General features: G+C 40.8%; 61 protein-coding genes and 2 pseudogenes (1 of these 63 running past the window's edge). 50 read left to right on the top strand and 13 right to left on the bottom strand.

From position 1 onward, the window contains the following. A pseudogene (locus C6Y07_RS00005) lies at window positions 1-126 on the bottom strand (SDR family NAD(P)-dependent oxidoreductase); the annotation flags it as partial. A 19-nt stretch (window positions 127-145) separates the two neighbouring features. Here C6Y07_RS00005 and C6Y07_RS00010 point away from each other — a divergent pair. Then, window positions 146-1,912, top strand: a pseudogene (locus C6Y07_RS00010) (heavy metal translocating P-type ATPase); the annotation flags it as partial. A 104-nt stretch (window positions 1,913-2,016) separates the two neighbouring features. Then, window positions 2,017-3,111, top strand: coding sequence for a M24 family metallopeptidase (locus C6Y07_RS00015; RefSeq protein WP_060596127.1), 1,095 nt, complete (start codon window positions 2,017-2,019; stop codon window positions 3,109-3,111). A gap of 53 nt (window positions 3,112-3,164) precedes the next feature. Here the strand turns inward: C6Y07_RS00015 and C6Y07_RS18825 are convergent, their stop codons facing one another. Beyond that, on the bottom strand, window positions 3,165-3,308 hold the full coding sequence (locus C6Y07_RS18825) for a hypothetical protein (protein ID WP_162839370.1): 144 nt from the start codon (window positions 3,306-3,308) through the stop codon (window positions 3,165-3,167). A gap of 93 nt (window positions 3,309-3,401) precedes the next feature. Between C6Y07_RS18825 and C6Y07_RS00020 the strand changes: the two genes are divergently transcribed. The 10 genes from C6Y07_RS00020 to C6Y07_RS00065 all read left to right on the top strand — a co-directional run bounded on the left by C6Y07_RS00020 (window position 3,402) and on the right by C6Y07_RS00065 (window position 14,951). Then, a complete protein-coding gene (locus C6Y07_RS00020) occupies window positions 3,402-4,391 on the top strand; it encodes a LacI family DNA-binding transcriptional regulator (RefSeq protein WP_106071536.1) in 990 nt (329 codons plus the stop codon). Window positions 4,392-4,446: 55 nt separating this feature from the next. Next, window positions 4,447-5,301 carry a glucose PTS transporter transcription antiterminator GlcT gene (gene glcT / locus C6Y07_RS00025; protein ID WP_034662832.1) on the top strand — a complete coding sequence of 285 codons (855 nt, stop codon included), beginning with the start codon at window positions 4,447-4,449 and terminating at the stop codon, window positions 5,299-5,301. 201 nt (window positions 5,302-5,502) lie between these two features. Beyond that, complete coding sequence (gene ptsG, locus C6Y07_RS00030; protein ID WP_106071535.1) at window positions 5,503-7,602, top strand: glucose-specific PTS transporter subunit IIBC; 2,100 nt, start codon at window positions 5,503-5,505, stop codon at window positions 7,600-7,602. A gap of 93 nt (window positions 7,603-7,695) precedes the next feature. After that, window positions 7,696-7,962 carry a phosphocarrier protein HPr gene (locus C6Y07_RS00035; protein WP_003211078.1) on the top strand — a complete coding sequence of 89 codons (267 nt, stop codon included), beginning with the start codon at window positions 7,696-7,698 and terminating at the stop codon, window positions 7,960-7,962. Next, a complete protein-coding gene (ptsP, locus tag C6Y07_RS00040) occupies window positions 7,962-9,680 on the top strand; it encodes a phosphoenolpyruvate--protein phosphotransferase (RefSeq protein WP_106038798.1) in 1,719 nt (572 codons plus the stop codon). The genes C6Y07_RS00035 and ptsP overlap by 1 nt, the downstream gene beginning before the upstream one ends. A 97-nt stretch (window positions 9,681-9,777) precedes the next feature. After that, a complete protein-coding gene (locus C6Y07_RS00045) occupies window positions 9,778-10,020 on the top strand; it encodes a transcriptional regulator SplA domain-containing protein (RefSeq protein WP_044331928.1) in 243 nt (80 codons plus the stop codon). Window positions 10,021-10,102: 82 nt separating this feature from the next. Then, complete coding sequence (gene splB / locus C6Y07_RS00050; RefSeq protein ID WP_060596131.1) at window positions 10,103-11,131, top strand: spore photoproduct lyase; 1,029 nt, start codon at window positions 10,103-10,105, stop codon at window positions 11,129-11,131. Between the two features lie 115 nt (window positions 11,132-11,246). Next, complete coding sequence (locus tag C6Y07_RS00055; protein ID WP_106071534.1) at window positions 11,247-13,208, top strand: methyl-accepting chemotaxis protein; 1,962 nt, start codon at window positions 11,247-11,249, stop codon at window positions 13,206-13,208. 74 nt (window positions 13,209-13,282) lie between these two features. Next, window positions 13,283-14,068: an SDR family oxidoreductase gene (locus C6Y07_RS00060; protein WP_066030970.1), complete on the top strand. Its 786-nt coding sequence runs from the start codon at window positions 13,283-13,285 to the stop codon at window positions 14,066-14,068. 52 nt (window positions 14,069-14,120) lie between these two features. Continuing rightward, the gene (locus C6Y07_RS00065; protein WP_374955732.1) at window positions 14,121-14,951 is read left to right on the top strand and encodes an NAD(P)-dependent oxidoreductase; all 831 of its coding nucleotides are present in this window, start codon (window positions 14,121-14,123) and stop codon (window positions 14,949-14,951) included. Between the two features lie 237 nt (window positions 14,952-15,188). Here C6Y07_RS00065 and C6Y07_RS00070 read toward each other — a convergent pair whose 3' ends face one another. Next, window positions 15,189-15,989, bottom strand: coding sequence for a CAP domain-containing protein (locus tag C6Y07_RS00070; RefSeq protein WP_060596134.1), 801 nt, complete (start codon window positions 15,987-15,989; stop codon window positions 15,189-15,191). A gap of 336 nt (window positions 15,990-16,325) precedes the next feature. On the opposite strand from C6Y07_RS00070, the gene C6Y07_RS00075 reads away from it, so the two are divergent. Further along, window positions 16,326-18,452, top strand: coding sequence for a peptidoglycan D,D-transpeptidase FtsI family protein (locus tag C6Y07_RS00075; protein ID WP_106071532.1), 2,127 nt, complete (start codon window positions 16,326-16,328; stop codon window positions 18,450-18,452). Window positions 18,453-18,607: 155 nt separating this feature from the next. Continuing rightward, window positions 18,608-20,437 carry a PAS domain-containing sensor histidine kinase gene (locus tag C6Y07_RS00080; protein ID WP_060596136.1) on the top strand — a complete coding sequence of 610 codons (1,830 nt, stop codon included), beginning with the start codon at window positions 18,608-18,610 and terminating at the stop codon, window positions 20,435-20,437. A gap of 25 nt (window positions 20,438-20,462) precedes the next feature. On the opposite strand, the gene C6Y07_RS00085 is transcribed toward C6Y07_RS00080, so the two are convergent. Next, entirely contained in the window at window positions 20,463-21,632 is a 1,170-nt protein-coding gene (locus C6Y07_RS00085) for an aminotransferase A (RefSeq protein ID WP_003210942.1), read from the bottom strand. A gap of 292 nt (window positions 21,633-21,924) precedes the next feature. On the opposite strand from C6Y07_RS00085, the gene C6Y07_RS00090 reads away from it, so the two are divergent. Further along, window positions 21,925-22,809 (top strand): cation diffusion facilitator family transporter, encoded by an 885-nt coding sequence (locus tag C6Y07_RS00090; RefSeq protein ID WP_060596138.1) that lies wholly within the window; start codon window positions 21,925-21,927, stop codon window positions 22,807-22,809. A 62-nt stretch (window positions 22,810-22,871) separates the two neighbouring features. Here C6Y07_RS00090 and C6Y07_RS18830 read toward each other — a convergent pair whose 3' ends face one another. Then, on the bottom strand, window positions 22,872-23,024 hold the full coding sequence (locus C6Y07_RS18830) for a hypothetical protein (protein ID WP_162839369.1): 153 nt from the start codon (window positions 23,022-23,024) through the stop codon (window positions 22,872-22,874). Window positions 23,025-23,325: 301 nt separating this feature from the next. Between C6Y07_RS18830 and C6Y07_RS00095 the strand changes: the two genes are divergently transcribed. From C6Y07_RS00095 to C6Y07_RS00105, 3 genes are all read left to right on the top strand, one after another. Beyond that, window positions 23,326-23,865, top strand: coding sequence for an RDD family protein (locus C6Y07_RS00095; protein WP_060596139.1), 540 nt, complete (start codon window positions 23,326-23,328; stop codon window positions 23,863-23,865). Between the two features lie 125 nt (window positions 23,866-23,990). Continuing rightward, window positions 23,991-25,301, top strand: a complete 1,311-nt coding sequence (locus C6Y07_RS00100) for an MFS transporter (RefSeq protein WP_181185446.1) — start codon at window positions 23,991-23,993, stop codon at window positions 25,299-25,301. Between the two features lie 73 nt (window positions 25,302-25,374). Further along, window positions 25,375-26,283: a chemotaxis protein gene (locus C6Y07_RS00105; protein ID WP_034662787.1), complete on the top strand. Its 909-nt coding sequence runs from the start codon at window positions 25,375-25,377 to the stop codon at window positions 26,281-26,283. 34 nt (window positions 26,284-26,317) lie between these two features. Here the strand turns inward: C6Y07_RS00105 and C6Y07_RS00110 are convergent, their stop codons facing one another. Further along, entirely contained in the window at window positions 26,318-26,779 is a 462-nt protein-coding gene (locus tag C6Y07_RS00110; protein ID WP_012009774.1) for a YkyB family protein, read from the bottom strand. Between the two features lie 717 nt (window positions 26,780-27,496). Further along, a complete protein-coding gene (locus tag C6Y07_RS00120; protein WP_003211341.1) occupies window positions 27,497-27,712 on the bottom strand; it encodes a hypothetical protein in 216 nt (71 codons plus the stop codon). A gap of 159 nt (window positions 27,713-27,871) precedes the next feature. Between C6Y07_RS00120 and C6Y07_RS18835 the strand changes: the two genes are divergently transcribed. Beyond that, a complete protein-coding gene (locus C6Y07_RS18835; RefSeq protein ID WP_164847174.1) occupies window positions 27,872-28,048 on the top strand; it encodes a hypothetical protein in 177 nt (58 codons plus the stop codon). Between the two features lie 64 nt (window positions 28,049-28,112). On the opposite strand, the gene C6Y07_RS00125 is transcribed toward C6Y07_RS18835, so the two are convergent. From C6Y07_RS00125 to C6Y07_RS00135, 3 genes are all read right to left on the bottom strand, one after another. After that, window positions 28,113-29,390, bottom strand: coding sequence for an MFS transporter (locus C6Y07_RS00125; RefSeq protein WP_034662784.1), 1,278 nt, complete (start codon window positions 29,388-29,390; stop codon window positions 28,113-28,115). A 73-nt stretch (window positions 29,391-29,463) separates the two neighbouring features. Continuing rightward, window positions 29,464-29,961 (bottom strand): L,D-transpeptidase family protein, encoded by a 498-nt coding sequence (locus tag C6Y07_RS00130; RefSeq protein WP_060596140.1) that lies wholly within the window; start codon window positions 29,959-29,961, stop codon window positions 29,464-29,466. A 156-nt stretch (window positions 29,962-30,117) separates the two neighbouring features. Next, window positions 30,118-30,975: a metallophosphoesterase gene (locus C6Y07_RS00135; RefSeq protein ID WP_106036746.1), complete on the bottom strand. Its 858-nt coding sequence runs from the start codon at window positions 30,973-30,975 to the stop codon at window positions 30,118-30,120. Between the two features lie 137 nt (window positions 30,976-31,112). On the opposite strand from C6Y07_RS00135, the gene fadH reads away from it, so the two are divergent. From fadH to C6Y07_RS00210, 15 genes are all read left to right on the top strand, one after another. Continuing rightward, the gene (gene fadH / locus C6Y07_RS00140) at window positions 31,113-31,877 is read left to right on the top strand and encodes a 2,4-dienoyl-CoA reductase (protein WP_034662771.1); all 765 of its coding nucleotides are present in this window, start codon (window positions 31,113-31,115) and stop codon (window positions 31,875-31,877) included. 64 nt (window positions 31,878-31,941) lie between these two features. Beyond that, window positions 31,942-33,162 (top strand): EAL domain-containing protein, encoded by a 1,221-nt coding sequence (locus tag C6Y07_RS00145; RefSeq protein WP_060596391.1) that lies wholly within the window; start codon window positions 31,942-31,944, stop codon window positions 33,160-33,162. Between the two features lie 260 nt (window positions 33,163-33,422). Then, window positions 33,423-34,319, top strand: coding sequence for a manganese catalase family protein (locus C6Y07_RS00150; protein ID WP_060596142.1), 897 nt, complete (start codon window positions 33,423-33,425; stop codon window positions 34,317-34,319). A 184-nt stretch (window positions 34,320-34,503) separates the two neighbouring features. Continuing rightward, complete coding sequence (locus C6Y07_RS00155) at window positions 34,504-34,746, top strand: YkuJ family protein (protein ID WP_003212254.1); 243 nt, start codon at window positions 34,504-34,506, stop codon at window positions 34,744-34,746. 145 nt (window positions 34,747-34,891) lie between these two features. Then, complete coding sequence (locus C6Y07_RS00160; protein ID WP_034662766.1) at window positions 34,892-35,407, top strand: ribonuclease H-like YkuK family protein; 516 nt, start codon at window positions 34,892-34,894, stop codon at window positions 35,405-35,407. Window positions 35,408-35,556: 149 nt separating this feature from the next. Next, window positions 35,557-35,748: an antirepressor AbbA gene (gene abbA / locus C6Y07_RS00165; RefSeq protein WP_003210802.1), complete on the top strand. Its 192-nt coding sequence runs from the start codon at window positions 35,557-35,559 to the stop codon at window positions 35,746-35,748. Between the two features lie 146 nt (window positions 35,749-35,894). After that, window positions 35,895-36,338, top strand: a complete 444-nt coding sequence (gene cbpB / locus C6Y07_RS00170) for a cyclic-di-AMP-binding protein CbpB (protein WP_034663872.1) — start codon at window positions 35,895-35,897, stop codon at window positions 36,336-36,338. Between the two features lie 96 nt (window positions 36,339-36,434). Next, window positions 36,435-37,316, top strand: a complete 882-nt coding sequence (ccpC, locus tag C6Y07_RS00175; protein ID WP_003211236.1) for a transcriptional regulator CcpC — start codon at window positions 36,435-36,437, stop codon at window positions 37,314-37,316. A 118-nt stretch (window positions 37,317-37,434) separates the two neighbouring features. Continuing rightward, on the top strand, window positions 37,435-37,857 hold the full coding sequence (locus tag C6Y07_RS00180) for a DUF4275 family protein (RefSeq protein ID WP_060596143.1): 423 nt from the start codon (window positions 37,435-37,437) through the stop codon (window positions 37,855-37,857). A 186-nt stretch (window positions 37,858-38,043) separates the two neighbouring features. Beyond that, complete coding sequence (locus C6Y07_RS00185) at window positions 38,044-38,520, top strand: flavodoxin (RefSeq protein ID WP_060596144.1); 477 nt, start codon at window positions 38,044-38,046, stop codon at window positions 38,518-38,520. After that, entirely contained in the window at window positions 38,510-39,403 is an 894-nt protein-coding gene (locus C6Y07_RS00190; protein ID WP_060596393.1) for a WD40/YVTN/BNR-like repeat-containing protein, read from the top strand. The genes C6Y07_RS00185 and C6Y07_RS00190 overlap by 11 nt, the downstream gene beginning before the upstream one ends. A 16-nt stretch (window positions 39,404-39,419) precedes the next feature. Continuing rightward, the gene (locus C6Y07_RS00195) at window positions 39,420-39,878 is read left to right on the top strand and encodes a flavodoxin (RefSeq protein ID WP_081311417.1); all 459 of its coding nucleotides are present in this window, start codon (window positions 39,420-39,422) and stop codon (window positions 39,876-39,878) included. 109 nt (window positions 39,879-39,987) lie between these two features. Then, window positions 39,988-40,698 carry a 2,3,4,5-tetrahydropyridine-2,6-dicarboxylate N-acetyltransferase gene (gene dapD / locus C6Y07_RS00200; RefSeq protein WP_034662753.1) on the top strand — a complete coding sequence of 237 codons (711 nt, stop codon included), beginning with the start codon at window positions 39,988-39,990 and terminating at the stop codon, window positions 40,696-40,698. Window positions 40,699-40,782: 84 nt separating this feature from the next. Beyond that, window positions 40,783-41,913 carry an N-acetyldiaminopimelate deacetylase gene (locus C6Y07_RS00205; protein ID WP_060596145.1) on the top strand — a complete coding sequence of 377 codons (1,131 nt, stop codon included), beginning with the start codon at window positions 40,783-40,785 and terminating at the stop codon, window positions 41,911-41,913. 50 nt (window positions 41,914-41,963) lie between these two features. Beyond that, window positions 41,964-42,206, top strand: a complete 243-nt coding sequence (locus C6Y07_RS00210) for a YkuS family protein (RefSeq protein WP_058014110.1) — start codon at window positions 41,964-41,966, stop codon at window positions 42,204-42,206. 26 nt (window positions 42,207-42,232) lie between these two features. Here C6Y07_RS00210 and C6Y07_RS00215 read toward each other — a convergent pair whose 3' ends face one another. Continuing rightward, on the bottom strand, window positions 42,233-43,042 hold the full coding sequence (locus C6Y07_RS00215) for a mechanosensitive ion channel family protein (protein WP_060596146.1): 810 nt from the start codon (window positions 43,040-43,042) through the stop codon (window positions 42,233-42,235). A gap of 273 nt (window positions 43,043-43,315) precedes the next feature. Between C6Y07_RS00215 and ahpA the strand changes: the two genes are divergently transcribed. The 3 genes from ahpA to C6Y07_RS00230 all read left to right on the top strand — a co-directional run bounded on the left by ahpA (window position 43,316) and on the right by C6Y07_RS00230 (window position 45,462). Beyond that, window positions 43,316-43,858, top strand: a complete 543-nt coding sequence (gene ahpA, locus C6Y07_RS00220) for a biofilm-specific peroxidase AhpA (protein WP_034662744.1) — start codon at window positions 43,316-43,318, stop codon at window positions 43,856-43,858. A gap of 82 nt (window positions 43,859-43,940) precedes the next feature. Next, complete coding sequence (locus tag C6Y07_RS00225) at window positions 43,941-44,399, top strand: TlpA family protein disulfide reductase (RefSeq protein WP_034662741.1); 459 nt, start codon at window positions 43,941-43,943, stop codon at window positions 44,397-44,399. A 481-nt stretch (window positions 44,400-44,880) separates the two neighbouring features. Beyond that, window positions 44,881-45,462 (top strand): Rok-like winged helix domain-containing protein, encoded by a 582-nt coding sequence (locus C6Y07_RS00230; RefSeq protein WP_034662739.1) that lies wholly within the window; start codon window positions 44,881-44,883, stop codon window positions 45,460-45,462. Between the two features lie 49 nt (window positions 45,463-45,511). On the opposite strand, the gene C6Y07_RS00235 is transcribed toward C6Y07_RS00230, so the two are convergent. Continuing rightward, the gene (locus tag C6Y07_RS00235) at window positions 45,512-46,429 is read right to left on the bottom strand and encodes a sigmaE regulated sporulation protein (protein ID WP_106047733.1); all 918 of its coding nucleotides are present in this window, start codon (window positions 46,427-46,429) and stop codon (window positions 45,512-45,514) included. Between the two features lie 84 nt (window positions 46,430-46,513). Between C6Y07_RS00235 and C6Y07_RS00240 the strand changes: the two genes are divergently transcribed. Genes C6Y07_RS00240 through moaD form a run of 6 tightly spaced genes read left to right on the top strand, consistent with a single transcriptional unit; the run spans window position 46,514 to window position 50,648 of the window. Further along, on the top strand, window positions 46,514-47,095 hold the full coding sequence (locus C6Y07_RS00240) for a molybdenum cofactor guanylyltransferase (protein ID WP_060596148.1): 582 nt from the start codon (window positions 46,514-46,516) through the stop codon (window positions 47,093-47,095). Window positions 47,096-47,124: 29 nt separating this feature from the next. Continuing rightward, window positions 47,125-48,141: a thiazole biosynthesis adenylyltransferase ThiF gene (locus tag C6Y07_RS00245; protein WP_060596149.1), complete on the top strand. Its 1,017-nt coding sequence runs from the start codon at window positions 47,125-47,127 to the stop codon at window positions 48,139-48,141. A gap of 9 nt (window positions 48,142-48,150) precedes the next feature. Next, window positions 48,151-49,428, top strand: coding sequence for a molybdopterin molybdotransferase MoeA (locus C6Y07_RS00250; RefSeq protein WP_060596150.1), 1,278 nt, complete (start codon window positions 48,151-48,153; stop codon window positions 49,426-49,428). Further along, on the top strand, window positions 49,410-49,934 hold the full coding sequence (gene mobB / locus C6Y07_RS00255; RefSeq protein WP_034662725.1) for a molybdopterin-guanine dinucleotide biosynthesis protein B: 525 nt from the start codon (window positions 49,410-49,412) through the stop codon (window positions 49,932-49,934). The genes C6Y07_RS00250 and mobB overlap by 19 nt, the downstream gene beginning before the upstream one ends. After that, window positions 49,931-50,422, top strand: a complete 492-nt coding sequence (locus tag C6Y07_RS00260; protein ID WP_060596151.1) for a molybdenum cofactor biosynthesis protein MoaE — start codon at window positions 49,931-49,933, stop codon at window positions 50,420-50,422. The genes mobB and C6Y07_RS00260 overlap by 4 nt, the downstream gene beginning before the upstream one ends. Continuing rightward, window positions 50,415-50,648 carry a molybdopterin converting factor subunit 1 gene (moaD, locus tag C6Y07_RS00265; RefSeq protein ID WP_060596152.1) on the top strand — a complete coding sequence of 78 codons (234 nt, stop codon included), beginning with the start codon at window positions 50,415-50,417 and terminating at the stop codon, window positions 50,646-50,648. The genes C6Y07_RS00260 and moaD overlap by 8 nt, the downstream gene beginning before the upstream one ends. Window positions 50,649-50,694: 46 nt before the next feature. Here moaD and C6Y07_RS00270 read toward each other — a convergent pair whose 3' ends face one another. Next, window positions 50,695-51,072, bottom strand: a complete 378-nt coding sequence (locus tag C6Y07_RS00270) for a Rok-like winged helix domain-containing protein (protein ID WP_003211488.1) — start codon at window positions 51,070-51,072, stop codon at window positions 50,695-50,697. A 516-nt stretch (window positions 51,073-51,588) separates the two neighbouring features. Here C6Y07_RS00270 and yknW point away from each other — a divergent pair. The 7 genes from yknW to C6Y07_RS00305 form a co-directional block, all read left to right on the top strand. Continuing rightward, window positions 51,589-52,215: a YknW family membrane protein gene (yknW, locus tag C6Y07_RS00275; RefSeq protein ID WP_060596153.1), complete on the top strand. Its 627-nt coding sequence runs from the start codon at window positions 51,589-51,591 to the stop codon at window positions 52,213-52,215. A gap of 9 nt (window positions 52,216-52,224) precedes the next feature. After that, complete coding sequence (locus tag C6Y07_RS00280; RefSeq protein WP_106156123.1) at window positions 52,225-53,331, top strand: efflux RND transporter periplasmic adaptor subunit; 1,107 nt, start codon at window positions 52,225-52,227, stop codon at window positions 53,329-53,331. Then, on the top strand, window positions 53,328-54,029 hold the full coding sequence (locus C6Y07_RS00285) for an ABC transporter ATP-binding protein (RefSeq protein WP_106047738.1): 702 nt from the start codon (window positions 53,328-53,330) through the stop codon (window positions 54,027-54,029). Before C6Y07_RS00280 ends, C6Y07_RS00285 begins: the two co-directional genes overlap by 4 nt. After that, window positions 54,016-55,209, top strand: coding sequence for an ABC transporter permease (locus C6Y07_RS00290; protein ID WP_106030782.1), 1,194 nt, complete (start codon window positions 54,016-54,018; stop codon window positions 55,207-55,209). Before C6Y07_RS00285 ends, C6Y07_RS00290 begins: the two co-directional genes overlap by 14 nt. Window positions 55,210-55,530: 321 nt before the next feature. Beyond that, window positions 55,531-56,286: a DeoR/GlpR family DNA-binding transcription regulator gene (locus C6Y07_RS00295; RefSeq protein ID WP_106156125.1), complete on the top strand. Its 756-nt coding sequence runs from the start codon at window positions 55,531-55,533 to the stop codon at window positions 56,284-56,286. Continuing rightward, on the top strand, window positions 56,283-57,194 hold the full coding sequence (pfkB, locus tag C6Y07_RS00300) for a 1-phosphofructokinase (RefSeq protein WP_060596156.1): 912 nt from the start codon (window positions 56,283-56,285) through the stop codon (window positions 57,192-57,194). The genes C6Y07_RS00295 and pfkB overlap by 4 nt, the downstream gene beginning before the upstream one ends. A gap of 13 nt (window positions 57,195-57,207) precedes the next feature. After that, a protein-coding gene (locus C6Y07_RS00305) for a PTS fructose transporter subunit IIABC (protein WP_106156127.1) crosses the window boundary here: on the top strand, window positions 57,208-57,671 show its 5' end (the start). Its footprint extends 1,432 nt past the window's final position; only the first 464 of its 1,896 coding nucleotides appear in the window; the start codon lies at window positions 57,208-57,210; the stop codon falls past the right edge of the window.

Raw genomic sequence — 57,671 nt, forward strand, 5'->3', positions numbered from 1 at the left:
CCCTGCGACTGCGTGTTTACTTGCTGTATAAGCGGGGACAAAGATGCCGCCTTGAAACGATAGAAGGGAGGCGATATTGACGATTTTCCCTTGACCATTTTTCAGCATCTGCCGCCCAACCCTTTGGAAGGATGAGAGCATGTGGAGTATTCCTTTATTTATCCTTGCGTTTATGATTGGAGGTTTTGCAAAGGCGAAGGAAGGAATTGAAGAAACCATTTCGTCTAAAAGCTTGAATGTTGAACTTTTAATGATTTTCGCAGCCATTGGCTCAGCTATCATTGGATATTGGGCAGAGGGCGCTATCTTAATTTTTATTTTCTCACTAAGTGGTGCGCTTGAAACGTATACGTCAAATAAAAGCAAGAAGGATTTAACAGCTTTAATGAGCATCGCACCAGATGAAGCGACTTTAATTGAAGAAGATGGCACGACCATTCAAATCGCTGCTTCATCTTTAACACCAGGTGACCGTATCATGATCAAAGCTGGGGAACGTATTGCAGCAGATGGTGTGATTTTAAGCGGGAGAACAAGTGTAGATGAATCTGCGCTCACGGGCGAGTCTGTACCACAAGAAAAAGGGCAGGGCGAAGACGTGTTTGCAGGAACAGTGAACTTAAATGGTTCCTTAACAGTAGAAGTCACTAAACATAATGAAGAAACGCTTTTCCATAAAATTATTAAACTTGTCGAATCGGCTCAGGAAAGTGTGTCACCAAGCCAGGCATTTATTGAAAAATTCGAAGGTGCGTATGTAAAAGGTGTACTGATCACCGTCGCGATTTTAATGGTTCTGCCTCATTTTGTACTAGGCTGGAGCTTGAGTGAAACCTTCTACCGGGCCATGGTATTTATGGTTGTTGCATCACCTTGTGCGCTTGTTGCATCCATTATGCCAGCTGCTTTGTCACTGATCTCAAACGGCGCAAGAAACGGAATGCTTGTCAAAGGAAGCGTCTTTTTAGAAAAGCTAGGCACAAGCAGCATGATTGCTTTTGATAAAACGGGGACGATTACAAGCGGAAAGCCGGCTGTAGATCAAGTTGTGATAGCTAAAGGACAAGAGGAAGCTGCTTTTTATCAGGCGCTTTATCAAATTGAAAGTCAATCAAACCACCCGTTAGCGAAAGCGATCTCTGATATGGCAAAAGAGCACCACATAGAAAGATCAGCTCATGTCACCATTGAAGAAACCTCTGGTTTTGGTGTAAAGGCACAATTGAATGGAGAAACGTGGCGGATTGGGAAGAAAGACTTTGCCGGCAAGGCTTCAATGGACCGCGAGATCGAAGAGAAGGAAGATTATCTTTCTGAAAAAGGATACACAGTGGTGTATGTTCAAAAGGATCAAGAAGTCGTTGGCTGCCTTGGCCTTAAGGATCAAATTAGACCTGAAGCTAAAAAAATGATTCAAGAGCTGAATGATTTAGGCATACAAACCGTCATGCTGACAGGAGATCAGCAAAAAACGGCTGAAGCCATTGCGCAGGAAGCCGGCATCCAAACGGTTGTCGCTGAGTGCCTTCCAGATGAAAAGGTACATGAGGTCAATCAACTTAAAAAACAAGGTAATTCCATCATCATGGTAGGAGACGGAATCAATGATGCACCGGCACTCGCCACAGCAGATGTGGGGGTTGCGATGGGCGGAGGCACAGACGTGGCCTTAGAAACAGCAGATCTGATCTTAATGAAGAACAATTTAAATAACTTAACAAAGATGATCCGTCTTTCAAGAAAGATGAATCGAATCATTAAGCAAAATATCATTTTCTCATTAACGGTGATTTGTTTGTTAATTTGTGCGAATTTCTTACAAGTGCTTGATTTGCCTTTTGGCGTCATCGGGCATGAAGGAAGTACGATTTTGGTCATTTTAAATGGACTGCGTCTTCTTCGGGCATCTTAAGCGAATCATCATAGCGCACTTGGCTTCTGCCAGTGCGCTTTTGTGCGAAATATAGCAAAAACTGATACAATAGATCAGTAGAAAAACGTGTGAGGAGGATCACGATGAACCGAATGAAGAGCTTGTCTTCTTGGCTAAAGGAAAAAGACATTCAAGGTGCATTTATACATACAAAGGAAAATGTGTTTTATCTATCTGGATACTTCACAGAGCCGCATGAAAGAGTAATGGGGCTGTTTGTGTTTCAAGAGGCAGATCCATTTTTTGTTTTGCCTAAAATGGAAGTCGAGCAGGCGAAAAATGCTGGATGGTCAGGCGATATCATTGGTTATGAAGACCATGAGAATCCATTTGATTTCATTCAGTCAGCAGTAGAAAAACGCGGTGTAAGAGCAACTCAACTTGCAATTGAAAAAGAGTCGATTCCGCTTCAAAGAGCAGAGCAGCTTCAAGCTGCCACTGGGGCAGAAACTTTTGTCCGGGCAGAAGAAGAGCTCAATCAGCTAAGACTGATTAAAGATGAATCTGAAATTGCTACACTGAAAAAAGCCGCTCAATTGGCAGATGAAGGTGTGAAAATTGGGGTGGACGCCTTAAAAGAAGGAATCACCGAAACAGAAGTGCTCGCTGTCATTGAATATGAGCTAAAGAAAAAAGGCATTCAAGGCATGTCCTTTTCGACGATGGTTCTCTTTGGCGAAAAATCAGGAGAGCCTCACGGAAATCCAGGGCAGACAGCCTTAAAAAAAGGCGATTTTGTGTTATTTGACCTTGGTGTCATTGTTGATGGCTATTGCTCAGACATTACAAGAACATTCATCTATCAGGAAGCTTCTGACAAGCAAAAGGACATCTATCAAACCGTCCTGAACGCAGAAATGGCGGCACTTGAAATGAGTAAGCCGGGCGTGAGAATTGGAGACCTGGACTTAAAAGCACGCGGGCTGATCACAGAAGCTGGATATGGGGCCTATTTCCCTCACCGCCTTGGGCATGGTCTAGGGGTGTCTGTTCATGAGTTTCCTTCTATGAGCCAGGCAAATGATGATCTTCTCCAAGAAGGCATGGTGTATACGATCGAACCGGGGATCTACGTTCCAGGAGTCGGCGGCGTCAGAATTGAAGATGATGTACTGATCACAGCAGATGGTCCAGTCACTTTAACCAATTATCCGAAAGAGCTGACGATCATCAAGTAATAAAAAAATCACGATGAACGTCCATGTCTTGGAAGTGTCATCGTGATTTTTTGTCACTCTTTTCGATCCTTATCAACAAAAAAATCATCAATTGATTCAAACGGTTTGATTTTATGTTCTTTTCCTAAAGGATGTAGTGCAAAACGAGCAGAAAACAAAACAGTCATACATAATATAATCCATATGATGATACCCATCTTGAATTCCCCTTTCCATCCAGTGATTTGTTCAGCTCACATACATCTTAAAGTATGAAACGCTTACCATATCAAGAGAAAGTAGGAGAAAAAATGCCAAACATAAGGGAGATTGCGAAAAGAGCGGGCGTATCTGTGACAACTGTATCACGTGTGTTGAATGATCATCCTTATGTCAAAGAAGAAAAACGAGAACGAGTGCTACATGCGATGAAAGAGCTCAAATATACGAGAAACATTCAGGCTGTACATTTAGCAAAGGGCTATTCAAATATGCTTGGCATTGTTCTTCCAACGATTGATCATTCTTATTTCAGCAGACTTGTCACAGGGATTGCCGAGAAAGCACAGGCGCGCGGTATGCATTTTGCTTTATTTCAAACAGGGTATGATCCTTTAAAAGAAAAAGAAGCATTGATGAGTTTAAAAGAGCGCCGCGTGGATGGGTTAATCTTTTGCTCAAATGCGTTAAGTGATCGAGACATTTTAAGGTGGCAGGAATCCGGGCCTATTATTTTTTGCCATCCGGCGCCTTTTGAAGACTGCTCAACGGTGTCGATTGCACATGATCAAGCATTTAAAGAAGGGCTGCATCATTTAGTAGCATGCGGACATCAGCGAATCGCGATTGTTCTAGCCAGAATAGAAGGCGCAAACAGCCAGTCACGACTTCAAGCTTATCAAAATATGATGAAATCGCTCGGGCAGGAGATTGATGAAGAATGGATCATCGAAGGGAAGCTCACACTTTTTGATGGAAAACAATTATTCACAGAGTGGCAGGAGATGAAGAATCGCCCCACAGCATTATTCATCACAAATGACGACGTATCAGCAGGCTTTTTATTAGAGGCGCAGCGTCATGATATAAAAGTAGGAGAATCTCCAGCCATACTCGGCTTTCAAAATGATCAATTGAGTGAGGCTTTGGGGATTTCCAGCATTGATATTCCGCTTAAACGTATGGGTCAGGAAGCGTTTGACTTGTTCGACCGGGCCGTAAAGGGAGAGACACCAGAAAAAAGAATGCTGCCATTTCGCCTGATCGAGCGATCAACCACCGTTTTCAAAAACAATCGTTGACGCACGTTTCATCTGTTTTGTACGATAAGAGGGATTGAATAAGAAGGAGGTGGGGATGTTCATGGAATCCTTCACCGTTGATAAAGCGTTAAATAATAATGTCATCATCGCAAGACACCCTTCTTGGGGCGAAGTGGTTCTAATTGGGAAAGGAATCGGCTTCGGGAAAAAATCGGGTGATGTTCTCGATCAAGACACATTTGAAAAAATGTTTGTACTTAAAAATACAAAAGAACAAACAGAATATAAACAGCTGCTTCACCACATTGATGAGAACATGATCGAGCTTGCCAATGACGTCATTTATCATATACGAGAAAAAATGGGGCACCGTTTGAATGAGCATATTCATATTGCCCTGACTGACCATATTGCCTTTAGTTTTAAGCGGGTGCAGCAAGGATATGATATCACCAATCCCTTTATGCTTGAGACTAAATCGCTGTATCCGAAAGAATACGAGGTCGCAAAGGAAGTCGTTGAGCTGATTAACGAGCGTTCAGATGTCGAAACAAAGCTGCCAGAAGGAGAGATTGGTTTTATTGCGCTCCATATTCACTCAGCTTTGACGAATCGGCCCTTATCTGAGGTGAACCGTCATTCGCAGCTTATTACGCAGATGGTCCAAGTCATAGAAGATTCATTTCATATGAAAGTAGACCGTGAAAGTATTCATTATTTACGCTTATTGCGCCATATTACATTTTCGATTGAGCGCATTAAACGGGAAGAATCATTAGAGGAGCCAGAAAAATTGCTTCATCTATTGAAAAATGAATATCCTTTATGCTACAATACTGCTTGGAAAATGATCAAAATATTACAACATGCATTGAAAAAGCCTGTACAGGATGCGGAGGCTGTCTACCTGACACTTCATCTGTACAGATTGACAAATAAAATTTCATAGTTTCCTTGAAACGTGTAACTGATTCGATCAGGCATGAGTGACTTAAGGTAAATACAGGATAAGATCCTGTTATTTGCGCAACCTTATATCACCATGCCTTTTTTGTGTTTGAAGGTGAAATGTAAACGGTTAATTATGAAATGTACGTCAGGGAGCGTCCCACATGTATGTTGTAAGCGAAAACAAAAGGAGGTTCAACCAGTGTTTAAATCACTTTTTGGTGTGTTGCAAAAAATTGGACGAGCACTTATGCTTCCAGTTGCGATCCTTCCTGCTGCTGGTATTTTACTAGCACTTGGGAATGCGATGCAAAATCCGCAGCTGATTGATGTGGCTCAATTTTTAAGCAATGATACAATTCAGCTTGTTGCAAGTGTCATGGAAAATGCGGGGAACATTGTCTTCTCGAATCTTCCGCTCTTATTTGCTGTAGGGGTTGCCATCGGTCTTGCTAATGGAGACGGTGTGGCAGGGATTGCCGCAATTATCGGTTATCTTGTCATGAACGTGACAATGAGCGCCGTATTAATGGCCAATGGATCGATTCCATCCGATTCCATCAAATTGGCTAAGTTCTTTAAGGAAAGCCATCCAGCGTATATTAATATGCTCGGCATTCCGACCTTGTCTACCGGCGTCTTCGGCGGGATTATTGTCGGGGTATTAGCAGCTTATATGTATAATAAATTTTACAAAATTGAGCTCCCGCAATATCTTGGTTTCTTTGCTGGTAAACGTTTTGTTCCAATCGTTACATCTATTTCAGCACTTATTTTAGGGCTTTTGATGCTAGTCATTTGGCCGCCAATTCAAGGTGCACTGAACTCGTTTTCAACAGGACTGCTCGCAGCGAATGAGCCGCTTGCTGCCTTTGTATTCGGTGTGATTGAACGCTCATTAATTCCGTTTGGTCTGCACCACATTTTCTACTCGCCATTCTGGTATGAGTTCTTTAGTTATAAGAGCTTATCAGGTGAGCTTGTCCGTGGTGATCAGCGTATCTTCATGGCACAGATCAAAGATGGTGTACAGCTGACAGCTGGTACATTCATGACAGGGAAATATCCGTTCATGATGTTTGGTCTGCCAGCAGCAGCACTTGCGATTTACCATGAAGCAAAACCAAAGAATAAAAAGCTTGTCGCTGGAATTATGGGATCAGCAGCCCTGACTTCTTTCCTAACAGGGATTACTGAACCGCTTGAATTCTCATTCTTGTTTGTTGCACCAGTGTTATTTGCAATCCACTGTGTATTTGCTGGATTATCCTTTATGATTATGGATATTCTAAACGTGAAAATCGGTATGACCTTCTCAGGGGGATTAATCGACTTCTTCTTATTCGGTATCTTGCCAAACAGAACCGCTTGGTGGCTTGTGATTCCAGTTGGTCTCGTACTTGCTGCTATTTATTACTTCGGATTTAGATTCGCCATTCGCAAATTTAATCTGAAAACGCCAGGCCGCGAGGATGAAGCAGCTGACGGTGCAGATAGTGCTAAGTCTGAAAAGGGTAATGACTTACCTTATGAAATTCTTGAAGCAATGGGTGACCAAGAAAACATTAAACACCTTGATGCTTGTATTACGCGTTTACGTGTCACTGTCAATGATCAGAAGAAAGTGGACAAGGACCGCTTGAAAAAGCTTGGTGCTTCAGGAGTTCTCGAAGTAGGAAACAACATCCAGGCCATCTTTGGACCACGCTCTGATAATTTAAAAACACAAATGCAGGACATCATTGCAGGCCGCACGCCTCGTCCAGCGAAAGACCCTTCTGCAAAAGAAGAAGTCAGCCAGCAGGTCGAAGAAGTCATTGCAAAACCGCTTCAAAACGAGCTAGGTGAAGAAATTTTTGCTTCACCAATTACAGGGGAGCTTCATCCGATTACAGATGTACCAGATCAAGTATTTTCAGGGAAAATGATGGGTGACGGTTTCGCCATCTTGCCAACAGATGGAACGGTGGTTTCACCGGTGAAAGGGAAGATCTTAAATGTATTCCCAACGAAACACGCAATTGGCCTGCAATCTGACGGTGGACTTGAAATTTTAATCCACTTCGGTATTGATACGGTCAGCCTTAAAGGAGAAGGATTTGAAGCATTTGTACAAGAGGGAGATCAAGTAGAAATCGGTCAAAAACTCTTAGAGGTTGATATTGATAAAATTAAGTCTGAAGTACCATCTTTGATGACACCAATTGTATTTACCAACTTAGGTGAAGGACAATTTATTGACCTTCAAGAACCCGGTGAAATCAAAGCTGGTCAAGAAAACATCATGAAAATTTCAAAATAATTTTCATAACTGCCGTTCTTGTTAGATGACAAGCTCGGCAGTATGATATAATATTGTGGATGTATTAATTGTATAAAAAGGAGATTGATAAAAATGGCTCAACAAACATTCAAAGTAACTGCAGATTCTGGAATTCACGCACGTCCTGCAACAGTTCTTGTACAAACTGCTAGTAAATATGATGCTGATATCAACTTAGAATATAATGGTAAAACAGTGAACCTGAAATCTATTATGGGTGTAATGTCTCTAGGAATTGCGAAAGGTGCTACAATCACAATCTCTGCTTCTGGTTCTGATGAAAATGATGCACTTGCTGCGCTTAAAGACACAATGAAAAGTGAAGGCCTAGGCGAGTAATGCAACAACTGAAAGGAATCGGTGCTTCAGCAGGCGTTGCGATTGCAAAAGCATATCGTCTGGAAGAACCAGATTTAACAGTTCACCAAAAAGACATCAATGATCCAGAGACAGAAGTGAAGCGTTTTGAAGAAGCAATTCATGTTTCTAAACAAGAACTTGAAGCAATTAAAGAACATGCGCTAAAAGAGCTTGGCCAAGACAAAGCAGATATCTTTTCTGCACACCTTCTTGTGTTAAGTGATCCAGAGCTGCTAAACCCAGTAAAGGATAAAATCAACTCTGATAAAGTAAATGCTGAATTTGCTTTAAAAGAAACAGCGACAATGTTTGTCACCATGTTCGAAGCAATGGACAATGAATACATGAAGGAACGTGCAGCGGATATTCGCGACGTAACAAAACGTGTAACTGGACATTTGCTAGGCGTTGACATTCCAAATCCAAGCATGATTTCTGAAGAAGTCATCATCATCGCTGAAGATTTAACACCTTCTGATACTGCTCAGCTGAACAGACAATTCGTCAAAGGTTTTGCGACAGATATCGGCGGTCGTACTTCTCACTCAGCGATCATGGCAAGATCTATGGAGATTCCAGCAGTTGTTGGAACAAAAGAAGCAACAAAAACGGTGAAAAACAATGATCTGATCATTGTCGATGGTATTAGCGGAGACGTCATCATTCAGCCTTCTGAAGATGAAGTGAAAGCGTATCAAAAAAAGCATGAAGACTACTTAGCTCAAAAAGCGGAATGGGCGAAACTGGTGGACCAGCCAACGGTCACAAAAGACGGCGTTCACGTAGAGCTAGCTGCAAATATCGGAACACCTGAAGATGTAAAAGGTGTACTTGAAAATGGCGGCGAAGCAGTCGGATTGTACCGTACAGAATTTTTATACATGGGCAGAGATCAGCTTCCAACAGAAGAAGAACAGTTCAATGCTTATAAAACAGTGTTAGAGAAGATGGAAGGTAAAGCGGTTGTTGTCCGCACACTTGATATTGGTGGCGATAAAGAACTCCCTTACTTGCAGCTTCCAAAAGAAATGAACCCGTTCCTTGGCTTTAGAGCGATCCGCCTTTGCCTCGAAGAACAGGAGATTTTCAGAACACAGCTACGCGCCTTACTTCGTGCAAGTACATATGGAAACTTGAAAATCATGTTCCCTATGATCGCGACATTATCAGAATTTAGAGAAGCAAAAGCCATTTTACTTGAAGAAAAAGAAGCATTGGTTGCGGCTGGTACAGACGTATCCGATTCCATTGAAATCGGTATAATGGTAGAAATTCCATCAACCGCTGTCATCGCAGACCAATTCGCAAAAGAAGTTGATTTCTTCAGTATTGGAACAAATGATTTGATTCAATACACAATGGCTGCTGATCGAATGAACGAACGAGTGTCTTATCTTTACCAGCCTTACAATCCAGCGATTTTACGTTTGATTACGCTTGTTATTGAAGCAGCGCATAAAGAAGGTAAATGGGTTGGCATGTGCGGTGAGATGGCAGGAGATGAAATCGCAATCCCACTTCTACTTGGATTAGGATTAGATGAATTCTCAATGAGTGCAACATCTATTCTTCCAGCAAGAACACAGCTAAGCAAGCTTTCTAAGGAAGAAGCTGCATCATTTAAAGAGCATATTTTATCACTTAGCACAACAGAAGAAGTGGTTGATTTCGTGAAGAAAACGTTTCAACATCACTAAGTGAATTCAAACCAGACAGTAACCCTGTCTGGTTTTTTTGTCGAATTTTATCATATTGGGTCATATCCGGCAGAGAGAAGGGCATCCTATAAGAAAAATGGAGGTGACCAGATTGCCTTTCTCAGACTATAAACCGGGTGATCAAGTATATGTGATTTATCGAAATCCACATGCAGCAAACGTAGCACAAATCAAAGAAGCAGAAATTGTTTCACATCCATATAACGAAGAGGAGCTTGCCCTATTTTTACTTGAAACGTATCATCCTTTAGCTCCAGATGATGCGGTCTTTCCAACATATGAAGAAGCAGAAGCTCTTTATCAAGATTTGTTTGAATAAGGGAGATTTTAGAAAGGATAAAAGCCATCCTGCGCGGTTAAAGTAACCGTATGAAAACCTATAAGGTAAGGATGTGCTAAATATGATCAAACCTTTTGTGCCCCAGCTTGTTTACATTGAACCAAGGGCGTTAGAGTACCCGTTAGGACGAGAGCTGAAGGAAAAGTTCGAGGGTATGGGTATTGAAATAAGAGAAACGACTTCACATAACCAAGTAAGAAATATTCCGGGTAAAAATGACTTGCAAAAGTATCGTAATGCGAAATCAACGCTTGTCATTGGTGTGAGGAAAACGTTGAAGTTTGATACGTCTAAACCATCTGCAGAGTATGCGATCCCATTTGCGACAGGATGTATGGGGCATTGCCATTATTGCTATCTGCAAACGACAATGGGAAGTAAGCCGTACATTCGAACATATGTGAATGTTGAAGAAATATTAGATCAGGCGGAGCAGTACATGAACGAGCGTGCGCCTGAAATCACGAGATTTGAAGCTTCTTGTACTTCAGATATTGTAGGAATTGACCATTTGACACATACACTAAAGGCAGCGATTGAATACTTCGGCCAGACTGATCTTGGTAAGCTTCGCTTTGTCACCAAATTTCATCATGTCGATCATTTACTTGATGCAAAGCATAATGGCCGAACAAGATTCCGCTTTAGTATCAATGCGGATTATGTCATTAAATATTTCGAACCCGGAACATCACCGTTAGATCAGCGGATTGAAGCAGCTGTTAAGGTTGCAAAAGCAGGCTATCCTCTTGGCTTTATTATTGCCCCAATTTACATTCACGAAGGCTGGCAGGAAGGATATAAAGTTCTTTTTGAAAAGCTCGATGCAGCCCTAACTGAGGATGTCAGGCACGATATCACCTTTGAAATGATTCAGCATCGTTTTACAAAACCAGCGAAGCGTGTGATCCAAAAAAACTATCCGAAATCAAAATTAGAATTGGATGAAGAAAAAAGACGTTACAAGTGGGGGAGATATGGAATTGGGAAATATATCTATCAAAAAGATGAGGAACAAGAACTAAGACAGACGTTAGAATCATATATCGATCAGTACTTTCCGTCTGCAAAAATTGAATATTTTACTTAAAGCAAGCCTTTATGGCTTGTTTTTTCTATTTAAATTTTCTTACAACTATTGAATGCGGTACCAATTTTGCCGATATACAAAATAAGATGCGAAAGTAGGATGTAGGGGTGATGAGATGTTTAAGAAACTTCAAGTGAGAATAGCTGTTTTCATCTCAGTTATTTTAATTTTAACCGTTGTGGCAGTTCAAGTGGGTTCCAACATGGTATTAACACCACTGATTGAACGAGATGCAAAAACGACCGCCACAGCAACGGCAGAAAGCCTGAAAGACATTATTACAGAAAAGCTTGATAATTACGGCAATACAATTAACAAATTGGCAACAGGTAAAATAACTGAAGAATTTGCGCAAAAGCAAACAAAGCAAACACTGGATTTTGAAAAAAGTGCAATAAAAAACTTGCAGGAACAGGATAAACTCATTTCGTTTGCTTATATTGGAACAACTGATGGCAAAATGCTCGGCTTCCCAGAGTTCGATCTTGGCGAAGGGTATGATCCATCTAAACAAGGCTGGTTTAAACAAGCAGCCGAAAAGCCTGATCAGGTTGTTTGGACAGATCCATATATTGATGAAGCAACGAAAAAAGTGATTGTCTCAGCCACGAAGGCGATTGTCAAAAATGGAAAGGTCATTGGGGTCGCTGGACTTGATTTGAAGCTGTCCTCCATTCAATCTTATATAAATGAACAAGAGATTCCTTATAAAGGGACCGCTTTCTTAGTTGATAACACAGGCACCATTTTGGCGCATCCAACAGAGCAAGGAAAAAACATATCAAAGGTCGCCTCTGTGAAAAAAGCGCTTGACAACTCAGGTATTGATGACAGCAAAGAACTGACGGTCATATCTAAAATCAAAGAAGCCGATTGGACGGTTGGTGTCAGCTTTGAGAAAAAGAAACTGCTTTGGATCACAGAACAAATGAATCAGACAAGTATCATTATATCCGTCATTGCTATTATTCTTGCGATGATCCTCAGCTTCTTATTGGCAAGAAGCATTACTACGCCAATCAAGCGTCTAACAGGGCATGTGCGTAAGGTGTCAGAAGGCGATTTAACAAGTACGCTTGAAGTGAAGTCCAAAGATGAAATTGGTCTCCTCACGAAAAGCTTTAATCAAATGATAGAGGACATTAGGGAGTTAATTGAAAAAGTAAAAGGGGCTTCAGACCAAGTAGTGACATCAACGGATGAAGTCACGCAAATTTCAAATGAAACCTTACTGTCGAGCGAACAGATTGCAACGGCCATTCAAGAGGTGGCAACAGGTGCGTCTAAGCAGGCTTCAGAAGCAGAAACGATTAATGAGAAATCAGAGCATTTATATGAAAAAGTACGTCATATGGGTGAGCTTGCCACGCAAATGCAAGCCAACTCAAAATCATCTGAAGATGCAGGCTATAGAGGGCTAGATGCACTAGGTATGCTCGTTCAAAAATCAACACAAGCGAACGAAGAATCGAAGAAAGTGGAACAAATGCTGCTTGACCTTGAACATAAAACGAAAAATATTGAAAACGTTGTGACCGCCATCTCTGAAATCTCTGATCAAACGAATTTACTTGCACTGAATGCAAGCATTGAAGCAGCGAGAGCCGGAGAAAGCGGACGAGGATTTGCTGTTGTTGCAGAAGAAGTCAGAAAGCTTGCTGAACAATCTGCGCAATCAACCAAACACATTAGTGAAACCGTCAAACTCATTCAAGATGAATCGAAGAAGGCGGCTGAAGCGATGACGGCAGCAAGTAAGATGAATGAGGAACAAGGTGACGCCATTAATGCAACAGGCGAGGCACTGAGTAGCATCACAATGGAAATGCAGGCACTTGTCGGCTCAATTGACAGCATTCATACACAGATCAATGAAATGACAGACGAACAGCAGAAAATGAATGACTCCATTCAAAGCATTGCTGCGATCTCAGAAGAATCTGCGGCTTCAGCTGAGGAAGTGCATGCGTCTACAGATGAACAAGTCCAAGCTTTAGAAAGAACGAAAACTTCGACTGAAATGCTGAACGAATCAAGCCAGGCATTACGTCAGGCGGTTGATCGGTTTAAGCTGTAATCAAGCGGAAAGGAACCTTGCGGCGTGAGCAAGGTTCTTTTTGTATGATAAAATAAAGCAGAGGAGGTGTTGACATGAATGTCAATTTATCTGGGAAAAAAGCATTGGTCGCTGCAAGCAGTCAAGGTATCGGAAAAGCGATTGCCTTTGCTCTAGCAAAAGAGGGAGCGGATGTGATGCTTTCAGGAAGGCATGAGCACACGCTGAAAGAAACGGTGAAAGAATTATCTCCGCTTGTAAAAGGAAAGCTGACTTATCAAGTATGTGATGTGTCTGACGCGCAGCAAATCAAGGCGCTCGTTCAAGCGGCAGCTGGTGATGAGAAGTGTCTAGACATTCTTGTGAACAATACAGGCGGGCCAAAAACAGGGACGCTTGAAACCTTAACAGATGAGGACTGGTTGGAATCATTTCAGCTTCATTTACTCAGCTATATTCGATTATTAAAAGAGGCCTTGCCTTATTTGAAAAAACACGGCGCACGCGTATTAAACATTGCGTCCATGTCAGTAAAAGAACCGATCCCAGGCTTGATGCTGTCAAATACTTTTAGACCAGCTATTGTCGGCTGGACAAAAACAGCCGCTCAGGAGCTTGCAAAGGATGGAATTTTGATTAATACGTTAGCCCCAGGGAAAATTGAAACAGACCGCGTTAAACAGCTGGACAAGCACCGCGCACAGGCAGAGCACCAAACAGTTGAAGAAATCAAAGCACAGGCTGAACGTGCGATTCCGCTTGGCCGCTACGGACAGCCAGAGGAATTTGCAGCATATGCAGCTTTTCTTTTATCTGAAGCAAGTACATATATGACAGGTCAAACACTCATCATTGATGGTGGATTGACAAAGTCTCTTTAAGGAGGAACATGGGGTGACAATCAAAACAGTTGGTTTTATTGGAATTGGTGTAATGGGACGCAGTATGGCAGAACATTTAATGGATGCTGGTTATGAAGTTCTCGTTTATACAAGAACAAAAGCGAAAGCAGATGCGCTCATTCAAAAAGGCGCATCATGGAAGCCGGCAGTGAAGGAAATTGCAGAACATGCAGATGCTGTCATCACAATGGTAGGATATCCATCAGATGTAGAAGAAATCTATTTAGGTGAAGAGGGGCTTGTGGCACATGCTACGCCTGGTACTTATCTGATAGATATGACGACATCGAAGCCTCAGCTGGCAAAAGAAATTGAAGTGAAAGCGAAAGAAAAAGGATTGTTTGCGTTAGATGCACCAGTTTCTGGCGGAGACGTAGGCGCAAAAAATGGAACGCTTGCGATCATGATTGGCGGAGAAAAATCAGCCTATGAAGCGTGCCTGCCCTTATTTGAGCAAATGGGCGAAAACATTCAATATCAAGGACCTGCAGGAAGCGGTCAGCATACCAAAATGTGTAACCAAATTGCGATCGCAGCAGGTATGGTAGGCGTTGCAGAGGCTATGGCCTATGCCGAAAAATCAGGACTTGATCCAGAGCACGTGCTCAAAAGCATCACAACGGGCGCAGCAGGAAGCTGGTCCTTGTCAAACCTTGCACCAAGAATGCTGAAAGGTGATTTCGAGCCAGGGTTCTACGTGAAGCATTTTATCAAGGATATGGGCATTGCACTTGAGGAAGCAGAACTGATGGGAGAAGAAATGCCAGGACTTTCACTTGCAAAGTCACTTTATGAAAAGCTGAGCGAACAGGGCCAAGAAAACAGCGGCACACAGAGTATATATAAATTATGGGTAAAATAAAAAGACCTGTCCCATTTAGGGACAGGTCAGCGTGTAGACAAACCCTCGCATTCGGTGTCAGTCCTGCGTGCCGGTGCTCACGAATGTCAAATTCGCTCCGCTCCGGTACTCGTCCTTCCTAGACTGCAAAGGTTTTCTATCACGCTGAAAAGAAGACAAAAGGCTAAAATGAAGATCATTTTAGCACTTTGTTAACAATCTGGCCTGTCCCATTTAGGGACAGGTTTTTTAGATATCTTATTTTCCGATGAATTGCTGCGTCCAGTAGTTACCAGATTTCACATAACCAACACCGATATGTGTATAGCTTTTATTTAAGATATTTGCTCTGTGACCTTCACTGTTCATCCAAGCAGTCACCACTTCTTGAGGAGATCTTTGACCTTGGGCAATGTTTTCACCTGCTGTTTTGTAAGTGATACCGAATTTCTTCATTTGATCAAATGGAGATCCGTAAGTTGGGCTTGTATGAGAGAAATAGTTTTTATCTTTCATATCTTGAGATTTTGCGCGAGCAGATTTGCTTAGTTTTGAATCAACAGAAAGTGCTTTTAATCCTTGCTTTGCACGCTCTTTGTTTGTAAGCTCAACGACTTCTTTTTCAAATGCATTCAAGCTGCTGTCTGCTTTTGCTGTCGTTGTGTCTTTTTGATCAGCTTTTGTATTGTTATTGTTGTTTGTATTTTGTTTTGCTGGCGCACTTGGTTTAGAAGCAGTAGGTTTTTTCACTGATTCTTGTTTTTGTTCATTTTTTGCTTTGTTTACTTCTTTCACCACTTTTGTGCCAGTAACAGGTTGACCGCTTTTGATCAGCTTGTTTAAAAGAGCTTCGATCTCTTTTTGATTCGACTTGCTTAGCTTGTTTACATCTGAAGAGATATGTAATTTTGCAGCTAATGTATGAAGATCAATGGTTTGATGCTGTACATGTATTACTTGTTTCAGGTTAAGCTCCTTCGCATCAGCTGAATGTCCCCCAGTGAACGTGATGAGTGCAGCAGCCGTTAGCGCTGAAAAAAAGAATGATTTCTTCTTCATATTGTAACTCCTCCTAAAATCTTTGTTTTGTTTTCTCACAGAAAATCATAACATGGACTTTTTGTTATAAACGTACCAGCATCCTCCATTGACAATGCCTGTTTGTCATTTTTGTTAAAGTCACAAAAAAACCCGCCTCATATCAAAGGATAGGGAATTCTTCCATTTAATGAAAACGACATAAACATACCAATATTTTAAAGTGTTAGTATATTTTTTTGCATAATAGGGATTGACAGCTTTTTTTCACTTGTTTCGCTGTAACAACTATTACAAAAGTGTTACAATAATGAGTGGTAATTGTAAAAGATTGAAAGGATGAGAGGAGCTACATAAGTGGGAGAGAAACAGCATCAAGGTGGTGCCGAGCAGAAAAAATTCAAGCGCCGGAACGCCTGGAGGATTAATCTCTTTTTCTTCGCTGTCTTTAGTTTATTTGCTGGACTTGTGATCAAGCTTGGTGTGCTGCAGATCGTCAATGGTGAGGATTATAAAAAGCAAGCAAACCGAACAGAGGTCAAAACAGCATCATACCCGTCTCCGAGAGGAAAAATGTATGACGCGAGAGGAAGAGTCGTCGTTGATAACGAAAGTGTACCTGCCATCGTTTATACATCAGAAAGTGGTGTGAAGGCGAAGGATAAGATTAAAGTAGCAAGAAAACTTGCAACTTATATAAAAATGGATACTGATTTTTTGAGAGAGCGTGACATTCGAGATTTTTGGCTGGCAAGCCATCCGAAAGAAGCGGATAAGCTCATTTCAAAAGCAGAGCAAAAGAATCTTAAAGCAAAAGATGTCTATCCACTTCAAGTAGAGCGCGTGCCTAAGGAAGAGGTCAAGGCGATCGAAAAAAATGCAGAGGAAAAAGCAGTTGCAGCGATCTATCGTAGATTTACAGGCGGATATGCCTTTGAGCCTCAAATTGTGAAAGCAATGGACCCGAACGAAGAGAAAAAAGGGGACGAAAAAGTGGCTTTGCTTGATGAAACAAAAGAATCCAAGCAGACGTCATCCGTGAGTTTGACATATGAAGAGATTTCACTTGTGTCAGAGCATCTGGATGAACTGCCTGGTGTAAATGTCATCAATGATTGGACAAGAAAATACCCGTATGAAAAGACGCTTTATAATGTACTTGGCGGTGTGACCACACCAGAGCAAGGCATTATAAAAGAGCGTGAAGATTACTATATGGCAAGAGGCTACTCACGAAATGACCGGGTAGGGAAGAGCTATTTAGAGTATCAATACGAGGATTTTCTGAACCCAGAGAAAGCGACCGTTCAATATACTCAGGTTGGCGGGAAGCTGCTCGATGAAATCAAGCGGACAGAGGGACGAAGAGGACTTGATCTTGCACTGACATTTGATATGGAGCTGCAAAAGGAAGTCGACAAGATCGTCGAATCAGAGCTTAGATCCGCTAGTGCGAGAAACTATATGATGGACCGCGCATTTGTCGTGATGATGGACCCTAACACTGGGGATGTTCTTGCGATGTCTGGCAAGAAAATGGATGGCAGAGACGTCACAGATTATGCCATCGGAACATTTACGACCCAGTACGAAATGGGCTCTGTTGTCAAAGGAGCCACAGTACTTGGCGGTTATCAGGACGGGATGTCACACAACCAATCCTATATGGATACACCGCTTTATTTTGCAGGAAGTAATGGAAAGCCGAAACAGTCTTACAAAGTTCTTGGATGGGTCAATGACCTTCAGGCTCTCCAAAAAAGTTCCAACGTCTACATGTTCCAAGTAGCGATGAGAATGGCGGGCATCACCTATCAAAAGGATGGTCCGTTACCGGCAAGACCTGAGCACCTGCAAAAAATGAGAAACTATTATGCGCAATTCGGTCTTGGCGTAAAAACAGGGATCGACCTGCCGCAGGAATCAAGCGGGATGCAGACACATCCTAAGACGGTCGGCGGACTTTTGCTCGATGAAGCAATTGGCCAGTATGACACGTATACACCGCTTCAAGTTGCCCAGTACATGTCGACGATCGCCAATGGAGGAAATCGCGTTCAGCCAAGAGTGGTGAAAAGCGTTCACCTTCCAACGAAGAAGAATGAAGTAGGCCCAGTCGTGAAAAAATATGAGCCGAAAGTGCTGAACACGATTAACAATTCAAAAGCAGATATTGACCGCGTCAAAATGGGGCTGAAAATGGTCACATCAACAGGTGGAACTGCCGCTGGCCGTTTTGGTCAGCATGATGTCGCAGGAAAAACAGGGACGGCCCAAACCTTTTACTATGGTGCTAACCGCAGCTGGTGGGGAAATGCCACGTACAATTTAACCTTTGGGGGATATTATCCATCGTCCAATCCGAAGGTGGCTTTTAGTGTCGTGACACCTTATGTCTCAGATAAAGATTCCGTCATTAAAACCATCCCAAGTAAAATTATTGATAAGTACGTTGAATTACAAAAGAAATACGAAAAGCAGTAAACAGCAGAGAGCACAGCAAGAGAATGTGCTCTTTTTTGCTGAAAATATGGACGTTTCCCTCGATGACGGAAGGAAAATACGGGTTTTCTAGCGAATCTTTTTTATACATCAATCTAAGGACAACCCTAAAAAATGAAAAGGAGGGTCGGACGACGATGGAACAAAAAATGAAAGATTCGAATCAGCTTTATTCGAATATTGATTTACATGCCGTTCTTTCTTCTAATGGCCGCTTTCTCTACATTTCTTCTAACTGTAAGCAGCTTTTGCTCTATGAACAAAAGGATTTACTAGGGTGTTTTTTGAAAGACTTTGTTCATACCGAAGATCAATTTCTCGTCGAGAGTTATTTCTACAATCAGCACATGCTAGAGATTTCCCACTTTAGGCTACTTAGAAGTGACCTAACAGCTGTATGGATTGAAGCTAGTATTGATTTTGTTGCTTGTGATGAGTTAGACAGTGAATTAAGTAGAGAAATGATCCTAAAAATGAGGGTGCTGGACGCTGAACCGCAAAAAGCAGCATTTCAAACAACATCAGAAGTGTCAGAACAGTCGTTAGGCAGTCTGCCGGCTTTCCAACATGTCAGTGAAGCTGAACAATTGATTGCCATGCTGCCAAATCCGTTATGTATTACGATTTTAGGGGAAATTGTTTATGCGAATGATGCGATGCTTCAATTAATGGGGGTAAGTACAAGAGATGACATGATCGGCAAAACTGCATTTGACTTTATTGCTGAGGAGTACCATGACATTGTGAGAAGCCGAATTACGAGGCTGCAGCAAGGCCTTCCAGTCGGAATGATTGAACAGATATGGAAGCGGAAAGATGGGAGCAGCATTCATATCGAAGTGAAGTCATCACCTACGATCTATCAAAATCAGCGGGCAGAGCTTTTGCTGTTAGTGGACATTTCATCCCGTAAGAAATTCCAAACCGTTCTTCAAAAAAGCCGGGAGCGGTATCAGCTGCTCATCCAAAACTCCATTGATACGATTGCGGTCATTCATGATCATAAATGGGTGTTTATGAATGAATCAGGCATTAAATTATTTGAAGCCGAACATTACGATAAATTAATAGGAAAGGATATTTTCCACCAGATACATTCCTGTGACCAGCAAAAAGTGAAAAAGAGCTTGTCGCGTATTATTGAAAGAGCATCAGATTCCGAGATTGTCACGATGAGCTGTCATACATTTAAACACAAGCTGATTTATACTGAAATGGTGTGTATCCCAACCACATTCTTTGGGGAAACAGCCGTTCAAATTATTTTAAGAGATATATCGGAACGTAAGCAGACAGAAGAGCTCATGCTCCGATCTGAAAAATTATCGATCGCAGGTCAATTGGCAGCTGGCATTGCACATGAAATCAGGAACCCATTGACCGCTATCAAAGGCTTTTTGCAGCTCATTAAACCGAAAACAAAAGATCGCGATCAATATTTCGAGATTGTTTTCTCTGAGCTGAGCCGGATAGAGATTATATTAAGCGAGTTGCTCATGCTGGCAAAACCGCAGCAAACGGCATCGATGCAGACACTTGATTTGAAAAAAATCATCAGCGAAGTCACGGCTCTATTAGAAACACAAGCGAACTTAAATGGTATTTTAATGAATACAAGTGAGATAGAAGAGGATCTCCTGATGAACGGGGATCAAAATCAGCTCAAGCAGGTGTTTATCAATTTAATCAAAAATGCCGTCGAATCCATGCCGGACGGAGGTAAGGTTGACATTACGGCCAAAGCAGAAAGAGATGGGATTCTCGTCACCATTCGTGATGAAGGGGTCGGCATTCCTGAATCGGTCATGAAGCGAATAGGAGAGCCTTTTTTAACGACAAAGGAAAAAGGCACTGGACTTGGCCTCATGGTGACATTTAATATTTTAGAAAATCACAACGGGACGATCCGTGTGGATAGTCATCCCGAAAAGGGCACCGTATTTCACATCATGTTTCCTGCAAAATAAAAACAACGGCAAGAGAGCCGTTGTTTCAGTCTGTTAAATGAATTGAACGTTTTTCAAGGACGAATTGTTCTAGGCGGTCAAGTCCTTCTTTCAGTGTTTCAAGTGAATAAGCATAGGACAGACGCACATACCCTTCGCCGAGTGGAGAGAAAGCAGACCCTGGTACAACAGCAAGTCTTGTACTTTCTAACAGCTCCATACAAAAATCAAAGGAACTCATCCCAAACGATTCAATGGATGGAAAAATATAAAAAGCGCCAGAAGGCTTAATGACCGGAAGCCCCATAGAAATGAGCCGATCATATACATAATCGAGTCTTTTCTTATATTGCTCTCTCATGATGAGTGCATCATCCACACCATTTGTCACAGCTTCAAGTGCCGCCTTTTGTGAGACAGCCGAGGCACAAGACACGTTATATTGATGTACTTTTAATACATGTTTAGCAATTGGAGCTGAAGCAAATAAAAAGCCAATTCTCCAACCGGTCATGCTATGAGATTTAGACAGTCCGTTAATCACAATGGTCTGTTCCTTTAAGAAAGAGGCAATTGAATGATGCGGCCGGTCAAATGTCAGCTCGCTATAGATTTCATCGGATAAAATAAAGATGTCTTTTCCTTCAAGGAGCTGGGCAATCTCTTTCAATTCTTCTTCCGAAAGCGTGACACCAGTTGGGTTCGAAGGATAAGGAAGCACAACACACTTTGTCTTTTCCGTTAATGCATCCTCAATCAGCTTGGCATTTAATTTAAAGCCAGCATTCGTTGTGTCGATATGTACAGGCTTCCCGCCACACATTCGAATGATCGGTTCATAGCCAGGGTAGACAGGTCCAGGTAAAATGACCTCGTCACCCTCTGACAAAATGGTTCGAAACGCAGCATCAATCGCTTGACTTGCACCTGTCGTCACAATGATTTCTGACTCTGCATCATAATCAAGATTGACTTTCTTCTTGATGTAGTGCTGGATCGCTTGTCTTAGCTCTAGGAAACCAGCATTATGAGTGTACGAGGTGAAATTCTCGTCAATGGCTGCTTTGGCAGCTGTTTTGACATGATGCGGCGTATAAAAATCGGGCTGGCCTATCGTCAAAGAAACGACATCCTCATATGACGATACGAGATTTGAAAATGTTCGAATGCCTGAAATTTCAATATCCTTTACTCTTGGATTCAGCAAATGCTCCATTTCTCATCACCTTAAAAATTTATGTTTTTATCCTATTTTACCATTCACTGCATAAATGTCACCCGCGAAAGGCACTGGATATCATTATCTGTAGTCTATTCTCCTATTCATCACAGCATGAGTGATATATTGAAGAAAGAGCAACATTTATTATAGCGTAACCTCACGAGAAAATACAGGCTGCGGTGAACAGGATTAGAAAACGTCACAACTGTGTAAACTGAAGGAACGTGAGAATCAGGTCATGGGAATTGCTTTCATAGACATACGATCTCCTAAAGGAGGACGATAGATGGAACAATCAGCGAAGACATCGAAAATCGCGTTTCTATCCGTGATGAGTAACACATTTGTTGTCATCTTAAAAATCATTGTGGGGCTGCTCACTGGATCTGTTGCGGTTTTATCAGAAGCCATTCATTCTTTTCTCGATTTAATGGCATCTTTTATTGCATTTATCTCTGTTCGTATTTCAAGAAAGCCAGCAGATTCTAAACATCCTTATGGACATGGAAAAGTCGAAAATATTTCAGGAACGATTGAGACCTTGCTGATTTTCGTTGCTGGCATTTGGATCATATACGAATGTGTTCACAAATTAATGCACCCAGAGCCAGTCAAGCTGCCTGTGCTTGGCATTGTGGTGATGCTGATAGGCGCGCTCATCAATTTTATCGTATCGAAGGTTGTGAACAAAGAGGCGGAGCGAGTGCATTCTGTTGCCATGAAATCGAATGCATTGCACCTGTTAACAGATGTGTATACGTCACTAGGGGTCGCATTCAGTTTATTGCTTGTAGCATTAACCGATTGGTATTTCTTAGATCCGATCATTGGAATGATACTCGCTCTCTTTATTATGCGTGAAGCATTTAAACTCATGAAAGAAGCCTTCCCGCCGCTTGTAGACGCCCGGCTAACACCCGAGGAAGAAAAATCGATAGAAGCAATCATTCAAGGATTCAGTCAAGAGTTCATCGAATATCATGACTTTCGAACAAGACGATCCGGTGCAGAGGAATATATTGATTTCCATTTGATTGTAGATGGTAAGACAACGATTGAAGATGTTCACCAATTATGTGATCGAATTGAAGAGAAGATTCAGCAAGAATTTCCGCATGCACAAATCTTTATTCATGTAGAACCTGAAAGTGAAAGAACTTCACAAACGTAAAAAAGGCGATCAACCAACTTAGGTTGTATCGCCTTTTTTTACGCTTCATCTATGAAATGAAATCAATATCCATAAGCAGTATCGTAATCTTCATACCAAGAGATATAAGCTGCGTCATCATTTGACAAATCATGCTTCATGTCCAAAAAATCAGCTTCGCAAATATCTTCAATCACAGTCATTTCGTTGTTCTTTAATAGTACGACAGTTCCCATCATGAACACCTTTCTTTAAAAAATCCTTGACTATTGTACCATGTGAAGAGCGGTTGTCAACAGCAGAATGGAAACAAGACGAAAATATCACAAAATGTTAAAAAATCAGGAGGTAAAAGAACTAGAAGTGCCATGATTTTCACAAATTTTCAGTATTTATTCACATAAAACATTAAGAACAAACTGATCTAAAATATATGTAAAAGTGTACAACTCCATTGATCTTACTATATTCATAAGATATAATAACGAATGATTATAAGAAATTTATAGAAAACATACATAATAAAGGAGAAATAGGATGGAAACAAACATAACAGAACCACACATTCAAGAAAAGAAGCATCCTGAGCTAGCAGGCGTGGGCTACCGCTTTCTTGCCCACCTTTTGGACGGCGTCATTATCAGTGTTCCTTATGCCTTCATTATGTTTATTTTGTTCACACTCTTTTTTGTCTCAAGCCCAGAGGCAGCATTTATGCTAGAGGATGACAGCTATTACTATTCCACAACCGTCATGACGGATGAAGAATGGGCTGTCATTATGGGACTTATCTTTTTCTACGTAGCATCGATCTTAATCGGTATCGTGTTGACATGGCTTTATTACGCTATTATGGAAGCATCAAAACTGCAAGGAACTCTTGGTAAGATGGCTCTTGGGATCAAAGTGACAAAAGTAACAGGCGAAAAAGTAACATTCGGACGAGCAACTGGCCGCTTTTTTGCAAAAGTCTTTTTGTCTCCAATCTTATGTATTGGGTACATCATTGCCTTTTTCACAGAGAAAAAACAAGCGCTTCACGATTTAATTGCAAGTACGATTGTTGTGAAGAAATAAAGAAAAAAAGCACCTCTGCTCAATCGTAAGGGGTGCTTTTTGTATAGATTGCTTGTATGGAAGAGTGAAGGATGACATAAAATAGAATGATAGTGAAAAATCAGGTAGGGAAGGGAGACAAACGATTGAGAACAGGAAAAAAGACCATGCAGAAAAAAGGGGCAGGCTTCGGGTTGTTTTTGACAGCACCTGTTTTGGCCTGGGCATTGTATGACTTTGCAAATACGATATTTTCATCCAATATGATCACCATTTTCTTCCCGTTCTACTTGCAGGAAACGATTGGAGAAAGTGCGAGAATGGATCAGATCGCCAGTACGTTTATTTCTTATGCAAACGCACTAGCCAGCATTTTTCTCGTCATTTTTACACCATTATACGGGGTTCTGATCGATCGTACAGGAAAAAAGAAGCGCTACATCACAGTGTTTACTTTAATATGTATAACTTGTACGTTTTTGATGGGGATCTTTGCTGGAATTGATTTCTCAAGCGAATGGTTTGGGCTGCCTGTCTCCTTATTAGTAGTGGTCACCTTGTTTGTGATCGCAAAATTTTTCTATCACTCGAGCCTAGTGTTTTATGACACCATTCTGCCCGATCTTGGGACAAAGGATGAAATACCGCTTATTTCTGGGTTTGGCATTGCCGTTGGTTATTTAGGGACGCTTGTCGGTCTCTCAGTTTATTTACTTGTCGGCAATGACCAATTTCATGAAGCATTTATTCCGACAGCGCTTTTATTCTTTCTCTTTTTCCTGCCCTTTCTCTTTTTTGTAAAAGACCCTCATCCGCTGCCGCAGCAAGAGAAAAAGGCGTCATTTTTCAGCGGGTATAAAGAAATTATTCGCACGTTTAAAGAGATGAAGCAATTCAAACCGGCTTTTATCTTTATGATTGCTTTCTTTTTTATGAATGATGCCTTACAGACAGCGATTGCGATGATGGCTGTTTATGCCAAAATCATCATTGGCTTTACCGCTGGGCAATTTATTCTGCTTTATCTGGTGTCGACCATTTCAAGTATCATTGGCTCCTTTCTATTTGGATATATCACAAAGGCGATTGGGGCAAAGCGCTCGATTACAGTCGTGTATGTGATTTTGATCGTGGCCCTGATTTTGGCTGTGACAGCCACAACGGAATGGGTTTTCTGGGTGGCCGGCAGTTTATTCGGAATTTCACTCGGCGCAAGCTGGGGGGCATCACGAATATTGATAATTGAGCTGACACCTAAGGAAAAGAGAGGACAGTTCTTTGGTCTCTTTGCATTCTCAGGGAAGGTGTCTTCCATTATTGGACCCATCATTTATGGCTCAGTCACTCTGCTGTTTGCAGAGCACGGAAATCTCGCAAGCCGCCTTGCACTAGGGTCTTTACTCATTCTTGCAGCAATAGGACTTGTGATTCATCAATTCGTACGAGAGAAAGCGTAAAGAAACGTCAACTTTTTACCTATGCTGCCGATATAAAAAGTACAATCTTATATTGAAGAATAGAGGGATTTCCGTGGCTTTAAACAAACAAGAAATTTTACTTGACTCTGGTACCAATGAATTGGAAATTGTGAAGTTTGAAATTGGTTCAAATCAATTCGGCATTAACGTCATGAAAGTAAGAGAAATCATTCAGCCGGTTGAGGTGACGGTTGTACCGCACTCTCATCAAGATGTAGAAGGGATGATTAGTTTACGAGGCGAGATTTTACCAGTCATCAATCTATTTTCCTTTTTTAATGTCGAGTCAGATCAGTCAGAACAAGAGAAATATATTGTGACTGAATTCAACCAACGGAAATTTGTGTTCCATACAGGAACGGTATCACAAATTCACCGCGTCAGCTGGGAAGAAATTGAAAAGCCAACTGCACTCAATCAAGGGATGGACCGTCATTTAACAGGCATCATTAAGCTTGATGAAAAAATGATTTTCCTTCCAGATTACGAGAAAATCATTTATGATATTGAATCCGCTTCTGGAGTAGAAACGTATCATATGTTTGACGGTGAGAAAGACGAGAGAAGAACAGGGAAGAAGCTTTATGTCGTTGAAGACTCTCCGCTTCTCATGCGTTTATTAACAAATGAATTAACCGAAGCAGGCTATAAAAACATTGTGACCTTTGAAGATGGCAAACAGGCATATGACCACGTCATGGACCTTGTCAGTAAAGGAATCAGTGTGACAGAAGAAATTGATATGATTATTACGGATATTGAAATGCCAAAAATGGATGGTCACCGATTAACGAAACTGTTGAAGGAAAATCCTTTAACGAGTTCCATACCGATTCTCATCTTCTCTTCGTTAATCACTGAAGATTTGCGCCATAAAGGGGAAACAATCGGTGCAGATGATCAAATTAGTAAACCAGAAATTCATCAGCTGATTGAAAAAGTCGATCACTTTATTATCTAAACAAAAAACCACTCGGCATGAGTGGTTTTTTTGTTTAAAAATAACTTTCCCCGAGTCGTTTGAAGACGGGCTTTGTGTAATGTGATTTTTGTTTTGTGGCGGTAGGTTTTTCTTTTAAACCGACATACGTTTGAAGTAGTTGCTTTGCTCGGTTTAATGACATATTCGCTTTCGGATTGCGATATGATTGATTTAAATTTCCTAAGTGTGGCAAAAATTCGAAGTCTTCTTTGGTTGGTGGCAGGTGAAAATAATAATCTCCAATTTCAATCAGCACGTCGGACTGTTGTTGACTATATTTGGGATTGTTAGAGAAATGTAGGCCCACTTTTCTTCCTTTACCTTCTTGCAATAGTTTTTGCAGCGCACGTTTTTTCAAAAGATAAAGAAACTTGGGGTTTGGTGCGGTTTTAGCATGGCGGTTAACAGTATAAATGGCTTTTGCGATGTTTTCTGCTGTAGGTTCTATGTCTTTAGTATGAGCATAATCGTCCATTTTTTCTCTCCTTTGTCTTTCGTCTTCCTGTGCTTAGTATAAATTATACGTTTTTATTAGTAAATTGCAAATAGAGTTATTGTAAAAGCGATAGGATTCATAGCCCTCTTATCTACAATAGCCATTCAGGAGGGTTCTAAAACGTGGTTGAATATAAAAATGGCAGAATGATCAGCAAAGACACAGCATCTATTCACTATGATTTTTCTTCTATCTGTTTCAGGTGGAAAGAATGCGGCGCATTTCATTTTCTATATGCTAAAGGTGTTGTATATTCATTCTTTTAAGCATAGTTGAAGCTGCTTTGGTAAGCAATTTCTGTATTGAAGTCCGTTTTTTGAAGCAGGATGAGGCTTTGTTGAACTTTCACATAATGAGGAGGTAACTTCTATAAACTTCTTTAATTGAAGGATCTGCAGCATTCAGAGCGGTTTAGCTGACCAGCATGAGGGATATCTTGAAGTAGCATCTTTTCGATAATGTTGGCAAATCCATTGCTGACGGTGTCATTGGTGGGCAAAGGAGAAGAGACGTTCATTGCAAGAAGGGCAGAAGAATTGACTGAATGAAATATATATGAAGTGAACTATTAGTTCATGATAACTACCTATTTAAATAAATGGGTAGTTTCTCAATTTGGATTCATTTTTACATATTGCGTCTGAAACTTTACCATATGCCTGACAACATGTCGAACATATGGTTTAACAACATGGTCTATTTCTTATGACTTGAATAAGCGCAATAGAAGCAACCATTAAAATCAGTTTCATTCGTCATTTGTTTAGCTTCATCAATGGCGCTCTCGCCACTCATGTGCAGACCAATCAATTTACGGCTTGCAGCATCACCTAAAAATGCACAATCTTCTGTATGTACAACATACTGTCCTTGATCATCTTTTGTATGAATAAAATAATAACTTTTTAGCATACCCCTCACCTCCAACCTGACTATCCTACTATAAAACTTCCAATGATGTAAAGATTTTTAATTAAAAATATTGCAATTTTATACATATTCCTTTTATTTCATACAAAGAAAAATATGTTATAAGATCAAAGTTAATGAGAACAGAAAGGACTGTTTAGATTGAAAGATATGTTAACTCCTTTATTGGTCGCATTTGTCGTTGGAGGCATTGTGTACGTGATAGATGATCGGTCGATTCATCCTTTGCTTCTATTTCTCATCCTATTTATTAGCATTTATGCAGTTGAAAGAATCATTCATTTTGCTTCCAATCATTTCGATGAGCAGAAAAAATAAGCGCCGTTTCTGTTTCAGCCATGCAAAAAGGACTTTCTATAGAAGAAAGTCCTTTTTGCTTCATTTATTGCGCTCCCTGACCTTTTAGTTCTCGCTGCACGTCTAAGTCGGCAGCTTCTCTGCTGAACTTCGGCAGTGTAATGAAGTAAAAAAGGAAAACGAGTAAAATAATAACGCCCATTCCGTAATAAATATAAGAAACGTTTGTAATGAGTTTTGGAAATAGTACCGCAATCAGACCTAATGTCATGGATTGAGCAAACATGGTAAGTGGATCAACCCATCCTGACACACGTCCCATCAGACGAGGATGGACGATTCTCGGCAGCCAGCCGCCAATGACAATGTTGACCGGTCCAATACATGTACCAATGACAAATGATGTGACATAAAACAACCATAGTGTATGGGTGGAACCAAGTACAAAAATCAGAATGCCTGCAACCAAAATCGGAAGCGACATGAGATATTGCATCTTTACTTTTTTAGCGAGAACAGAGCCCATTAAGCTGCCAACAAGTAGACCGGCACCGATCGCGATTGTAAAGAAGGATGTATGCAGTTCAAAATGGTCCGGTGAAAGGCCATATTTCATTGTAAACATTGGAAGTACAGCAAATGCGCCATTGACTAGACCAAAAACAAAAAAGCCAAAAATTAAAGAAGCCAATAATTTATTTTTTATAATGTAAAGAATGCCTTCTTTAAAATCTTTTAGAGACGTTTTAATGGTCATGCCTCTCCAGCCTGCTTGTCCATTTGGCTGACGTGCTTCAATTGGAATGTTACATGAACGAATCAGGATGCCTGAAACAATAAAACTGATCAAATCAATGGTAATGGCACCGTGAAGTCCAATTGTCTTATACATAATAGCACCGATTCCAACACCAAATACCATGAATAAACTAAACAGCATTTGATTTAAGCCAGCGGCTTTGGCATATTGATCTTTATTTAAAATCGCCTGAACGAGAGAGGCTTCAGCTGGATAGAAGAACTTCGTAATGGCACTTCGTATAAACAAGATCAAGAAAATAAGTGGAAGTGAATTGAAATAAATCACAATGAATAAAACAATCGTCAGCCCAGCTCGTATCCAATCGCAATTCTCTGCGACTTTTTTACGATCAAAACGATCTGCTACTACACCAACCATAAAAAAGACAAAGATCGTTGGAAGTGAATACATGAGCTCTGCTAATGTGGCATAGGCGGGCTGATGACTAAAATGATCGAGCAAATAAAAGGCAAACGCCATATTGCCTACTGTTGTCCCCATTTGCGAAGCAAGTGCTGCAAAAAAGAGACGAACAAAATTTCTGTTTTTAAAAATATCCATAAATACGCTCCTTAACCTGAAGATCCCACTTTATATCATATAAAATTTTAAGCATTCATACAATTAATTTCTCCTACTGGCTAATGGTCACAGGTGTTCCGTTTGGAACGATTGAAGCAAGTTCGATGACATTCTGATTATACATACGAATGCACCCTCTAGACACAGCTTTACCAATTGAAGACGGGTTATTCGTACCGTGGATGCCGTAATGAATTTTCGATAGGCTCAGCCAATAGGCGCCAAAGGGACCTCCTGGGTTTGGCTGTCTGTTGACAATATAATAAGAACCTGTCGGTGTCATATTTAAAATTCTTCCTGTTGCGATCGGATACGACCGAATAAGCTGTGATCCAGAAAACAATACGAGACGTTTCCTTGAAATCGAAACAGAGATGCGGTAAGGGATCGAACTAGGATCGGGCAGACCAGGAATGATGATGACCTCATTTTGTACAGGCTCTTGACCTTGAAGTGACGGATTTGCAGCCTTTAAAGCATCTGTTGTTGTTCGGAAATCAAGCGCTATAGAAGCAAGGGTTTCTCCATTTTTCACCGTATATCGCAGCACCAAAGGACACTCCTTTCACTCAAATAAAAGAAGCCATGATGTCCGTCACTAGATATATATATGGACGGAATCAGGCGAAGGAAGGTTTCTCCTAACATTTGTCATGAGAAAGATCTTTGATTATACATATGCAAAAAGGAGCGATTTGGCTTCTGTCTAAATGCGAGAGGAGAGGGTGAAAAAGGTTAATTCAGGTTTGGCTAAAAATCGAAGTGGCAGTCTTGTTGTCCCAAGTCCGCGGTTGACATAGATTCGGTGCTGATAACTTCCGTATAAACCTTCCACATATGTATGGCCGTAAGGTGCTGTGAGAATGGGGCCATAGAAAGGAAGCTGCACCTGTCCGCCATGGGTATGTCCAGAAAGCTGCAAGTTAATGGGAGTTGTATTTAACTCCAATGCTGCATCAGGCTCATGTACGAGCAGTAACGTAAATAAATCAGAGGATACTTCCCGCTTAATCAGGTCATAATCCGGCACACTCATCATCAGGTCATCCAATGTAGCAATCTGAATATGCGCCCCTTCTTTTTCTAATTGAAACACATCATTTTTACATATTGTAAAACCGCAAGCTTTCATTGTTTTCTCATAAAGATCAACGCCAAATGGTCCGTAGTCATGATTTCCGCATATCGCGAGCTTACCAAACGGGGCATGGAGCTTGGTCAAATATGCTTTCGCTTTTTCATGCTCTTCAATCGATGCTTGAAAATCAACGAGGTCACCTGTGAACACAATGAGGTCTGGAGACTCAGCGTTGATTTGCTGGACGACGGATTCTAATTCTTTCGCAGGAAATGTATCACTTAAATGAACATCACTAAATTGAGCGATTTTAAACTGGTCAAATGAAGCTGGAAGTTGAGCATCCTGAATGATCAGTGACACGGTATCGATCATGCGTGGTTCGATGTATCTGGCATATCCGTATCCACATGTTGTAGCTAAAAAACCGAGAATGCTCGCGCCAGCTGCTCCTTTTAAAAACTGTCTCCGAGAAAGTTGCTTCATATAAGACTCCTTTATAAATAAAATTAAGTATAGCATCATATTTGATGAATCTCCCATATGGTGCATCTAGGGTCAATCATGATATGATAGAAAATAATGAATGAATAGTCATTCAAAACCACAGAGGGGGAGAACAAATGACGAAACAAACAGTGATTGTCACAGGGGGATCAAGCGGAATGGGGAAGGCGATGGCTGCCCATTTGGCACACGGAGGCTGGAATGTCGTGATTACTGGAAGAACGGAAGAAACGTTAGAAAAGGCGGCAAATGAAATAAAGCAGAATGGCGGCTCGATCGCTTACTTCCAAATGGATGTGCGAAATCCAGAGGATGCCGATCAAATGGTCAAGTTTGCGGTAGATACATTTGGTGATGTGGACGCTCTGATTAACAATGCTGCAGGAAACTTTTTGGTTCCAGCAGAAAAACTGTCTCCTAACGGCTGGAAGGCTGTCATTGATATTGTATTAAATGGAACATTTTTTTGCAGTCATGCAGTGGGCAATTACTGGATTCGTCAAAAGAAAAGGGGAAGTATGATCAATATGGTGGCTACCTATGCATGGGGTGCTGGTGTAGGTGTGGCGCATTCAGCGGCAGCAAAGGCAGGTGTTTTATCTCTCACTCGAACGCTTGCAGTGGAATGGGGAAAGCAATATCGAATTCGCGTCAATGCCATCGCACCAGGACCAATCGAGAGAACAGGCGGTGCGGATAAACTGTGGGAATCGGAAGAGGCAGCGCAAAGAACATTAGATAGTGTTCCTCTTGGCAGACTGGGCACACCAGAGGAAATTGCAGAGCTTGCGAGCTTTTTATTATCTGAGCAAGCCTCATATATAAATGGAGATTGTATCACGATGGATGGGGGTCAATGGCTCAACCAATCCCCATTTTGAATGACGATGTAAGACCTGCTTTTGATGTGTTATAATCACACAAAGAGAGAAGCAGGTGATGAAAATGGTCGATCCATTGGATATTTTAACGAATATTGAAGATGTTTTCCCGCACTATCAAGCCATATTCAGTGCGGAAGAGCAAAAAGTGATAGGCTATGAGATTTTAGGAAGAATGAAGCTTGAGTCTGAAACAGTTAGCCTAGGCTCCTTCTTTACGGATTCATCTATTCCTGACGAATATAAAGTGGAAGTAGATCATAAAGTACTGACGCAAGCACTCGATCTTTTCACAACAGCAGATGATGATTTGCTCATTTTTATTAATCATGATGCAAATATCCTGATGCTTGATCATGGTGAAAGCTTTTTAGAACTTTTGAAGGAATATGAAGCAAGGGGCATTCAGCTTAATCGGTTTGTTATCGAATTTACAGAGCATACGTTTAGCGGCGATATTGAACAGCTTTACCATACGATAACGTATTTTCGTACATATGGTATTAAAATCGCCATCTCGAATATTGGAAAAGAAAGCAGCAATCTTGACCGGATTGCCTTGCTCTCACCCGATCTATTAAAAATAGATTTACACGCATTAAGGGCATCGGCTCCTTCTCCTTCCTATGAATATGTCTTGTACAGCATTTCATTGCTTGCGAGAAAAATAGGGGCGGCTTTAATTTATGAAGACATTGAAGCAAATTTTCAGCTGCAATATGCTTGGAGAAATGGCGGCAGATACTTTCAAGGGTTCTATCTTCACGAGCCGGTGGCGGAATTAATCGACCGCAATAAACGAAAAGATCAGCTGAGAGAAGAATTCCAGCAATTTATTGCCCATGAGAAAAAGAAACTTCAAACTGTCTACGAACATTCTGAAACATTTTATAAGCGAATTCATCAAGCGGTCACGACATTAAAAAAATCATGCAGCACAAATGATGAACTCATACAAAAGCTGGCATTAGAATTAACGGATTGCAGCTTTCGGATTTATATGTGTAATGAAGAAGGCTTTCAAATCACTGGTAATGTGTTTAAAAAAGAAAAAGAATGGCTGTTTCAGCCTGAATATATCGAGAAAAACTGGAGCTGGCGCCCTTATTTCCTAGCGAATATTCTCCAAATGAGAATGAGCGGGAAAGGATTTTTCAGTGATATTTACAGCGATTTAGAAACCGGTGAGAGGATACGTACGTTTTCTTATCCGTTAGAGGGAGACATGTATTTGTTTATAGACCTTCCGTATGCCTATTTATATGAGCAAGATGGATTAATTTAAAAGCAGCCGTTTAGGCTGTTTTTTTAAATAGAAAAAAGAAATAAAAAATGGTTGACAATGAAACTGATAATCATTATCATTTAGTTATAGAGAGAAGCTACTCTCTGTTCCCCAACCCCTCTATCAGATCAAGATCCAAAAAACTTGGCGCTACCCCCGCCAAGTTTTTTTTGTGCTTTTCATCTTCTCCTCATGCATAGGACATCCCAATCCCTCCATACATCTTAAGTGATGATAGTTAGACGGTAGGAGGGAACGTCATGATCAAACGCGACAAGCGGCTGCTGATTGATTTGCCAAGACCAGATCACCCAGATGCAAATGGTGCTGCTGCTGTGCAAGAATTACTCGGCGGAAAATTCGGTGAAATGTCCACATTAAATAATTACATGTTTCAATCCTTTAACTTTAGAGGAAAACGAAAACTCAAACCGTTTTATGACCTCGTATCCAGTATTACGGCTGAAGAATTCGGTCATGTAGAACTTGTGACCACAGCTGTGAATCTTATGATTACAGGGACCACCCATGGCGGAGATCCAGATACGACACCGATGAAAGCGGCTGTCGATAAACGAAATACACAGCATTTTATTCAAACGGCTCAAACAGGCTATCCGTTTGATTCCATGGCAAAACCTTGGACCGGGGAGAATGTGTTCTCAAGCGGCAACCTGATTCTTGACCTCCTTCATAACTTCTTCCTTGAATGCGGAGCTCGTACACACAAAATGCGCGTATATGAAATGACAGATCATCCTACAGCAAGAGAGATGATCGGTTATTTACTCGTCAGGGGCGGAGTGCATGTTGTGGCATATGCAAAGGCGCTTGAGGTAGCCACGGGTGTAGATCTAGGAAAGATGTTGCCGATCCCAAACCTCGACAACAAATACTTTGATTCAGCGAGGAAATTTGAAGACCAAAATGTCCATACAAAGCTGTACACATTTAGTGATACGGATTACAAGGACATTAATAAGATTTGGAAAGGCAACCATCCGATTGATGGAAAGCCGCTCACAGTGATTGAGGGTACGCCTCAAGGAGCACCTGTGCCAGATTATAGAGAATTACCGGAAGAGTTTGCCCCAGGCATTTCCAAAGAGGATTTTGACGAAATTGCCAAACGGCTGATGAGATCTGCGGGTTTATAAAAAACATGGCGCATGAGATCAGAAAAAAGACTCAAACTAAAAAAACAGATTCTTTTTCTTTTTTTGAATTCAAGAGGAAAAATATCATCTGAGAACACTTTATGGTATGATGCTTTGTAGGACTTGTGTATAATCAATACGGGTTCATCTTGAGTTGTTTTTTTGAAAGGAGTCTTTTTTTAGAATGTCACAATTAATGGGTATCATTACAAGGCTGCAAAGTCTTCAAGAGACAGCAGAAGCTGCAAACGAACCGGCACAGCGTTATTTCGAAGTGAACGGTGAGAAAATCTGTAGTGTTAAGTATTTCGAAAAGAATCAAACGTTTGAATTGACTGTTTTTCAACAAGGGGATAAGCCAAATACTTTCCCATTTGACAACATTGATATGATTTCGATTGAGATTTTTGAGCTTCTACAATCCTAAGCTGAATCGTATGAAATGTTTTTTCTAAGGATTCCTTCGTTTATTTGCGGCAATATACATGTGTCATTATTGGCTGTGTACAAATGGAAGATGATCAATCAGCGCATATTTCGGATAAGAGACCATTAAAAAGGAGTTCCTTTCTGTGAGTGATTCTTTTTACTACAATCTTTCTGAAGATTATTTAGCGTTTTCTGATGTCGTCATGAGAATGAAAGACTTTATTCGAAAAGACCCTAGATCCGCCTATGTGTTATCAATTGGTACGGACTCTCAGGTCAATCAAAATGTCACAAGATTTATGACTGCAATTCATCTCCACCGGATTGGCAAAGGGGCTTGGGGCTGCCTCACACAACAAGTGATCAGCAGGCCTGTGCAAAGTCTTAGAGAAAAAATTTCATTAGAGACAGCGTTTAGCCAAAAGGTATGTGCAGACATCCTTGAGGGACCTTTAACAGAACTGATGGATTTGCTTCTTCCGTTTGCTGAGGAAGGGGCAGACCTCCGGTTTGAAGCCCATCTAGATATTGGCAAAAAAGGAAGTACGAAAGAGCTGATCCAGGAAATGACCGGAATGATCACAGCTATGGGAATTGAAGCTAAAATAAAACCCGACTCATACGCAGCATTTTGCTATGCCAATCGATACACAAAATAAATTCCGTCATTTTTCTCCAAACCTTGTCGAAACGTGCGGTTGACGATTCGATTCTAGTTCCTTATTCTAGCTGTATAGAGAGGAAGCAGACATTCAAAAGCCTGCTAATCAATATAAAAGCATATATGAAACAGGGGGCCTGATGTTGGATGAGCGTCATCGAAAATCGTTTTAATGAAGAAGAGAAAAAGCTATTATTAAACGTATTGCTGAATCAGGAATATGCTGTCGAATTACTAAGCAGTGAGATCAATGATATAGAATGTGGAACAAAAAATGTCGATGACAATACGTATAAGCAATTGATCACATTGTATGACAGAGTAAGGTTTGAGAATTAATATTGATTTAACATTCTATTAGATACTCGGGAGCTGAGTATCTTTTTTATGCAGAAAAAATCTTTCGACAAATTTCGTTTTAGTTTATGCTTAATGGTAAAGGGGAATGTATGATTGATGATCGAGAGAAAAGGGGTCGAAGAAACATGATAGAGATAGAACCAACTCAATTGCTTGAGTCAACAATAGCCGAGCATATGATTGATGCAGATAAAGTGGCACATGTTCAAATTGGAAATAACCTTGAGCATGCCTTATTGGTCCTAACAAAAACAGGATATACAGCCATCCCGGTTTTAGATCCTTCTTATCATCTGCATGGGTTAATTGGAACGAATATGATCATGGATAAGATCTTTGGTTTAGAACGAATTGAATTCGAAAAGCTGGACCAACTGAAGGTAGAAGAGGTCATGCTGACTGATATTCCAAGACTTAAAACAACGGACCCTGTGCTAAAAGGCGTTCACGCTGTGACGAATAATGGATTTGTTTGTGTAGAAAATGAGGAGCAAGTCTTTGAAGGAATATTTACACGACGTGTTGTATTAAAGCGCTTAAATGAAGTGATTCATGCCGCGAAAAAATGAGCTGAAGCCCAGCTTATTTTTTTTGCCTTCATAAGCTATAATTTATATAATGACCATATGGAATAAGAAAATCTTATAGAGAGAAAGGGGACGCCCATGCAGCTTCAGGAGTTACATATGCTTGTTGTGCTTAGTGAAGAATTGAATATGAGAAAGGCTTCGGAGCGGCTCTTTGTCTCTCAGCCTGCTTTATCCCAAAGATTGCAGACGATCGAAAAAGAGTGGGGAACCAAAATCTTTTTTCGTTCTCAGAAAGGGCTCACCGTGACTTCGGCAGGTGAACAGATCATTCAATTTGCAAAAGAGGTGACGGTTGAGCAAGATCGAGTGAGAGAACGAATCGATGAACTTGAAGGGGAAATTCACGGTACACTAAAGCTTGCGGTTGCATCCATTATTGGACAGCACTGGCTGCCGAAAGTGTTAAAGCGGTATGTCGAAAAATATCCAAATGCGAAGGTATCACTTGTGACCGGCTGGAGTAGTGAAATGCTCAAAAGCTTATACGAGGACCACGTGCACATTGGAATTATTCGCGGAAACCCTGATTGGAAGGGAACAAAGGAATATTTGATGACAGATCATTTATATTTAGTCGATTCTGTCATCAAAGACGTGGACGAGTTAATCGAGACAGAACGCCCGTTTATTCAATTTAAAAGTGACAGCACGTATTATCAGGAAATCCAGCACTGGTGGCACCAAAAATTTAAAGTGTCTCCAAAGCAGACGATTCTAGTGGACCAGATTGAGACATGTAAACAAATGGCCTACCACGGCATCGGCTACGCCATTTTGCCTTCAGTCACCTTATATGACCACGAAAAAAGTGTTCATAAAACACCGCTTGTTGACGTGAATGGAGAGCAAATCGGACGTGACACATGGCTGCTAGGCTATGAAGCTTCTTTTCAATTAAAACAGGTGCAAGCATTTGTCGGTGTGGTCAAAGAAATGCTTGAAAGTGATGCGGTGTAAGTACCTTCTTGGAAGAGGAAGGTGCTTTTTTAGGTAAATAATCAGTTTGATTAAATTTACTTATTGCACGCATATCCAATAGATAGATGGAGCGAATCATAGAGGAGACTTCGATCTTATGAAAAACAATCAATTAATCAAAATGAACAAACCTGAATGGGGAGATCGTTTGCGCGTGAGGTGGCGTGAACGTTTTGCTAGTCATCTTTCAATTAAAGAACAAAACGAGATATCAATAGATGATTTTTTATGGCATTTATGCAGTTTTGGAATGGTTACATGCCTTGAAAAGGCTGAAGCGATAGACGCATTTTTTCACCAATCAAAGGATAAATGTACTGTTTTTTATCAATTTGTTGACGAGGCGTATCTTTTCGAAAATGCCAGCTCTCTTTTAATCAATGATTTACCATATGAGTCTAATAATATGGATTATAACGATATGTATGTGATGGATTGGAATGAAAAATGGACATTTGTGATGACGCACGAAACGGATTATGGTCCATATTTTATTCGAATAGATGAATTGAACGAATGAGGAACCGATGATCTCTTCGATATGAAAAACCCGCCTTCCAATTGGAATGAGCGGGTTTTTCATTGGGTTATAGTAATGATTGGTCAAAGCTTTTTCATAAAATCATTTGACAATGAAAATCATTATCATTTAAAGTGTACATATAATAATTGAAAATGATTATCATTTAGATGAGGTGACCGATAGATGAAAGCACTAATTGCATTTGCGAGTATGTCTGGTAATACAGAAGATATGGCAGCAATCATAAAGCAAACACTTGAAGGAAAAGGGATAGATACGGAGATGATGGAATTTGATGATACGAATGCAGAGGACCTTTCTTCATACGATTATGTGTTCATCGGTTCTTATACATGGGGTGATGGTGATTTACCTTATGAAGCTGAGGATTTTTATGAAGAGGTCTCTACGCTTGAACTAAGTGACATCAAAGCAGCTGTGTTCGGATCTGGAGATTACAGCTACCCGAAGTTTTGTGAGGCTGTCCATACATTTCATAACATGCTCAAATCAACCGGTGCATCCGTATTTCCTGAAACATTGAAAATGGAGCTTGCGCCAGATACAGATGAGGATGTGGCGTGCTGTCAGGAATTTGCTACGAGCTTCTTAACGTGGGCGGCGTTATCTGAGAAACGAGTTGAAAATCATGTTTCATAAAGGAGCGACAGCTGTTGCTGCTTCTAAAAGTGGTGGATACTTTGTCGCTGTAAAACGGGAAGGTATTTTTCACTACAGTGTGGAGAGCGGGTGGCAGCAGCTCTTTAAGCTCAAGCATAAAATTCATGCCATCAGCTATATCGGACCTTATTTATTCGGTGTTGGTGAAAATGGCACAGTGATTAGATCAGGAGATGAAGGCAATACATGGGCGCTATCATCATTTCCAACAAATGCAGTCGTTTGGTCTATTACAGGACGCAAAGACGGGTTTGTGTGTGCACATGGAAAACATAGTATTTATGTGTCAAATGATTTCGGGATTTCCTGGGAAATTATGAAGCCATTTGCTCATGTGAACCACCCGCCTGTTATTCGTTCTTTATGTGCTGCAGGTGATCACCTTTATATTGGAACACAGATTCATGAGGTTCACGGAGGAATATGGATGTATGACTTGGAGAGTGAGCAGGTTTTCCTCCTAAACAGAGAGGAGCACCGGATGACAGCTTCTATGCTGCTCTGTCAGGAACATCTTCTTGTTTGCGCATTAGGATCAAAAAAAGGAAAAAAGGGGTCTGTTCAAATTTTAGATTTACATACAAATATGCTGCATGATATTCAATCACAGGCCTTTGCTAGAGAGGAATCATTTTTGGATGTGTCAGAGGATAATGGAATTGTATATGTGACCACCTCACAAGATGAACACGGATTTTCTAAAGTGTATCAGCTTGATATTGAGCAAAAAGAGCTCAAATGGTTTGATACGATCAAAGGACACGGTTTTCGTGTAGCCAATCAAAATGAAAACTTTTTCTGTGCTGGTTTATATGAAAGCAAGTTTGTGAGGCCATATGAGGAGCCGGCATTGATTCATTGATAAGGAGGAAGAAAAAGTGACAGAAAAGGTTTTATTGGTGTATGCCACGATGTCTGGGAATACAGAAGCGATGGCAGATTTAATTGAAAAAGGAATAACAGAAGCGGGAGCTAGCGTGGACCGGCATGAAGCGATGGATATTGATGCAGAGCTTCTCAATGATTACACGCACATTATGTTAGGTGCGTACACATGGGGAGATGGTGACCTTCCTGATGATTTTATTGATTTATATGAAGAAATGGAAGAGCTTGATTTAACGGGAAAAGCATTTGCTATATTCGGTTCTGGGGATACATCTTATGAGCATTTTTGCGGAGCTGTTGACCTAATCGAAGAAAAAGTGAAGGAACTTGGCGGTGACATTGTCTTGCCATCAGTCAAGATTGAGCTGAATCCAGAAGGAGAAGAAGAAGAGAAATTGATTTCTTTTGGCAAACAATTTGTTCATCTTCACCAGCAGGAAGCGGGGTAATCGGTCCCGCTTGTTTTATTTTCCATTGAAGAGTCAACTCTTTCACTTGTCATTAAAACTCTCCTTTGGTACAGTAATGAAGTATAAATTAAGAGGAGGACATACATACATGAAACAAATGGACGCTAATGAAATTATTTCATTTATTCAAAATAGTACAAAATCAACACCTGTGAAAGTCTACATCAAAGGTGATTTAGAAGGTATTAAATTTGGTGAACATGCAAAAACGTTCATCACAGGAAACACTGGAGTTGTTTTCGGTGAGTGGAGCGAAATCCAAGAAGCGCTGGAAACGAACAAAGACAAAATTGAAGATGTTGTCGTGGAAAATGACCGCCGCAACTCTGCAATCCCGATGTTAGATTTAAAGAATATTAAAGCACGTATTGAGCCAGGTGCTATCATTCGTGACCAAGTAGAAATCGGTGATAATGCAGTCATCATGATGGGAGCTTCTATTAATATCGGTTCTGTGATCGGTGAAGGTACCATGATTGACATGAACGTGGTGCTTGGTGGCCGTGCAACAGTAGGTAAGAACTGTCATATCGGTGCTGGGTCTGTTCTTGCAGGTGTCATTGAGCCGCCGTCTGCTAAACCAGTTGTTGTAGAAGATGATGTTGTCATCGGTGCGAACGCTGTTGTTCTAGAAGGTGTGACAATTGGTAAAGGTGCAGTCGTAGCAGCTGGTGCGATCGTTGTGAACGATGTGGAGCCTTACACAGTTGTAGCAGGTACACCTGCAAAGAAAATCAAAGACATTGATGAAAAAACAAAAGGTAAAACGGAAATCAAACAAGAACTGCGTCAGCTTTAATTCACATAATTCGCAGTTGAAGACATAGACGTGGATGATATATATCCACGTCTTATTCGTATAGAGGAAAGGAAGCGAGTTCACTTGTTAAATCGTGAGCAATTAATATCCATTCGAAGAGATTTACACCAAATCCCTGAGCTTGGTTTTAAGGAATTCAAAACACAAGCGTATCTCATCAAGCATCTTGGTGCTTATTCAAAAGATCGAGTTGAGATGGAAACGTGGCGCACTGGACTTTTTGTTAAAGTAAAGGGAACAAATCCTGAGCGCGTTTTTGCTTATCGTGCAGATATGGACGGCCTCTCTATTCCTGAGGAGACAGGGTATCCATTTCAATCAGTACATGAAGGGAACATGCACGCATGTGGACATGACCTTCATATGACCATCGCACTTGGAATCATTGATCATTTCGTTCATGAGCCAATCAAAGAAGATCTATTATTTATGTTCCAGCCGGCAGAAGAAGGTCCAGGCGGAGCTGAACCGATGCTTACAAGCGATGTGCTGAAAAAGTGGACGCCAGACTTTATTACAGCGCTGCATATTGCACCTGAATATCCTGTCGGAACGATAGCCACAAAGCCAGGGCTGTTATTTGCTAATACGAGTGAGCTTGTGATTGATCTTGAAGGAAAAGGCGGACACGCTGCTTACCCTCATTTAGCGAATGATATGGTTGTGGCTGCGAGTGCACTTGTAGGTCAACTGCAATCGGTTATTTCTCGTAATGTCGATCCTCTTGATAGTGCGGTCATTACGATTGGCACAATTACCGGCGGAACGGCTCAAAATATCATTGCCCAGCATGCAAAGCTTGACGGCACTATTCGTACACTTTCACCAGAGTCTATGGATAAGGTGAGAAAGCGAATTGAAGCACTAGCAAAAGGGATTGAAATTGGCTACGAATGCAAGGCAACCGTGCGATACCCTTCATCTTATTACGAAGTGGACAATTCAAAGGATCTGACAGAGGAATTTATGTCATATGTTGCCGGAGAAGGGCTTGCGAATGTGGTTGAATGCAGAGAAGCCATGACAGGAGAAGACTTTGGCTACATGTTGAAAAAATACCCTGGATTCATGTTTTGGTTAGGGGTCGATTCAGAATATGGCCTGCATCATGCAAAACTCATGCCTGATGAAAAAGCGATAGAAACAGCTGTAAACGTTATGACAGCTTATTTCAAAAAGCAAGCAGGTGAATGAATAATCAAGCTGCCTCCTGTACACCTTATGAACAGGAGGTGTTCTTGATTATGACAAAAATTGGTGTAGAACCATCTTTATCCGATGTAGAAGAACTACTGAAGCAAAAAGGGTATGACGTCGTACGTATTCAAAATGAACAGCAAATGGATCAGTGTGACTGCTATGTGGTCACAGGGCTGGATTCAAATGTTCTTGGCATTTCAGACACAACGACAAAAGCATCTGTGATTACTGCGTCAGGTATGACGGCTGATGAAATTTGTCAAGAAGTAGAACAGCGTGTTCAATAAAACAAACAAGAAAAAGAACCGGTAGATTATAACCCCGGTTCTTTTTGCTCTTTTTCTATATCGAGTACTTCTTTCATTTTTTTGCGCAAGATTCGTTCTACCCGCCATTGCTCCATTGTTTCGGTTTTAGCTATGATGCGCAGTACGAGGGAAGAGGAGCCGAACGCCTCCACGCCGACAACTTGAGGTCCTTCGATAATTTGAGGGATTTCTTCCCGAACCTCATCACACGCAGCTTGAAGGGCTGTGATCATTTGATCCACATTCTCTTCTGGAGATAACTCGATATCAACGAGTGCCTGCATCGTCCCTCTTGAATGGTTGCTCACGTTCAATATACTTCGATTTGGGATAAAATGAAGGGTGCCGTCAAAGCTTCGAAGCTGAGTGGTTCTAAGTCCAATTTGTTCTACGATCCCATCAAAGCCAGCAACTGTTATATATTCTCCCACATCGAATTGTTTCTCTAATAATATAAAGAATCCTGTCACAATATCACTCACTAGTCCTTGAGCGCCAAAACCGATCGCAAGCCCCACAACGCCTGCGCCAGCTAGCAAAGCGGTCGGGTTATAATGAAATAAGTCGAGGATCATGACCACTAGAATAAAAATCAATATGTAGGCGAAAATATTTAACGTGAGACTTTGCAGCGTCTGAGCTCTTGATAAAGAGACGTCATGCTTTTCAGAGAATGTGGAATAGGCACGCCTAATCATCTTGTTTCCGATGACTCTGATGATAAAATAAATCGCAAAAATAACGATTAGTTTTAGCAAAATCATACTGCTATTGAGGATAATGGAAACCCAATCTACTTGTTCAAATGCTTTCATGTTCTTCAAAACCTTTCTATGTATGCTCTAATAGAGAAGCTAATCATTTGTTCCCTTATGCAAGACATGTTAAACTTTTGTTTAAGTGGAGCAAGAGATTGTGACAAATCGTTAATTAAATTTATTATTAATTAATATTGACTAAAAACCGCTTAAGTATTATAATTGTAATTGTGAAGTTATTAACTAAATGAGAATTTCAACTTTTGATTCTCATTTTATATACAGCTTAGAAGTCTGTATAAAGATATTATTTTTTGGAGGGATTTACATATGGCAGAGCGTTTTGTAGGAAAACAAGCTCCACGTTTTGAAATGGAAGCAGTACTTGCTAACAAGGAATTTGGTAAAGTGAGTTTAGAGGAAAACATGAAGAATGACAAATGGACAGTTCTTTTCTTCTATCCAATGGATTTCACATTTGTTTGCCCAACTGAAATTACAGCAATGAGCGATCGTTATGATGAGTTCGAAGATTTAGATGCAGAAATCATTGGTGTATCTACTGATACAATCCATACGCATCTTGCTTGGATCAACACAGACCGTAAAGAAAATGGTCTAGGTGAATTGAAATATCCGCTAGCTGCTGACACAAACCACACAGTATCTAGAGAATACGGCGTTTTAATTGAAGAAGAAGGTATTGCACTTCGCGGTCTATTCATTATCAACCCAGAAGGCGAACTTCAATATCAAACAGTATTCCACAACAATATCGGTCGTGATGTAGATGAGACATTACGTGTTCTTCAAGCATTACAAACTGGTGGACTTTGCCCAGCTAACTGGAAGCCTGGTCAAAAAACACTTTAATTGATAGCTGAAGAAACAGGAGGGTCTAACTGATGTTAGACCTTTTTGTTTCGACACATACAATGGATGGAGGCGCTTCAAAATGAAATTACGTCAACCAATGCCAGAACTAACTGGTGCAAAAGAATGGTTAAATGGAGAAGTAACAAAAGAAGATCTAATTGGTGACAAACCAACATTGATTCATTTCTGGTCAGTCAGCTGTCATCTTTGTAAAGAGGCCATGCCTCAAGTCAATCAATTCCGTGATGAATACAAGGATCAACTAAACGTTGTAGCCGTTCATATGCCGCGTTCAGAGGATGACCTAGATCTAGATAAAATCAAAGAGGTTGCGAAAGAGCATGAAATCACGCAGCCAATTTTTGTGGACAGTGATCATCACTTAACAGAAGCCTTTGAAAATGAATATGTACCAGCATATTATGTATTTGATAAAACAGGTGCTCTGCGCCACTTCCAAGCTGGCGGAAGCGGAATGAAAATGCTTGAGAAACGTGTCAATCGAGTGCTTTCTGAGTCTGAAAAGGCTGCAGAATAGGCTTTCCCCCATAAATGGGGGTTTTTTCATGGACAAAAATAGGCGACCTATTGCACGGAATGGACTTTTTATGTACGTGTCATTCCTAAGAAAAGAGAAATTGAGGGAGTTTATTAAAAAATATTCCTGAAACAAAAGGGCATTAAGACCTATTTACTTTTTTGTTTTGAAATGAAAATGTAAAGATTTTAACTTTTTACTATTCAGAACGTTTTTGCACAAAAGAAATTTCAGTTTGGTAAATAACGATGTAAATCAAGTAGTATAAGTGTTTATTCAAATTTTTTACAATATTTTAAAGTTTGTCAAAAGCCTTTAGTGGCAATGAAATGGATGCCGATTGTTCCTCTTTGGCAAAATTTTAGTTGAAAATACCTATCTGATAGCAAACTGTAAAATGATAAAAAAATAGTTGATAAAATTAGTTTTCTAATCTAATATTTACTATAGAATATTTTTTATATGATGAGGGGGAAATCCATTGTTTAATGAGAGGGAAGCGTTACGATTACGATTGGAACAACTAAACGAAGCAGAAGTAAAGGTCATCCGTGAATATCAAATTGAGCGAGATGCGATTTATGCAAAATTAAGAGAATTAGACCGTCAAGGAACAGGTCTAGTGTCAGATACAAAAAAAGAAGTGCGTACAGAAAGAAAGACGGATTCGCTGCCTGTATTAGCTGAACTGGCTGCACAAGAAATGAGAAGCTACCAGCCGCCGGCACAATCACAATCAAATCCTGCATCATCTTTAGGAACAGGACAGCTAAACGGTGTACCTGTAGGTATTCCTGAAGGATCTACTAGACGCAGAAGAGGCACAGCCCGCCCTGGTTCAAAGGCAGCTAAGCTTCGTGAAGCTGCGATTAAAACGTTAAAGCGTCATAATGCGGCGATTAAAAGCTCTGAGCTTCAAAAAGAGATTGAAAAAGAGAGCGGTCTTGAAATTCCAAATATGACAACGTTTATGCAAAGCTTAATTAAAATGTATCCTGAAGTGAAAAAGCCATATCGCGGACAGTATATTTTAGAAGGCGACATTCAAACAGAAGACGAATAAATAAAAAGAAACTGCTGACGTAAAAGCCAGCAGTTTTTTATTGCGAGAATTACTTTTTTTGGTCAACTGTATAGACAATTTTTCGTTCCTTTGACAGGTGATCACGCTGTTTTTTGAAGCCATCGATCTTCACTGTCATGACCTCTCCATTTCGCTGCACCGCATCGACTTGTGCCTGGAGTATTTGAACTTGTTCGTTCAGCTTTTTCAAGATGGGTTCGATTTCTTCCGTTGTTTGCAGGAAGCTGTCTCGAGAGAATGGCTGTGAATTTGTTTGAGCTGACTGGTCAATATCAGCAAAATGAGATGCGATCCATTCCTCACTTTCTGCTAACTGCTTTTGATAGCTTGTGAGCGTTTCATAAAAAATCGTTTCCTTTGCTTTTTCAATTTGCAGTAATTTCTCTTGTGTTTCATAAAAACGCTCCTGAAGATGTCTGACGCCTTCCTGTAATAAATGGAGCTCTGAGTTTTTATCACCCAATGTTTGCTGCAGTTTCTCAATCACAGCGGATAAAGTATTTCCTTTTTTCTCCTCTTTTGCAAGCCGTTGATCTTGATCTTGCATCCGTTCATTTAATTGTTGAGAGATTTCTTTATATTTGATCACTTTTAAATGCAGCCGGTGTTTTTCTTCCGTTTCTTTTCTTCTATGAAAGGTTTCCTTTTGCAGCATTTCATGAAGAAGGACTATTTTATGTAATAATTCAGATTTGCTGTAGGAGAGATCCTGTATTTTTGAGGCTGCATCGTCTTGATCAATGGTCATTTCATCCAATTGTTGTTTTAATAGCGTGTAATCCTTTTTCATCTCATGATATTCTTGAGTTAACTTCTTATTTTTAGAATACGTATATGAGGACTGTAAATCAGAGATCATTTGTTGATATTTGGCTGTTTCAGCTTTTAAGTATAAATTCTCTTGAGATAGGTCATGGAATAGGGGAGAAGCATGGCGCCTGTTCATAGATAGACCCTCCTTATTCATGTTACCAATAAAGTATGCGAAATGAGTGCGATTAGAACAACCATATCCAAGGAGGGTGAGAGAATGGATGTAGTGAATGTCATTTTAGCTGGAGGAGCTTCCAGACGTTTTGGAGAGCCAAAGGCAAGTTATATGTATCAAGGAAAACCACTATATGAGCATGTGAAAAATCAGCTTTTGAAAGGACAGACGGTCATCATCAGCCATCCATCACTTCTGCCCTTTTTTAAAGAAAGAGGTGAACGAAGTGTGTGGTTAGATGATGAACAGGTGCGCGGATGCGGGCCGCTTGCCGGCATGTATACGGCGATGCAAAAGCAAGAAGCAGCATGGTATTTGGTGATGGCATGTGACATGCCCTTCATACGGAGGGAGACCGCCGAAGCATTATCGTCCTATTGCAGCGAGCACGTAGATGCTATCATCCCGCTTGTTCAGGGCAGATTACAGCCTTTATTTGCGCTTTATCACCGCCGCTGTCTGCCGTCCATTGATGCGTGTTTAAAAGAGAATCAATTAGCCATCAAAGAGTTACTTCAAAGGCTTAAGGTGCGCATCGTCCCAGAGGAGGAACTGAACGTAACACCAAATGAATTTCGAAATATCAATAAAAGAAGCGATTTACCTGAAAACGGTATGATATGATACATAAAAATGGTGAGGAGAGAACAGCATTGAATGACCGATATTCAAGACAAATCTTGTTCCCTCCGGTTGGGGAAAAGGGTCAGCGTGCGCTTGCTGACAGTCATGTTCTGATCGTTGGAGCCGGTGCACTTGGAACTGCCTCCGCTGAAGGGCTTGTCCGGTCTGGGATCGGCACGTTGACGATTGTTGATCGTGATTATGTAGAGTTTTCAAATTTACAGCGGCAGCAGCTGTACACAGAACATGATGCAAAGGCACATGTGCCAAAAGCAGCTGCGGCAAAAAAACGTCTCCAAGAGATCAATCATGAAGTGATCATACACGCCCTGATTGAAGATGCAGGCGCGAGGCTGTTAAGACCGTTATTTCAGAGCGCAGATATTGTCATTGATGCGACGGATAATTTTGAGACGAGAATGGTGATGAATGATTTATCGCAGGAAACGAAGACGCCGTGGATATATGGCGCTTGTGTGAGCAGCCAGGGGATGTATATGACCATTTTGCCGGATAAAACGCCGTGTTTATCGTGTGTCTTTACAGAACTGCCTGTTGGCGGCTTGACGTGTGATACAGCGGGGATTATTTCTCCAGCAGTTCAAATGGTTTCTGCTTATCAGCAAACAGAGGCGCTAAAATATTTAACAGGACATGAAGATCAAATCGAACGGAAATTTGTCACATTTGATCTTTGGCAGGCGACATCGTTTAAAATGGATTTGTCTCGTACTAAGCAGAAGAACTGCCCATCCTGCGGTGAAGAAAGAACCTATCCTTATTTACATGAGCAGCGTAAAAAAACGACGATTCTTTGCGGACGGGATACAGTTCAAGTTGTATCTAAAGATTTAGCAAATCTATCATTTCAGCATATGAAAGAGAGGCTGTCATCTATTTGTGAGGTGGAAGTGAATGACTTCTTAATCCATGTCCGCTATGAATCTTATCGTATTGTCTTTTTCAAAGGTGGACGTGCATTAATCCATGGGACGAATGATGAAAAAGCAGCCAATTCATTACTAGCAAGACTGCTAGGGATATAGGAGTGAAGTGTGATGGAAAGACGTCAGCCAATTCCAGTAGAAGAAGCCATTCAGAAAGTCCATCAATATGAAAAGCATGGAGAAGCAGAATGGGTGCCTTTAAAAAATAGCCTTGAAAGGTTCATTGCAGAAGATATTTTAGCAGATCATGATGTTCCTGCATTTGATCGTTCCCCGTATGATGGTTTTGCACTTCGGGCAGAAGATACAAAAGAAGCGTCAAGCGAGCATCCGGTTGAATTTGAGGTCATTGACCATATTGGTGCAGGAATGGTCTCAGCAAAAACTATCGGTCCCTTTCAAGCCATCCGTATCATGACAGGAGCAAAAATCCCGGATGGAGCAAATGTCGTCATCATGCTTGAGCTGACTAAGACCTTCGAAAAAGACGGCAAATCATACATGTCACTTAAAAGACCGCTGAAAAAAGGGGACAATATTTCTCGTCAAGGAGAAGAAGTACTTGAAGGAAATGTGATGGTCAAAAAAGGAACCAAAGTAACTCCGGGCGTTACGGCCCTATTGGCGACATTTGGATATGGTGTAGTGCCAGTTGTCAAAAAGCCAGTGATCGGCATCATCTCAACAGGTACAGAGCTTCTTCAAGTGAGTGATGCGATGGTGGACGGTAAGATTAGAAACAGTAATCTTAGTATGGTTTATGCCCAGATACTTGAGGCCGGGGGAGAGCCGCTTGATTTAGGCGGTGTGTCTGATGATTTTGACAAAAGCTATCATGCAGTCAAAGCAGCCTTAAGCAAGGTAGATTTCTTAATCACAACAGGCGGTGTGTCAGTAGGTGATTTTGACTTTCTCCCTGCGATTTATGAAAAGCTGGGAGCTGAGGTGCTGTTTAATAAAGTGGCCATGAGACCCGGAAGTGTGACGACGGTTGCTGCAATGCCAAATGGTCAACTGCTGTTTGGGCTGTCAGGAAATCCCGCTGCCTGTTTTGTTGGCTTTGAATTATTTGTGAAACCGATGATCTATAAATGGTCTTTGAAGAAGCAGCCGTTTCCTGCTTTTGCTGAGGCGAAGCTGACACACGATTTTCCAAAAGCCAATCCGTTCACTCGATTTGTCAGAGCGGCACTACAATTCACGGGCAGTCAGCTCAGTGTGACCCCAACAGGTCTTGATAAATCAAGTGCCGTGACCTCTATTGCAGATGCTAACTGTTTCATCGTGCTGCCCGGAGGAACAAGAGGTTTTAAGGCCGGTGATCAGGTCCATGTTCTGCTGTTTCAGCACGAAGGAGAGGGTTCCCCATGCTGGATGACACATTAAGCATATTACAGGTGGTCGGTTATCAAAACAGCGGCAAGACTATGTTGATTGAAAAGCTCTGTCAGCTGGCTGTACTTGACGGGCTGAAGCTAGGCTGCTTTAAACACCATGGACATGGCGGTAAACCAGATCGTCTTTTGAAAGAAAAAGACACCGATCGATATGTTCAAGCAGGTGCATTTGCCGCTGGCGTGGAAGGAGAGGGTGAATTTCACTTTTCAATGCAGCACATCACGTTAGAGCAGTTGCTCAACATGTGTCAGCATCTTCCATTAGACGCTGTCTTGATAGAAGGGTATAAACAGGCACCATACCGCAAAATCGTTTGTGTAAAGAATGAAGAGGAGCTCATTGATCTTTCAACTCTTTCCAATATACAAGCAGCTATTTATTTTTCTCAAGAGTTTCAATTAATCGAAAATTACTCGTTTCCAGTGTTTTCAGCCTTTGAAAAGGGCGCAGTCACATTTGGTTTTAACTTATTGAAGGGAGGCGTCTCTGCTTGAGTGAATTTTTTAAAATAACAAAAACGCCGATTGATGTAAACGAATTGATTCAGCATGTGACAAGGCGAAAGGCAGGGGCCATTACGACGTTTATCGGGACGGTCAGAGAGTGGACAAACGGCAAAAAAACATTGCGTTTAACTTATGAAGCATACATACCAATGGCTGAAAGCATGCTAAGTCAAATTGGACAAGAAATCAAGAAACAGTGGCCTGAAACTGAAGCAGCCATTGTGCACCGGATCGGGACACTTGATATAACGGATATTGCTGTTGTGATAGCCGTTTCATCTCCTCATAGGAAGGCTGCATACGAAGCGAACGAATATGCCATTGAGCGAATTAAGGAAATCGTTCCAATTTGGAAAAAAGAATATTGGGAAGACGGGGAAGCCTGGATAGGTGATCAGCTTGAAACGGTTTCATATCCAGAGGGGAAACCTAGCGATCTTCAACTTGCAAAGAAAGAAGGTGATCAGCTTGATTAGTGTATTATTGTTCGCCGGCCTTGCTGAGAAGGCCGGTAAACAACAAATCATCATTCAAAAAGATCAAACAACGGTTGATGAGATTAAATTAGAATTACAGGAGGTATATGGTGTTGATGCTGCACAAAACGTGATGGTTGCAGTCAACGAACTATATACGAGGGAAAACGCTGAAGTGCGTAGCGGGGACACTGTTGCATTCATTCCTCCTGTAAGCGGTGGATAATAGATATTAGAGGATTTGGTTATGGCCAGCGGCTGTAACCAATTTTTTATGTGTGAAAAGATTGTAGAGGTATTTGGGTGTGATCTTCGTAAATAAAACATCCCCTTCGTGCTTTAGAAATGTGAGGGTCGAGCTGCTGGATCAGATCATACAATTCGCTAATTCGTCTCACATTGAAATCTGTCTGGGCTTGAAGCTGTTCTTTTAATTCTTTTGTACTCACAATGCTTCCCTTTTTCTCTTTAATAATATCTACACATCTAGCAGCGTAGTATATTTTGTCATTAGAGGGTCTGCTTTCTTTCATATCAAGTAATTTGAGCTCATGATAAATTAGTTCTCTTTCCTTTCGAAAGTATTGCCATGCTTCTTGTTCCTTTTCATAAAGTAAAATCAATTGTGTTTTCAATTTTTCTCTTAACATTCACTTGACTCCATTTCCACTATCATTTAACCTACCTCTATTTTACATTATATGAAAAAATAACTTTTGATCAAGTAAAAACCTTATATTTTTCATTTTTTAATATGAAAGTATTGATACTAAAGGCTCATTCGTTCTATAAAAGAAACCAATCATAGTCCTATAAAGCCGGGATTTGTCGAAATTACTAGGATTATTTTAACAAAAAATTGTTGTGTCTAACTAAGACCATCCGAATTCAAAGGAAAAGGATATTTATTCCGAAAGACATGTGGTTTTTTGATAAAATGTTTTTAGGTCAGTAAAACCTCTATTTTTTGATATGAATATGGTCTGGTCATGGTGTCATTTGGAGGATGTCATTCGTGATAATAGAATAATAGATAAATTTTTTCCTCAATGAAAATAAGAAAATCAAATCATCCATCACTTATTGGCAATCTTTTGATAAAATAGAAAGAACAAGAGAGAACATGTGCGTTTGCATACTTGCATGACATAGAGAGGAGACATTTGATGAAAGAAAATATGCAAAAGCCCACGATCATTGGAGTGAGCACAAGACCTTCAGAGCACCTGAAAAGAGTATGGGAAAACCCGGTGGTTTGGTGGCCTTTATCCTGTGTGCTTCTTTTAACAGTGATTGTGACTTATTTGTCAGAGCTAGTGAATGAAGGAATGTGGGCAGATTTAAGCTTGCCGGTATCGGTCGTTTATGTGGTGACGCTAATTGGTCTAATTCTCGGACTTGTGATTAATGCTGCTATATATAAGTTCATCGTATTTTTAGCAAAGGGTGATGCATCGTTTCAGCAGCTGTTTTCAGCGGTCCTGTTTATTACACCAGTTACGATCATTGGTACGATTATTTCTCATCTGTCCGTCATCTTGTTCCATGTGCCAAAAAACATCACAATCACCTCATTAAATGCACTCATTCAAACTTCTGGTCCATGGCTCGGTGTGTTTGCTAATATTGATCTCTTTGTGATCTGGAATCTTGTTTTAACAGGCTTTTTATTGATCAAAGTCGGTCATATATCTCCAAGAATATCTTGGATCATGATAGGAGTCTTTTATGTCATTTCTTTCATTCTTCAATATGTAGGAACCGCAATCAACATATCAGTAAGCTGGGGGTAGAATGTCTTTATGAGAAAGAAAATCATCATCGGATCCATTTTTATTATTGTCATCGGTCTATTTATTGGCTTTAACATTGCGAAAAATCAATCAAAGCCTGCTTCGACAGCAGCTATTAAAACAGTAAAACCCACACAAAAAGAAATCACCACTACGGTAATGACGCCAGGGACACTTTCATTCTCTGAAGAGCAGTTCATTTATGCAGAAGAGGAAAAAGGACACTTGAAGGGGATTTCTGTGAAAGAAGGAGAAAAGGTAAAGGCTGGAACGCCGCTTCTTACATATGAAAATAGGGAGCTGGAGCTTGAAGAGCAGCAGCAAGCTCTTGCGGCTGAATCAAGTACGCTAAAACGCGAACAATTACAAAATAGACTGAGCGAATTAGATGAAAAACAAGCAGGCGACTCAGTCGCCCATCCTAAAAACGAGCGAGACCAGCTCGAATTAGAGCTGAAAGCGGCTGAATTAGAACAAAAACAAGCAGAGATCAGCCAAGAAAAAGTAAAAGCACAAATAGAAGATTTAACCGTACATAGTAAAATTGACGGTACAGTGATTTCCATTGAGCAAGAAGAAGGGGCAGGAAAGCCGGAAGAAAGACAGCCGATCATTCATATTGGCAATGAGAAAAAAATGATTGTGCGAGGATTGATTTCTGAGTATGACGCCATAAAAGTGAAAAAGAAACAAAAAGTAAAGGTTACATCTGATGTCATTCGCGGAAAGAGCTGGCAAGGGGTCGTGAAAAAAGTGGGGGCTGTACCTGCTCAGGCAGCATCCGAAACAACTGCGGGTGATCAAACGGTACAATATCCTGTTGAAATCGAAATAAAGGGAAAAAAACCTGAAGCGAAACCTGGTTTTAAAATGATCATGGAAATTGAAACAGATAAGCGTCAAGCCCAAACGATTCCTGAATCAGCTGTAAAAAAAGAGGATGATGGACAATACGTTTATATTGTCAGAAAGAATGTACTTAAAAAAGTAAAAGTGGTGCTAGGGGAAACGTCAGGTAATGACCTTGAAGTGACAAAAGGTGTCAAGGCAGAGGATCAAATCATTGCTCATCCATCAGATGACATGTATGACGGAATGGAAGTGAATGCTGAATGATTCAGCTTTCAAACGTGACAAAAAGCTATGAGGTCGCCCAAGAAACATTTGATGTATTAAGTGAGATCGATCTTGTCATTGAAAAAGGCGAGTATATGTCCATTATGGGCCCGTCAGGCTCTGGAAAATCGACGTTAATGAATATCATTGGCTGTTTAGACCGGCCAACCACAGGACAATATCATTTTCAAGGAAGAGAGCTGTCAGCTGCAAAGGATCAAGAGCTTGCAGTGATTCGAAATCAATTCATTGGATTTGTCTTTCAGCAATTTCACCTGCTGCCGAGGTTAAATGCGAGGCGTAATGTTGAGCTTCCGATGATTTACGCTGGTATCAGTCAAAAGGAAAGAAAAGAACGCGCAGAAATGGCACTTGAAAAGGTTGGTTTGGCAGACCGAATGAAACATATGCCAAGTGAGTTGTCGGGAGGGCAAAAGCAAAGGGTGGCAATTGCTCGTGCAATTGTCAATAAGCCGCAGCTTATCTTAGCAGATGAACCAACAGGCGCTCTTGACTCAAAAACAAGCTTCTCAATCATGGAACAGTTTACTAAGCTGAATGAGGAGGGGACAACGATTGTGCTTGTCACCCATGAAGAAGAAATGGCTGCGTATACAAATCGGACGGTCGTTGTAAGAGATGGACGGCTCGTTGAAGATAGATTGACACAAGGGGACGCTATGAATGAAACTCTTTGAAAATATCAAAATAGCGATGAATTCTGTTTTAGCTCATAAATTACGTTCTATTTTAACGATGCTTGGGATTATTATTGGTGTTGGATCGGTCATTGCGGTCGTGGCTATCGGTCAAGGCGGCGAGCAAATGCTAAAAGGGTCGATTTCAGGTCCAAACAATACCATTGATATGACATATACGCCTTCTGACGAAGAGTTAAATGCAAATCCAAACGCTTTATTCGACGCCACATTTACTGAGGAAGACATAAAAAGCGTTAAGACAATCAACGGGGTGAATCAGGTTGCCTCTTCGACTGCACAAGGAATGCAGCTGAGATTTCAAGATACGACAGTGGATGCGACAGTTAACGGTATAAATGAAGGGTATACGAATGTACATTCATTACAAATAGCAGAAGGACAGAATTTAAGAGATATTGACTTTAGAAGCGGCAGAAGAGCCGCTCTCATCTCTGAAGGCTTACAAAAAGAATTATTTAATGGACAGAAGGCATTAGGCGAAATGATTTGGATGAACGGACAACCTGTTGAAGTCATCGGTGTTTTAGCAAAACAGAAAGGGATGTTTTCATTTGATATGAACGAAATATTTGTCCCGTTTGCTATGCTCACCTCCACATTTGGGATCAATGAATATGATAAGTTGTCAATTCAAGTCGCACATGCTGATCAAATGAAGGAAGTAGGAAAGAATGCGGCTGCATTATTAAATGAAAATCATCATACAGAAGATGCTTATGAAATGATCAATATGGAAGAAATCGCAGAAGGCATTGGTCAAATCACATCTGTTATGACAACAATCATTGGCTCAATAGCTGGGATTTCTTTGCTTGTCGGCGGTATCGGTGTGATGAATATCATGCTTGTTTCTGTGACAGAGAGGACAAGGGAAATCGGTATCCGAAAGGCGATTGGGGCAACAAGGGCTCAAATACTCGTTCAATTTTTAATTGAATCTGTCGTCTTAACATTGATCGGCGGGTTGATGGGGATCGCACTTGGCTTAGGTGGCGCCGCGCTAGTATCACTAGTTGCCGGCTGGCCGTCCTTAGTATCTTGGCAAGTCATCTGTGGCGGTGTGCTGTTTAGTATGCTTATTGGGATTGTTTTTGGGTTAATTCCTGCGAATAAAGCAGCAAGACTAGATCCTATTGATTCTCTTAGATATGAATAATTCGGAGAAGAACAAAAGCATACAAACAGAGTGAATTCGCCTGTAATCCACCATCAAAAGCTTTTATGCACATCGCATAAAAGCTTTTTTTAGTTCCATTGAATGAAATGAAAAATGATAGAAATGCTAAGATCATGACTTTCATCTTAATGTCACATATTTTTCAGTTTACAAATGGTACATATAAAGGTAAGATGACCATTGTGAAAGATTTTGAAAGTTATTGAATGTATTTGATTGTTTTGTATTGATAATGTTGAAAAAAGCGATTACAATAAAGGTGCGCGCAAAATGAATACGTTTTCAAAAGGGGGTGTTTTCTTGTTGACACCGGAAAGACATCAACTCATTATCGACTGTTTAGAAGAAAATGATGTCATCAAAATACAGGACTTAACGATTATGACAGATGCGTCTGAATCTACAATTAGAAGAGATCTATCAGCCCTTGAAGAAAAAGGATTTCTTAAAAGAGTCCATGGGGGAGCAGCCAAGATATCAAGTATCCGTCTTGAACCAGATGTATTTGAGAAATCTGCCAAAAACCTTCAAGAAAAGTCATTGGTTGCAGAGGCAGCTGCTACACTTTTAAAACAAGGCGATTGTATTTATTTAGATGCTGGTACGACCACACAGCAAATGATTGAATATATCGATCCCGATCAAGATATTGTTGTGGTGACAAACGGTGTTATGCACATTGAAGCACTCATGAGAAAAGGCATTTCTTTTTACCTGATAGGCGGATCAGTGAAACATCGAACAGGAGCCATGGTGGGAGCCGCAGCTTTGACAGCGATGGAAAATTACCGTTTTGACAAAAGCTTTGTTGGGACGAACGGCATTCATCCCGAGGCGGGGTTTACAACACCTGATCCAGAGGAAGCGCTCATGAAAAAAAGAGCCATGAAGCAGGCGAAAAAAACCTATATCTTATCAGATGCCTCTAAGTTTGGCGAAATATCGTTTTCAGCCTTTGCTAGTTTACAGGAAGCCACCATTATCACAAACGACGCAAAAGAGGATTCATTCGATAATTACCATGAAAAAACGGTTATAAAGGTAGTGAAAACATGATTTATACAGTTACTTTAAACCCATCAGTTGATTACATCGTACACGTGGAGGATTTCGCAGTCGGCGGTTTGAATCGTTCAACCTATGATAAAAAATATCCAGGTGGAAAAGGGATCAATGTCTCAAGGCTTTTAAAACGTCACGGTGTTGAATCAAAAGCGCTTGGATTCATAGGCGGATTTACAGGAAAATATATTCAAGACTTTTTACAAAACGAACAATTACAAACAGCCTTTCACGAGGTGTCAGAAGATACACGAATTAATGTGAAACTAAAAACAGGTGAAGAAACCGAAATCAACGGACTCGGCCCATCTATTACTGAAGCGCAATTTGAGTCGTTTCTGTCTCAATTTTCTTCATTGACTGAAGGAGATGTCGTTGTCTTAGCTGGCAGCATTCCTTCTTCATTGCCTCATAACACGTATGAACGTATTGCTGAGGTGTGCGAAAAGCAAGGTGTCAGAGTTGTCCTTGATATTTCCGGGGAAGCACTAAAAAAAGCAGCAGGCTTGAAACCGTTCTTAATGAAGCCAAACCATCATGAGCTAGGTGAAATGTTTGAGACGAGCATCTCATCTGCGGAAGAAGCCATTCCTTATGGGAAGAAGCTGTTAGAACAAGGTGCTGAACATGTCATCGTATCAATGGCTGGAGATGGAGCTCTCTTATTCAGTAAGGAAGGGGTTTATCAGTCCAATGTTCCAAAGGGCACGCTTGTTAATTCAGTTGGTGCAGGGGATTCAGTCGTTGCAGGATTTTTAGCCGGCGTTTCGAAAGGCCTTTCGATTGAAGAATCATTTAAGCTTGGCGTCACATCAGGCAGCGCTACAGCATTTTCTGAGGAGCTTGGAACAAAAGAGCTTGTCGACACACTATTACCACAAGTAAAAGTCACACGCATTTAAAGGAGGAGTCATCATGAAAATTACAGAACTACTCACAAAGCAGACAATTAAGCTTCAATTAGACAGCCAGCAGAAAGAAGCAGTCATTGAAGAACTAGTCACTGTTTTAGATACAGCAGGCAAGCTAAATGATAAAGAGGGCTACAAAGAAGCAGTGATCAACCGTGAAAAACAGAGCTCTACTGGTATTGGCGAAGGAATTGCTATCCCTCACGCTAAAACAGCAAGTGTAAAAGAGCCTGCCATTGCATTTGGCCGCTCGACAGCTGGTGTAGATTATGAATCACTGGACGCGCAGCCGAGTCATCTTGTCTTTATGATTGCCGCAACTGAAGGCGCAAACAACACGCACTTAGAAGCACTTTCTCGTTTATCAACACTTCTCATGCGTGAAGAAATCCGAAAGCAGCTTCTTGAAGCGGCTACTGAAGATGAAATCATCGATATCATCAATACGCATGACAAGGACGATGATGA

Origin of the sequence: Bacillus sp. LNXM12-1, assembly GCF_003004375.1 — a bacterium.
Taxonomy (GTDB): Bacteria; Bacillota; Bacilli; order Bacillales; family Bacillaceae; genus Bacillus.

Coding starts and splice junctions, on each gene's coding strand:
- C6Y07_RS00015 (WP_060596127.1), top strand. CDS start 2,017: ATGAACCGAATGAAGAGCTTGTCTTCTTGGCTAAAGGAAAAAGACATT.
- C6Y07_RS18825 (WP_162839370.1), bottom strand. CDS start 3,308: ATGGGTATCATCATATGGATTATATTATGTATGACTGTTTTGTTTTCT.
- C6Y07_RS00020 (WP_106071536.1), top strand. CDS start 3,402: ATGCCAAACATAAGGGAGATTGCGAAAAGAGCGGGCGTATCTGTGACA.
- glcT (WP_034662832.1), top strand. CDS start 4,447: ATGTTCATGGAATCCTTCACCGTTGATAAAGCGTTAAATAATAATGTC.
- C6Y07_RS00035 (WP_003211078.1), top strand. CDS start 7,696: ATGGCTCAACAAACATTCAAAGTAACTGCAGATTCTGGAATTCACGCA.
- ptsP (WP_106038798.1), top strand. CDS start 7,962: ATGCAACAACTGAAAGGAATCGGTGCTTCAGCAGGCGTTGCGATTGCA.
- C6Y07_RS00045 (WP_044331928.1), top strand. CDS start 9,778: ATGGAGGTGACCAGATTGCCTTTCTCAGACTATAAACCGGGTGATCAA.
- splB (WP_060596131.1), top strand. CDS start 10,103: ATGATCAAACCTTTTGTGCCCCAGCTTGTTTACATTGAACCAAGGGCG.
- C6Y07_RS00055 (WP_106071534.1), top strand. CDS start 11,247: ATGTTTAAGAAACTTCAAGTGAGAATAGCTGTTTTCATCTCAGTTATT.
- C6Y07_RS00060 (WP_066030970.1), top strand. CDS start 13,283: ATGAATGTCAATTTATCTGGGAAAAAAGCATTGGTCGCTGCAAGCAGT.
- C6Y07_RS00065 (WP_374955732.1), top strand. CDS start 14,121: ATGGGACGCAGTATGGCAGAACATTTAATGGATGCTGGTTATGAAGTT.
- C6Y07_RS00070 (WP_060596134.1), bottom strand. CDS start 15,989: ATGAAGAAGAAATCATTCTTTTTTTCAGCGCTAACGGCTGCTGCACTC.
- C6Y07_RS00080 (WP_060596136.1), top strand. CDS start 18,608: ATGGAACAAAAAATGAAAGATTCGAATCAGCTTTATTCGAATATTGAT.
- C6Y07_RS00085 (WP_003210942.1), bottom strand. CDS start 21,632: ATGGAGCATTTGCTGAATCCAAGAGTAAAGGATATTGAAATTTCAGGC.
- C6Y07_RS00090 (WP_060596138.1), top strand. CDS start 21,925: ATGGAACAATCAGCGAAGACATCGAAAATCGCGTTTCTATCCGTGATG.
- C6Y07_RS18830 (WP_162839369.1), bottom strand. CDS start 23,024: ATGGGAACTGTCGTACTATTAAAGAACAACGAAATGACTGTGATTGAA.
- C6Y07_RS00095 (WP_060596139.1), top strand. CDS start 23,326: ATGGAAACAAACATAACAGAACCACACATTCAAGAAAAGAAGCATCCT.
- C6Y07_RS00110 (WP_012009774.1), bottom strand. CDS start 26,779: ATGGACGATTATGCTCATACTAAAGACATAGAACCTACAGCAGAAAAC.
- C6Y07_RS00120 (WP_003211341.1), bottom strand. CDS start 27,712: ATGCTAAAAAGTTATTATTTTATTCATACAAAAGATGATCAAGGACAG.
- C6Y07_RS00125 (WP_034662784.1), bottom strand. CDS start 29,390: ATGGATATTTTTAAAAACAGAAATTTTGTTCGTCTCTTTTTTGCAGCA.
- C6Y07_RS00135 (WP_106036746.1), bottom strand. CDS start 30,975: ATGAAGCAACTTTCTCGGAGACAGTTTTTAAAAGGAGCAGCTGGCGCG.
- fadH (WP_034662771.1), top strand. CDS start 31,113: ATGACGAAACAAACAGTGATTGTCACAGGGGGATCAAGCGGAATGGGG.
- C6Y07_RS00145 (WP_060596391.1), top strand. CDS start 31,942: ATGGTCGATCCATTGGATATTTTAACGAATATTGAAGATGTTTTCCCG.
- C6Y07_RS00150 (WP_060596142.1), top strand. CDS start 33,423: ATGATCAAACGCGACAAGCGGCTGCTGATTGATTTGCCAAGACCAGAT.
- C6Y07_RS00155 (WP_003212254.1), top strand. CDS start 34,504: ATGTCACAATTAATGGGTATCATTACAAGGCTGCAAAGTCTTCAAGAG.
- abbA (WP_003210802.1), top strand. CDS start 35,557: ATGAGCGTCATCGAAAATCGTTTTAATGAAGAAGAGAAAAAGCTATTA.
- cbpB (WP_034663872.1), top strand. CDS start 35,895: ATGATAGAGATAGAACCAACTCAATTGCTTGAGTCAACAATAGCCGAG.
- ccpC (WP_003211236.1), top strand. CDS start 36,435: ATGCAGCTTCAGGAGTTACATATGCTTGTTGTGCTTAGTGAAGAATTG.
- C6Y07_RS00180 (WP_060596143.1), top strand. CDS start 37,435: ATGAAAAACAATCAATTAATCAAAATGAACAAACCTGAATGGGGAGAT.
- C6Y07_RS00185 (WP_060596144.1), top strand. CDS start 38,044: ATGAAAGCACTAATTGCATTTGCGAGTATGTCTGGTAATACAGAAGAT.
- C6Y07_RS00190 (WP_060596393.1), top strand. CDS start 38,510: ATGTTTCATAAAGGAGCGACAGCTGTTGCTGCTTCTAAAAGTGGTGGA.
- dapD (WP_034662753.1), top strand. CDS start 39,988: ATGAAACAAATGGACGCTAATGAAATTATTTCATTTATTCAAAATAGT.
- C6Y07_RS00210 (WP_058014110.1), top strand. CDS start 41,964: ATGACAAAAATTGGTGTAGAACCATCTTTATCCGATGTAGAAGAACTA.
- C6Y07_RS00215 (WP_060596146.1), bottom strand. CDS start 43,042: ATGAAAGCATTTGAACAAGTAGATTGGGTTTCCATTATCCTCAATAGC.
- ahpA (WP_034662744.1), top strand. CDS start 43,316: ATGGCAGAGCGTTTTGTAGGAAAACAAGCTCCACGTTTTGAAATGGAA.
- C6Y07_RS00225 (WP_034662741.1), top strand. CDS start 43,941: ATGAAATTACGTCAACCAATGCCAGAACTAACTGGTGCAAAAGAATGG.
- C6Y07_RS00235 (WP_106047733.1), bottom strand. CDS start 46,429: ATGAACAGGCGCCATGCTTCTCCCCTATTCCATGACCTATCTCAAGAG.
- C6Y07_RS00240 (WP_060596148.1), top strand. CDS start 46,514: ATGGATGTAGTGAATGTCATTTTAGCTGGAGGAGCTTCCAGACGTTTT.
- mobB (WP_034662725.1), top strand. CDS start 49,410: ATGCTGGATGACACATTAAGCATATTACAGGTGGTCGGTTATCAAAAC.
- C6Y07_RS00270 (WP_003211488.1), bottom strand. CDS start 51,072: ATGTTAAGAGAAAAATTGAAAACACAATTGATTTTACTTTATGAAAAG.
- yknW (WP_060596153.1), top strand. CDS start 51,589: ATGAAAGAAAATATGCAAAAGCCCACGATCATTGGAGTGAGCACAAGA.
- C6Y07_RS00280 (WP_106156123.1), top strand. CDS start 52,225: ATGAGAAAGAAAATCATCATCGGATCCATTTTTATTATTGTCATCGGT.
- C6Y07_RS00285 (WP_106047738.1), top strand. CDS start 53,328: ATGATTCAGCTTTCAAACGTGACAAAAAGCTATGAGGTCGCCCAAGAA.
- C6Y07_RS00290 (WP_106030782.1), top strand. CDS start 54,016: ATGAAACTCTTTGAAAATATCAAAATAGCGATGAATTCTGTTTTAGCT.
- pfkB (WP_060596156.1), top strand. CDS start 56,283: ATGATTTATACAGTTACTTTAAACCCATCAGTTGATTACATCGTACAC.